The sequence below is a fragment of the Vibrio qingdaonensis genome, from assembly GCF_026191675.1.
Classification (GTDB): Bacteria; Pseudomonadota; Gammaproteobacteria; order Enterobacterales; family Vibrionaceae; genus Vibrio; species Vibrio qingdaonensis.
The window spans coordinates 1-57,671 of sequence record NZ_JAKRRY010000029.1 but is presented as its reverse complement, the minus strand read 5'-3'; the positions used below and the strand labels follow the sequence as shown (position 1 = coordinate 57,671).

The following is a 57,671-nucleotide window of genomic DNA, read 5'->3' as shown; positions in this document are numbered from 1 at the left end:
ATGCACATAACGTTCGGTAGCTGCCGCCATATCTTGAGGCTGCGCCCAATCTGTTGAGCTCACAGATTCCAACATTTTGTCAGCCTTAGCGTGCACCTCAAATCCCGGAGTAATCAACTCCGCCCAATCAAACTGAGCGGACTTAAGTTGTGCGATAAACGCCTCGTTATCGACTCCACTTCGCCACACTGGGTGCTGGGCCACATTTTCGAAGTAGAGCTCAACTGGAATATCATTGGCATCAAACTGAACCTGAACAGTACCGCCATACGCTGAAGTTAAATAAATCGTTTCTCCTGGCTCAACTCGGTAACTCGTTGATGTCAGAAACTTAGGTCTTGCGTACCCCCCATTACTAGAAAATTCATGCGTTGCCCCGCTACGCAAAGTATTTAACACAATAGAGGTCGTAACGGGTTGATTATCTTGACGTGTCACCTTAAAGGTTTGACCGGGAATGGCATACACACCTGCTGAACGGAAACTGCGTTTTGATTCCAGTAACACCGTCTTATTTATTAACGGCATATTTTCAAAAGATCGAGTACTAAAATTCCCTAAACTTGGCTGGGCATGATTAAGCTTGCGAGTATGGTATTGAGTATAATCACTGAAATAAGATTTCAAAAAATCAAGCGTTTCTGTGCTGTCTTTATCCATAGGAAATAGAACCGATTGACGGTAATGATCGGCAAGTAGCAGCAATAATTTTTCATAGGCATAATCCGGGCTTGAAAAGAGATCCACTTTATTACTATCAAGCCGATTTAGATGCTGGCGTATACCCTCAGCTGCTGGGTAGAACTGCTCGGCCATCATCGAATCTGCACGACACGATTTATCATCGCATAAACTAAGGTCGACACTAAAACTATCACGCTGCAGTCGCTGTAATAGCGCTTGCTGCTGCAATATTGAATCTGGTACTTTGTCGATAAGCGAGGTCGGATCCCAATTCGTTAAGCCAAGCTTACGCCAATAGTTATCACCAACGTAATTAATGTGTAAGCGCTCAAGTAATCGGCTACCTAGTTCGGTCATGCCGCCATCTAAATGTAGATACAACACTGGAATGCCATGCTCTAACGCATACTCCACCCCGTGAAGTACTGAGTCAGCACTGTCTCCGGCATTTAACTGTTGGGATAGAATCAACATATCAGGCTTTGCTTGTAAACACGCAAGTAATTGCTCACCATCACATTGATTATCAGCATTCATCAGCAATGAATCTGAATAGGTTTCCGTTAACCAATGTCGAGTCGCTTGGGCGTCGGGGAAATAGTGGGACTGGTCAAGCTGAGCTAATACAATACGTCTCGGTGCTTGAGTTGAAGACATGACCCATTGCACAAGATTTTGTAGCCACCTCTCCATTGACTGGTTCACCGAGTTAGGAAAGCGCTGCTTAGTACGAAATGGATTGCTGCCAAGCGCTGCGTAACGCACATTGTCTGACGTAATACCCGCAACACCAATGGTCAATACCTGATCATCATACCCAGTATTCATTGCTTTATTGGTGGTTAAAATAGTGTCATTAAACCCATAAGTAGGCGAGAGTATTGCGGCATCATGGGTAGGGTCCCAATATAAATCAGACAAATTGTTGCCATTGGTGTCTTGCGCTAATTCACGTTTAATGCCGTTATACGTACGCTTATAACTCGCCACCAAAGATTGGCTCGCATCAATAAAGTCATTGGCGTTATCAACTAATGATGCATCACCACTTTCTAATGCTAGCTGGACGGGTGTTTTGTTGGGTGTCGCGGTCTCAGAGTCAGACCCACCACCACAACCCACTAACCCCGCCAGTAAGATTATCATTACTGCACTTTTTTTCATTTTACCTCCCACGAAAAGTGGAAGGCTAAATCATAAATCTGATACAGCCATTCACCCTCTCTATGATTGGACTTAAGATCACGCAATAACTTGCCTGAAATACGATTTTTTACTTTGTATCACGAATACTCCTACAAAATAACAAACAGTCGCGACAAGAAACAACCAAACCAAAAGCACGCCTGAACCTCAATTCGTCCATAAAAACTTGAACAAAACGTATGCCCATAGAGAGCGTCATGTATGAAAAATAAATGATAATACTCACTTTATATTCAATAAAAAAAAAGGGCGCATTGTCTGCCTATCTAGCGAAAAATTTATACGTTCACATGGTAATAACCATCGGTGATTAGTGAGATAATAGTGACTTTGCGATGATAGTCACAACAAATTGCCATTACTAATTTCCAAATCAAATTAACGTGTCATTTTATGGTGTGATAAGTATCACCCATTTAATTTGTAGACTTACAACCACCATTAACAAAGGAAAAAAATGATAGTAAGCACTAACATTAATCTCTCAATAGTCTGTAGTTCGTGACGTTCATCACCTTAACAACTCGTTCAAAAAACACTCAAAAAAGTGCCGCTTTGACGTTTTTAACAACCAGTCACGGCAAATTAACGTTTTTGACGGAGAAGCTAATTGATAAATTCTTCTTTAAGGTGTTTTCTTAGTAACGCCTAAGGCTTACAGGCCACTCTTTAGGAATCAGATAAGAGGTAGGCTTTAGCAAAACGTGAGGGTAAGTCTCCAATATTTACCCAGTGAAACAAAAGCAAATAGTAAGGAATAGCTATGCTTGCGCATATTAAAAAAACAGCACTCGCGACAGCAATTATCGCCACTGCAGTATCAGGGTTTAGCTCTGTTGCAACTGCAGCAGAACGTAATGAACTGACCGTTCACCCAAAAGAGTTCAATACTTTTGTTCGTAACTTTAACCCATACTTGGGTGCGACGAACCTACACACAACAACGGACTTTATTTATGAACCGTTGGTTGTTTTCAATGAGATGCACGGGAACAAACCGGTATTCCGTCTTGCTGAAGGCTTCGAAATGTCCGACGACCTAATGACGGTCACCTTTGACATTCGTAAAGGTGTGAAATGGTCAGATGGCGAAACTTTTGATGCTAACGATGTCCTGTTCTCATTCAATCTTGTTAAATCAAAACCTGAACTTGACCAAAGTGGCATTAACTCTTGGGTAGAGAAAGTAGAAAAAGTTAACAACCACCAAGTGAAGTTCTACCTCACCGAAGCAAACTCAAACGTGCCTTACGAAATCGTTAAAGTGCCTGTCGTCCCTGAGCATGTTTGGAAAGATATTAAAGATCCAGCTACGTTTACCAATGAAAACCCTGTAGGTTCGGGGCCATTTACCGAGATCGACACCTTTACAGGGCAACTTTATGTTCAATGTCGTAACGAAAACTACTGGGATGCGGATAACCTAGAAGTAGATTGTCTACGTGTTCCTCAAATTGCGAACAACGATCAGTTCCTAGGCAAAGTGGTTAACTCTGAAATGGATTGGACTTCATCGTTCATCCCAGATATTGACCGTACTTACGCAGCAGCAAGTCCAAATCACCACTACTGGTACCCGCCATCAGGTACACAAGCTTTCATGCTTAACTTTAAGAACCCAGATCAAGTTAAAAATGAAGCGCTTAACAATGTCGATTTCCGTCGTGCATTCTCAATGGCACTTGACCGTCAAACCATCATTGATATCGCATTCTACGGTGGCGGTACGGTTAATGACTTCGCTTCTGGTCTAGGTTATGCCTTTGCAGCATGGTCTGATGAAACCACACACAACAAATTTAAGGGTTATAACTCTTATGACGCGGAAGGCGCAAAAGCGCTCCTTTCAAAAGCTGGCTTCAAAGACGTAAACAGTGATGGCTTTGTCGATACTCCATCTGGCAAATCTTTTGAGCTGTTAATTCAATCTCCTAATGGTTGGACTGACTTTAACAACACAGTGCAACTCGCTGTTGAGCAACTTGCTGAAGTAGGCATTAAAGCAAAAGCGCGTACACCAGACTTCTCTGTGTACAACCAATCCATGCTTGAAGGGTCTTACGACGTCGCATATACCAACTATTTCCACGGTGCGGATCCATATACTTATTGGAACAGCGCATACAACTCAACACTACAAAGTGGTGATGGTATGCCTCGCTTCGCGATGCACTTCTACCAAAACTCTGAGTTAGATTCGCTATTAAGCAGCTTCTATAAGACCGCAAATAAAGATGAACAAATGAAGATCGCACATGGTATTCAGAAAATCATCGCAGAAGACCAAGTGACAGTACCTGTCATGTCTGGTGCTTATATGTTCCAGTACAACACCACTCGTTACACGGGCTGGTGGAACGAGCAAAACCCTCAAGGCCGTCCAAATATCTGGGCTGGTATTCCTGAGCGACTATTGCACGTGCTGGACCTAAAACCAGTAAAATAAACAAGTAAGTATGTAATTAAAAGCGGTGCATCCGTACCGCTTTCATCCCCTTCCTGTATTCAATTGAATGAGTGGCGCTTGTCGTCAGGGGATAGCTCGTCTCGACGTTATGGACGGCAATTCCAGTGATACTACCACTGGGTTAACAAGGTGTAAGTTATGGGTTATTTTTTAAGACGATTGTCCTTTTATTGTATGGCGCTATTAGTCGCCGCCACTATCAACTTTATTATTCCACGCGCAATGCCAGGCGACCCAGTCACCATGATGTTTGCGCATACTACGGTACAAATTACACCAGAACGTATTGCCGCAATGAAAGAATTGCTTGGCTTCGTTGATGGTAACTATTTTGTTCAATACATCGCCTACATGAAGAACATTCTGAGCTGGGAGCTTGGCACCTCTGTGCAATTCTTCCCATTGTCAGTAAACAGCTTACTGGGCAGCGCATTTGGTTGGTCACTATTTCTAGCAGGCTGCGCCGTAGTGCTTTCTTTCTCTATCGGTTCAGTGCTTGGCATCTTCGCGGCGTGGAAACGTGGCAGTCGCTTCGATACGTTTATCACCCCCGGAATGCTGATTGTTCAGGCCATTCCTCAAGTCGTTATTGCGATGCTAGCGCTATTCATTTTCGCAATCGGTCTTAAGTGGTTCCCGACAGGTTACGCGTATACCGCAGGGACGACGCCAGATTGGACAAGCTGGACTTTCCTTAAGGATGTGTTGTATCACGCGGTTCTACCTCTCATTTGTGCGACGATCATTCAAATTGGCGGCTTCCTCGTCAATATGCGTAACAACATGATTAACCTTCTTAATGAAGACTACATCACCATGGCAAAGGGCAAAGGCCTGAGCGAAAACCGCGTGGTATTCAATTACGCCGCTCGTAACGCCATGCTACCAAGTGTCACCGCGCTCTCCATGTCGTTAGGTATGGCGCTTGGTGGACAACTGATCATTGAAATTATCTTCAACTATCCAGGTTTAGGCAGCGTCATGCTTAACGCTATTCACGCTCGTGATTACCAAGTTCTTCAAGGTCAACTACTTATCATGACTCTCTTTATGCTGTTCTTTAACCTTGTCGCCGACATGCTGTATGTCGTGCTTGACCCTCGCCTACGTAAAGGAGGCAAATAATCATGAAAGGATTTCTCTCTCTAGTGTGGCGAAATACCACCGCACGTATCGGACTTGTCATTATCGGTCTGTTTATCTTTCTTGCTGTGGCAGCACCGTTAATTACTAAGCACGCGCCAGACAAGCGCACTGGTAATCCTCACGAGTATCCAGGCTTTATTGTCAAAATGGCACAAGCAAACCCAGATGGCTGGGTAGCAGAAAACCTTGCCGACAACCGCCGCTCACTGCTGATGTCAAAGAAAGCCGATCACACGCTAGGCACAACTCGTATGGGCCGTGATGTATGGTCACAAGTGGTCTACGGTGCTCGAGTATCTCTCATGGTGGGCTTTGGCGCAGGTCTTACGGTGTGCATCTTAGCGACGGTGATTGGTATTTCGGCAGGTTACTTTGGTGGCCGAGTCGATGATGTGTTAACCGCCGCCATGAACATTATGTTGGTGATCCCTCAGTACCCATTACTCTTTGTTGTCGCTGCATTTATTGGTGAGGCAGGCCCGCTTACCATCTCCTTAGTCATTGGCTTTATGTCCTGGGCTTGGGGAGCAAGGGTAATACGCTCTCAAACCCTGTCCTTACGCGAAAAAGAGTTTGTTAAGGCAGCAGAAGTCTTAGGTGAGTCAAAGCTGCGCATTATTTTTGTTGAGTTACTACCAAACCTTATCTCAATTGTTGGTGCAAGCTTCATTGGTTCGGTCATGTACGCCATTTCTATGGAAGCCATTATCTCCTTCTTGGGCATGGGCGATCCGAATACCGTTAGCTGGGGCATCATGCTCTACAACGTACAAACGTCGTCGGCAATGCTGATTGGCGCTTGGTGGGAAATGCTTGCCCCTTGTTTTGCTCTTATCTTATTGGTTACAGGTCTTGCGCTACTCAACTTCGCTGTTGATGAAATTGCCAACCCTCAGCTTCGCTCTCACAAAGGGATGAAACGTTGGAAAAAAATGGTGAAAGAAGACAAGACGACTCGCGAGCCTGAACTACCACCACAAAATGCACTTTGGAGCGGAGACCGTTAATTATGTCTGAACCTTTAATTTCAATCCGCAACCTTTGCGTAGATTACATTACCGATGCTGGCGACGTCAGAGCCTGTAACAACGTCAGCTTTGATATCGCACCGGGAGAAGTCTTTGGTCTGGCGGGTGAATCCGGTTGTGGTAAATCCACCGTCGCCTTTTCACTGATGCGTTTACATAAGCCACCAGCCTACATCAGCGGTGGTGAGGTTATCTTCAATGGTGAAGATATCCTTAAATACAGCGATGAACGTATGCAAGCGTTTCGCTGGAGTGAGATGTCCATGGTCTTTCAAAGTGCCATGAATGCCTTAAACCCCGTACTCACGATTGAGGAGCAGTTCTGCGATGTCATCATGCGCCACACCAATATGACGCGTGAACAAGCAAAAAAACGTGCCGAAGGTCTATTGGAAATAGTGGATATTCACCCAAGTCGACTCAACGACTATCCACACCAATTTTCAGGCGGCATGCGCCAGCGCCTCGTGATTGCTATCGCGCTCGCGCTCAACCCTAAAATGATCATTATGGATGAGCCAACTACCGCTCTGGATGTGGTGGTTCAACGCGAGATCCTACAAAAGATCTACGCATTAAAAGAAGAGTTTGGCTTTTCTATCTTGTTCATTACTCATGATATTTCCTTAATGGTCGAATTCTCAGATCGCATCGGGATCATGTACTCAGGTGAGCTGATCGAAGTGGCGCCTTCTAAAGCGATTCTTGAATCACCTTACCACCCGTATACCAAAGGGCTGGGAAGTTCATTCCCACCATTAACTGGGCCAAAAACCAAGTTAACGGGCATTCCCGGTAACCCGCTAAACCTATTGGAAATCCCACAAGGATGCCGCTTTCAGGCTCGTTGTGACCGTGTTCATGAAGCCTGTACAAAGGTACCGACACAATTGCGTCAAATTGAGTCAAACCGCTTCTCAAATTGCCATTTATACAATGAGCAAATTGCGGTAGCCGACGTGTTGTCATAGACAACCACCAGTAAAAACAGGACGTCACAATAAATTCTGGAGATGAATATGAGCAACTATGGTGAACTGCTAATTGAAGGCAACAATGTCGTAAAAGACTTTCCAATTAACAGTAATACGCTATCTCAACCAATGATGCGCGCAATTAATGACGTGTCATTCAAAATGTATAAGAGTCGCGGCTTAGCCGTTGTAGGCGAGTCCGGCTCAGGTAAATCAACCACTGCAAAAATGATCGCAAAAATGTATGCGCCAAGTGGCGGCGAAATTAAATATCGCGGTCGAGATATTCAAGAGATTAAAAAGCAAGCTGAGCTAACCCAGTATCGTCAGGGTGTACAAATGGTATGGCAAGACCCATTTGGGTCTCTCAATCCAACACACACCATTTTTCACCACATTGCGCGCCCTTTGCTCATCCATAACAAAGTAAGCAAGCGCAATAAGAAAGAACTGGAAGAGCGCATCTACGACTTACTGGAACAAGTTGGACTCATTCCAGCAAAAGAAACCGCGGCAAAATACCCCCATCAACTTTCTGGTGGGCAGCGTCAACGTGTCAACCTTGCAAGGAACATCGCCATTGGCGCTGAAGTCGTTCTCGCGGATGAGCCAACTTCAATGTTGGATGTCTCTATCCGTGCAGGTGTCCTTAACCTAATGGAGGAGATGAAGTTCGAAAAACAAATGTCACTGCTGTACATCACCCATGACATTGCAACGGCGCGATACATCGCTGAAGACATCTCCGTTATGTACGTGGGACATATGGTGGAATGGGGCGATACTGATGAAGTCATCGCAAACCCTCAGCATCCCTATACGCAATTGCTGGTCTCGGCAGTACCTGATCCATCCAAGTCGATTCATGAAAAGCTGAAGGGTAATAAAGGCGATATTCCACTGTGGACACCACAGTCTGTTGGTTGCCCATTTGCTGGGCGCTGTACCCATGCCACCAGCCGCTGTAACGAAGCCCTGCCAAGTGTCACTAAATTGGCAGAGAACCACTTCGTCCGTTGTTACCTTTACGAAAACTAATCAACGACAACTAATAAAACGCTCCCTCGCAAGAGGGAGCTGACTAACACCATTCGCTGGGATACATCATGCAACTTTTAACAAACCACATTGGTTATCAAGCAACCGGCTCCAAACGTGCGGTTGTCATGTCGCCAACGGCACTCACAGAGCTGAGTAACGCATTCTTGATCGATGCCAGTACTCATACCATCGTTTCAGAACTGCCTCTCTCCGGTGGTGCGCAAATTGATGAATGGCATCAAGGTTACTTTTTTGACATTGATTTCAGTGAATGGACACAACCTGGCGAATATTATCTAAGCTACCAATCGGTTTGTTCCCATCGCTTTCAAATTGCACATCATCGCCTATTGGATCGCGCTTTTTCCGATATGATCCATTACTTCAAATCTCAACGTTGCAGCGGCAGTATTTTTGATAACGCTGACCAAGCAGCAAAAGTGATTGGCAGTAACGAACGCGTTGATGTTCATGGCGGTTGGTATGACGCCTCTGGTGACGTAAGTAAGTACTTAAGTCATTTGTCCTACGCCAATTATCTCAATCCTCAACAAACCCCGATGGTGGTATGGAATCTATTAAAAGCAGATGACGTATTACATAGCTCTCTAGAACGCTCTTTTGTACAAGCTAGACTCCATGAGGAAGCACGTTACGGCGCTGAGTTTTTACTGCGTATGCAGCACCCCGACGGTTACTTCTACATGACTGTGTTTGATAAATGGAGCAAAGATACCGAACAACGCGAAATCTGCGCCTACGAAACTCAATTGGGCCACAAGAAGTGCGACTATCAGGCTGGGTTTCGTCAAGGTGGGGGGATGGCCATTGCCGCATTAGCGAAAGCAAGCCGGTTAGCCAACCTCTCTGCGGATGAAGCACAGCAATTTTTAACCGCAGCCGAATCAGGCTACGCGCACCTAAAAAAATTCAATACGCAGTACCTAAATGACGGCACTGAAAACATCATAGATGAGTACTGTGCACTGCTTGCTAGCGTCGAGCTTTATCGCTCTACCAAGCAAAGTCAGTACTTAAAAGAAGCAAGATACTGGGCCGATGCGCTAGCACAACGAGCGGCCCACGATGAGCAGTTTACTTTCTATTGGTCGAGTAATGACGATGGATCTCGCCCTTATTATCACGCAGCTGAAGCGGGACTGCCCGTTATCGCGCTCAATGAATACGTCGCAATTGAAGATGACTCTTCTCGCACTAAACGATTCATTGAGCTCATACACGAGGCATGCCAATTCGAGCTTAATGTGACGCAGGAGGTGTATAACCCATTTGGCTATCCTCGCCAGTATGTAAAGCCCATTGATGATGCTAAACGCAGCGCGTTCTTTGTTCCCCATAACAACGAGTCCGGTTATTGGTGGCAAGGGGAAAACGCCCGTCTGGCCTCCTTGGCCACGATGGCACTGACCGTGCAACCTCTACTCCATGATTCACAGTTAAAAGAAGCGCTGGAAAGCTACGCTGCTAATGCAATGAACTGGATTCTAGGCTCCAACCCTTACGACATGTGCATGTTAGATGGGCACGGTCACAATAACCCTGACTATTTGGCAGACCTCGGATTTTTTAATGCTCATGGCGGCATTTGTAACGGCATCACCGCTGGATTCGATAATGAAAGCGACATTGCCTTTAATCCGCCAAATCAAAAAGATGACATGTTACAAAACTGGCGCTGGGGAGAGCAATGGATCCCCCACGCAGCTTGGTTCCTGCTGGCTACCGCATTGACTCATAAGCACTATCAACAGAAGGAGACTTCCCATGGCTAAATTTATCGCCGGTATCGACGGTGGAGGGACCTCTTGTCGAGCACGAATCGTCAACGAACAGGGCGAGCTGATTGGTGAAGGAAAAAGTGGTAGCGCCAACATCATGCTCGGTGCTGATGTCGCCATGTCTGCGATCATCAAAGCACTCACCATCGCACTGACACAAAGTGGACTTAATCGAGATAGCCTGAAAAATCTCGACGTTGGGTTAGCACTTGCAGGTGCTGAGCATAAATCGTCGTATCAAAAGTTTACCGCCATCTCCCATCCTTTTGCCAGCATGACGCTCAACACCGACGCGTACGGTGCATGCTTAGGCGCACACCAAGGTCAAGATGGTGCCATCATGATTGCCGGTACTGGTTCTTGTGGACTGCTACTCAAACAAGGCAAACAGTTTGTCGTAGGTGGTCGCGAGTTTCCAATTTCAGACCAAGGCGGAGGCGCGGTAATGGGACTACGCCTTATTCAAGAAGTACTACTCATTCAAGATGGTATTCGTCCTACTTCTCCTCTAGCGGATTTAGTCATGACGCACTTTAAGCATGATGTGGACCGCATTGTTGAGTGGTCCAAGAGCGCGCTTCCTTGTGATTATGGACAATTTTCTCCCGCTATTTTCGACTATGCCTTACTTAACGAAAGACTGGGCAAATCATTACTGCAACAAACCGCTGACGATATTGAAATGTACTTAACGGCCTTAAATCAAAAAGGCGCACAACAAATTTGCCTGATGGGCAGCATTGCCCAACGTATCCATAAATGGTTATCACCCGCCGCTCAACGCTGGATTGTAGAACCGAAGGGTGATGCTATGGATGGGGCACTGATGATGGCTGGACAAAGCCAACACAATCTATATTAAAGGGAGGCGAGTATGGATTTTCGCGTCGATATTGCCGTACTAGACAGCCATAAGAAAGGCAGTCGCTTTGGCTTAACATTGCATAATCTATCTGAGAAAAGCTACCCACATTGGCGCCTTAGCTTTACCTTTGACCGCTATATCGATCCTGCCAGTATTTCTGTCGGTCACATTACTCAAACAGGCAGTTTTTGCACGCTTGAACTTACCGATTCTGTGCTCTATTCCAACCACCATGTGTATATAGAGTTTTCTATCCTAACCGCGCCGTTTCGCTTCCTTTCCGATGGGATTAAAGAAGCATATTTAGACACAGATTCACTATCGAGAGAAACGGTCAGTGTGTCACCTATCGTTCTTAAACATGGTTACGATAAACACACCACGGTACCGAACGTAATCGCGCATAAACATCAGCTCATCCCTCACCCGGAACAGATTACTTTCACTGATGGCCACTTTGAACTCTCACGCTATAGCCAGATTTCATGGGATCATCCAGACAATAAAGGCGCAGCGGGTTGGCTTCAAGAAGAGGTTGAGCGGTTATTTGCGATGACACCTAAATCGATAGGACAACAAGGTGTGCACTTTAAGCGTAGCCCTGTGCTTAGCAGCGAAGAATACAAGCTCAATATCAGCCATGGCGGTGTCATTATTGAAGCCACTGATACTGCAGGATTTATATACGGTGCGAGCACACTACTGCAGCTATGCGCCTTTGATGAAGCTCGACAAACACTTTCAGTACCCTTTGTTTCCATACAAGATAAACCGCGGTTTTCCTACCGTGGCGTGATGCTTGATAGTGCCCGACACTTTCAGCCTATCAACGAAATTAAGCGCTTCATCAATTTATTAGCACACTACAAGCTCAACACCTTTCATTGGCATCTCACTGATGACGAAGGGTGGCGCATCGAGATAAAAGCACTTCCAGCGCTAACTGAGATCGGCGCATGGCGTGGACCTGATGAAGTAATTAAACCTCAATTTCACCATATTTCAGAAAAATACGGCGGTTACTACTCACAAAGCGACATCAAAGAGGTAGTGGAATTTGCTAGCGCACGTGGTATTCAAGTCATCCCTGAGATTGATATCCCAGGTCATTGTCGCGCCGCTATCAAAGCCTTGCCACACCTACTAGTAGACCATGAGGATAAATCCACTTATCGCAGCGTCCAGCACTACACTGATAACACCTTATCTCCTGGGATAGCAGGTACTTACCAATTTTTAGATACTGTACTAGAAGAAGTTGCCGCACTCTTCCCTGCCCCCTACCTGCATATTGGCGCAGATGAAGTTCCGCTAGGCTCTTGGGTTAATAGCCCAAGCTGTAAAAAACTCATGCAAACCCATGGCTATAGTAGTGCAAAAGAACTGCAAGGGCATTTACTGCGCTATGCAGAAGATAAGCTGCGCTCACTTGGCAAGCGCATGCTAGGTTGGGAAGAAGCACACTTCGGCAACAAGGTGAGTAAAGACACCATTATCTACTCTTGGCTAAGTGAAGAAGCCGCGATCAATTGTGCCAAAATGGGCTACGACGTCGTACTTCAGCCGGGACAAACGACCTATCTCGATATGGCTCAAGATTATACCTGTGAAGAGCCTGGTGTCGATTGGGCGTCGGTCATTTCTCTTGAGCAAGCTTACCAATACGAACCGTTATCTGACATCGCCCATAATGACCCCGTTAAGAAGCGCATTCTCGGTATACAGGCCGCACTGTGGACAGAAATCATCACTCATCAGGACCGTTTAGACTATATGGTTTTCCCGCGCTTACTCGCGCTAGCCGAAACCGCTTGGTGTCATGAACAACGTAAAGATTACCCCTATTTTCTGGCAAGGCTAAAGCCCCATTTAACCTTGCTCGACAGGCAAAACATCCGGTATCGACACCCATGGTCTGAATAACCCACTCTCTGTAGAGACAGATCATGCATCGCATACCTATCACTGAATAATTAGAAGTTTTTATAAGGAAATACTCATGCAATACGGCTACTTCGATAACGACAACCGTGAATATGTTATCACTCGTCCCGACGTTCCAGCACCTTGGACCAATTATCTTGGTACCGAAAAGTTCTGTACGGTGATATCACACAATGCAGGGGGGTACTCATTTTACAATTCTCCTGAATATAATCGCGTCACTAAATTTCGTCCCAATGCGACGTTTGATAGACCGGGACACTACGTTTATTTAAGAGATGATGAAACGGGTGACTATTGGTCTATCTCTTGGCAGCCCGTTGCGAAGAGCTTAGAAGAAGCTCAGTACGAAGTGCGTCATGGGCTGTCTTACTCAAAATTTAAATGTGACTACAACGGGATTGAAGCGACAAAAACGCTTTTCATCCCTAAAGGTGAAGACGCCGAAGTATGGGATGTGGTACTGCGTAATACCAGTAATAAGCCACGCACAATCAGTACCTTTTCTTTTGTAGAGTTTTCTTTTAGCCACATTGCCTCAGACAACCAGAATCATCAAATGTCGCTCTATTCAGCTGGCACTGAGTATCAAGATGGCGTGATCGAGTACGACCTTTTCTATAACACCAATGAAAAAGAAGGGTTCTACTATCTTGCTTCAACCTTTGAACCGGATAGCTACGACGGTCAGCGAGACAGCTTCTTAGGGCTTTACCGCGATGAATCAAACCCAATCGCCGTTGAGCGTGGGCAGTGTTCAAACCATGTTCAAACCTGCTACAACCATTGTGGTTCACTGCATAAACAGTTCACAATTCAGCCTGGTGAAGAGGTTCGCTTTGCCTACGTGCTTGGTATTGGCAAAGGGAATGGTGCTCGGTTGCGTAAAAAGTACCAAGATCTAAATGAAGTTGACCAAGCCTTTGCCGCAATTAAGACTCACTGGGATGAACGCTGCGCAAAATTCCAAGTCACGTCTCCTAATGAAGGGCTTGATACCATGCTCAATGCGTGGACGTTATACCAAGCCGAAACCTGCGTGGTTTGGTCACGATTTGCTTCCTTTATTGAAGTCGGTGGACGCACAGGGCTGGGTTACCGAGACACGGCTCAAGATGCGATGGCTGTGCCACACTCGAACCCAGAAATGACGAAAAAGCGTATTGTCGATTTACTTCGAGGGCAAGTTAAAGCGGGTTATGGTTTGCACCTGTTTGATCCCGATTGGTTTGATCCTGAGAAAGCCGATGTTGAGCCATCAAAATCTCCAACGGTGGTTCCAACTCCGAGTGACGAAGATAAGATCCATGGTATTGCCGACACTTGCTCTGATGATCATCTATGGTTGATCCCCACCATTTGCCGCTATGTCATGGAAACCGGTGAAACCGAGTTCTTTAATGAAGTCATCCCTTATGCTGACGGTGGCGATGCGACCGTCTACGAACATATGAAAGCGGCGTTAGATTTCACAGATGAGCATGTTGGCGCAACAGGCATTGCTAAAGGACTACGTGCGGACTGGAACGACTGTTTAAACCTCGGTGGCGGAGAGTCTTCTATGGTGGCTTTCTTGCACTACTGGGCATTACAAGAGTTTGTCGACCTTGCCAATTACCTTGATAAGCCTAACGATGTTGCTTGCTACGAAGCCATGGCTAAGAAAGTTCAAGATGCCTGTGAAACTCACCTTTGGGATGACGACGGTGGCTGGTATATCCGCGGTATCACCAAAAATGGTGACAAAGTCGGTACCAATGAACAAACCGAAGGGAAAGTTCACCTTGAGTCAAATACTTGGGCCGTCGTCTCTGGCGCCGTTAGCGAAGAGCGCGGTCAAAAGGCAATGGATGCCGTTGACGAATACCTATATTCCGATTACGGACTGCACCTCAACGCCCCATCTTTTGCTACACCTAATGATGATATCGGTTTCGTGACGCGTGTTTATCAAGGCGTGAAAGAAAATGGCGCTATCTTTTCTCACCCGAATCCCTGGGCTTGGGTAGCCGAAGCGAAACTAGGCCGTGGTGATCAAGCGATGAAATTCTACGACTCACTTAACCCATACAATCAAAACAACAATATCGAAACCCGTATCACTGAACCGTACTCGTACGTACAGTTTGTTATGGGCCGCGATCATCAAGATCACGGCCGTGCCAACCATCCTTGGCTAACGGGGACTTCTGGCTGGGCCTACTACGCCGCAACGAATTACATCTTAGGGGTTCGCCTTAGCTTTGAGGGGCTCATTGTCGACCCTTGTATTCCAACGGACTGGCCGAGTTTTAAAGTGACAAGAGAATGGCGTGACGCCACTTATCACATCACCGTAGAGAACCCAGATAGTGTGAGTAAAGGCGTGAAATCCATGACACTAAATGGCACAGAGATAACGGGAGCCATCGCACCACAACAAGCAGGCTCTATCAACCATATCCACGTGGTACTGGGCTAATTCCCACCCAATAGCAACTATCAATACGAGCTCTTCGGAGCTCGTTAGGAGAGAAATATGATTAAATTTGGTACGGGTGGCTGGCGTGCGTTTATTGGCGAAGAGTTTACCCGAGATAACGTTAGGATTGTGGCTCAGGCCTTAGCCAATATTATTAACCACGAAGGCGTGGCCGATAAGGGGTTTGTCATCGGCTACGACCGACGCTTTTTATCGGATAAAGCCGGTCAATGGTTTGCCGAAGTACTCGCAGGAAATGATATCCCGGTTAGCTTCATCAATAAATTTGTACCAACGCCTATCGTCATGTATCAGGCTAAGCACATGGGCTGCGCCTATTCTGCTTGCATCACCGCCTCTCACAACCCCGCCGATTACAATGGCGTGAAAGTGTTTATCGAAGGGGGGCGGGATGCTGATGAGATCATCACAGAAAAGATCGAATCTCAGATCGCTACGTTAAGCGCGGAACAGATCCAACGTCTCGACTTTGAAACCGCGGTTCAACAAAACAAGATCATTGAGATCAACCCAATGAATCAGTTTGTCGATTCAATTATCGATCTGATTGATATTGATGCGATCAAGCAAGCCAACTTACGAGTGCTCATTGATCCTATGTTCGGTGTGGCTAAGAACGCTCTGCAGACCGTACTAATCAATGGTCGATGCGATGTTGATGTTATCAACGATGGTAAAAATCCAGACTTCGGTGGTTTAATGCCATCCCCGAATGCCGCTACGCTTTATCGTTTAAAGCACCTTGTTGCGGCTGAAGGCTATGATATCGGTATTGGTACCGATGGTGACGCCGACCGACTGGGCATCATTGATGAAAAAGGTAACTTCATTCATCCCAACGAAGTCTTGATGCTGTTGTACTACTACTTACTTGAGTATAAAGGTTGGACTGGCTCGGTAGTTCGAAATATTGCAACCACTCATCTACTCGACAAGATCGCCGCGCATTATGGACAAAAGGCCTTTGAGGTTCCGGTAGGCTTTAAGCACATTAGTGCCCAAATGGAAGCTGACGACTCACTTATTGGTGGGGAAAGCTCGGGCGGTTTAACCATTAGAGGCCACATTAAAGGTAAAGATGGCGTGTTCGCCTCAAGCTTACTGGTAGAAATGCTGAGTGTCACCGGCAAAAAGCTCTCTGAGTTATTAAATGAAATCTACAGTCAATATGGCTACGCCTATACCGCCGAGGGTGACTGTACGTTCAAAGCCTCACAAAAGGATAGCCTATACCACAAACTCTATATCGAAAAGCAACTGCCTGAATTTGATTACGATATTGATAAAGTGAGCTACGCCGATGGCGCTAAGGTCTACTTTAAAAATGGGGGGTGGGTCATTGCTCGCTTCTCAGGAACAGAACCGTTGTTACGTATTTTTTGTGAGATGGAAGATAAAGAACAAGCAGAATATGTTCTTCAACAGATGAAAGGCTTTTTGTCGTTGTAGTCTCTGTTACCTTTCTCCTTGCTTCCTGTTATAAGGACCTGCCTTACCAAATAATGGGCTAGCAAGGAACTCCCTATAGGTGGAGAACATCTTTGCCCGATGAATATTCATCGGGCTTTTTTTGTGTGCGCGAATGGGTGATTAACTTTTCATGTAGTAGTCCAATACTACCTAGCATTGTAACAATATTGTTAACATCTAGCCTCTCGCATCTTACTATTTGCAAAATGGTAACGTCAAAAAAGGAACTGAAAGATGGCTAAAGTATTAATTATTGCTGGCGACTTCGTTGAAGATTATGAGTTGATGGTGCCATTTCAAGCATTAGAAATGGTCGGACATGAGGTACTCGTCACGTGCCCTGACAAAGAAATAGGAAACACAATAAAGACCGCGATTCACGACTTTGAAGGCGATCAAACTTACACTGAAAAGCCTGGTCATTTATTTACACTGAATGCAACTTTTAACGACATCCATGACGATAACTTTGATGCGTTGCTTATCCCTGGTGGCCGAGCTCCAGAATACCTGCGCCTTAACCCTCGCGTCATCGCATTGGTGCAAGCCTTTGCTCAGTCCAAGAAGCCCATTGCCGCCATTTGCCACGGAGCACAACTCCTCGCGGCTGCCAACATTATCGAAGGTGCCAAGATATCAGCCTACCCTGCTTGCGCCCCAGAAGTAACACTAGCGGGTGCGAAATATATCGATATTGATGTCACTGAAGCGTATACCGATGGCATCTTTGTAACAGCCCCCGCATGGCCAGCTCACCCTCGTTGGCTTGCACAATTTAATACTTTGTTACCAAGCTAATCATATAACGATTACGACCAAAGCCTAACAGACATAAGCGGTAAGTCGACTATGCTAGCAGGTAGAACCTCAACAAATTGGTCAGGCTATGTGTGAACTATACTCAGGGACAGAGCTCGCATTATTTGAGCTAAAGTCACGCTCTGTGCGCTTGGATGGCGTGGTCACTAGTATCAGGCTAGAAGCCGTATTTTGGAAAGTAATTGAGGATATTGCTTCTGACGCAGACCTCTCCGTGGCAGAGTTTCTCACGCGTATTTATAAAGAGGTCATCACAAAAAGAGGTGAAATAGGCAATTTCACCTCTTTACTTCGCGTCGCATGTACCACTTATCTCAATAATGGCAAGCGTATTGTACTTTAGAGTCAAGCCGGGGCTTATCATTGCTAATGGCCATAAAAACTCCAAGTCACCATTTGGTTAATGTCGCTAACTAAAAGCCACGATCCCTTGAGATTCAACACTTACTGCCACGCTTTGGCCGACATTCAATGCCTCCATTGACGTCGCAAGCACTCGCGTGCCTTTTATATCCACCACATAACGGCAGTGGTCACCCATGAATTGTTGCTCTACAACATGAATGCTACTTTGCTCAGAAGAGGATAATTGAATCTGTTGTGGTCGAACCAACAACTGACACTTTGCACCTTCCGCAATAAAAGTACACGATGTCGCAGCAATCTGCCCTATTACAGTATCAAACGTCGAGCTTGCGATATGCGTCGCTTCAAGGTAACTGCCGCCCCCTAAGAAATCGGCGACAAATTTACTGGATGGACAGAAGTACAATTCTGACGCACTGCCATATTGCTCAATCACGCCCTCATTCATCACCGCCATTTTATCGGCAAAAGCAAAAGCCTCTTCACGACTGTGAGTCACGAAGATAGCCGTGATGCCTTGCTTCTTAAATATCTTACGGATCTCACGAATCAACTCATGACGAACTTGCGTATCAATATTTGAGAATGGTTCATCGAGAAGAAGCAGATCTGGCTTATAAGCTAGGCTTCTTGCTATCGCCACGCGCTGCTGCTGACCACCAGAAAGTTGATGTGGGTAACGGGCTTTAAACGCCTCAAGATGAACCAGACGAAGCGCTTCATCCACAATAGAATCTTGTTGCTCTTTAGGTTGCCCCTTGAGTCCAAACGCAACATTTTCTGCCACCGTCAAATGCGGAAATAACGCATAGTCTTGGAAAATCATACCGATATTACGCTGCTCTGGCGGTAACCATGTTTTACCATCATCAATGACTTTTTCATTTAACGTCATTAACCCACCGGACAAAGGCAGCAAACCAGCAATCGCTTTTAGTAGTGTGGTTTTGCCACAGCCACTCGCACCAAGCAAACAAACAATCTCACCGTGATTCACTTGCAGCGACAACGCTTCCAACACCATTTGAGAGTCATATTGGCAAGAGAGGTTTTCAATCGATAACGCGGTCGTCATTAGTGGGGTTGCTCCAAAGATCGATTAACAATGATGAGAGGGATAAGCCCAACCAATACCAATAAAACCGCCGGCATAGCCGCCAACTCTAAGTGCTCATCAGAGGCAAAGTTATAAACGTAAGTCGCTAATGTTTCGAAGTTAAATGGTCGCAATAACAGCGCCGCATTGAGCTCTTTCATCGACTCAATAAACACCAAAAGACCTGCTATCAAAATCCCGCGTTTAATCAAAGGAAAGTGCACGCGGGCCAACATTTGGTTTTGCTTGCAGCCCATCGTACGTGAGGCCATATCTAGTGAAGGCGACACCTTGCTTAAACTGGTTTCGATACTACCAATGGCGACGGCTGAAAAGCGCACCACCATAGCAAAAACAATCGCAAACATAGAGCCAGAGAACAGCAACCCAGGACGCTTCCATTCCATCCAGACGGCAAAGTCGTTAATCGCATGATCCATAAATAGCACAGGCACCATGACACCAATCGCCAATACCGTTCCCGGAACCGCGTAGCCTAATGAGCTGGCTCTCATGAAAACTTGGCTGGATGTATTGGATGCTAAACGACGATAAAAATTCACCACTATCGCGATAGCGACAGCAATCACGGCAGCAATAATCGATACCTTGAGGCTGTTCATTGCATAGAGCTGAAATTCAGGTGTCCAGCTTTGAGCAAAGTACTTATATGCGTAAATAACCAGTTGACCAAGAGGGAAAATAAAGGCTATCGACACCAACCCCCAACACCATATTACGGCAAACCACTTTTTCCAACCTTGAAGCTCATAGCGAAAATCTTCATGGCTATTGTATTGGTTTTGAAACAGTTTTTGACGACGACGGCTGTATCGCTCAGCCCCCAACAGTAACACGATCACCATCATCATTAATGCGGATATTTTGGCTGCAGCGCTTAAGCTAGAGTAACCTAACCAAGTATCATAAACCGCAGTCGTGAGGGTATTCACAGCGAAATAACTGACGGTACCAAAGTCTCCAATGGTTTCCATTGCCACCAACGACAAACCCACCGCAATAGAAGGACGGGCCAATGGCAGAGAAATTCGCCAAAAGCTTTCAAGTGGTGTGCATTTTAGTAACCTAGCCGATTGCAACAGCGAGACATTTTGCTCCATAAATGCTGCACGGCATAGAAGATAGACATACGGATAAAGGACAAGTGACAATACCACCGTAGCACCACCCACGGTTCTAATGTCCGGGAACCAATAGTCGCCCACTCCCCATTCAAATACGTTTCTTAGCCATATTTGTATTGGGCCAGCAAAATCAAACCAATCGGTAAAAATATAGCCAATAATGTAGCCAGGCATCGCGAGAGGAAGCACCAGCGCCCATTGCAATACTTTTTCTGATGGCAACTTACACATGGCCATAAACCACGCACTGGGCACACCAAGGATAAGAGAAAGTATCAGTACACCAACAACAAGAAGCACTGTATTTATGGTGTAAGTGGGCATCACCGTATTTATTAGGTGCGAGAAGATATCACTTGTTTCACCAAGCGCTGTATAGAAGATCGCTAAAATAGGTAAAACCAGTAACAGAGTAAGCACTCCACTACTGGTTTTCCAAACTGCATTTTTTTCTTTCATTGCCTAAACATACATCAGGCGACACGAAGTCGAGACGTTCAGTAACCGGAATTCAATAAGGGGTATTATACCCCTTTTTGCCGATTAAAGGTCGAACTTAACTTCATCTAACAATTTGATTGCCGCATTGTGATAACCCGCGATGTCATCAAGTGAAACCGTGTCTGCTTTATAGTCGCCCCACGATTCAACTAACTCCGAGCGCTTCACACCCTCTTTAACCGGGTATTCATAGTTCACTTCTGCGTACATCTGCTGTGCTGTTGCACCCGTTAAGAATTCCATTAACTTAAGTGCATTATCTTGGTTTGGTGCGTATTTCGCCATCGCCATACCGCTGATGTTTACGTGCGTACCTTCCGATTTTTGATTCGGGAAATTAATGTAAACCGCGTCTGCCCATGCTTTTTGTTCTTTGTCGTTAACCATTTTACCTAGGTAATAGCTATTACCCAGTGATACATCACAAAGCCCTTCTTTAATCGCTTTTACTTGAGCACGATCATTACCTTGAGGTTTGCGAGCTAGATTAGCTTTTACGCCTTCCAACCACTCTTTCGTTTCCGCTTCACCATGATGAGCAATCATTGAAGATACTAGAGAAACGTTGTAAGGGTGCTTACCACTACGAGTACAAATTTTACCTTTGTATTCAGGGTTCGCTAAATCAGCATAGTTAAAATCTTCACTAAGCTTGCCTACACGGTCTTTTGATGAATACACATTACGAGTACGTAATGTCAGAGCAAACCATTCATTTTCTTTGTCTCGATATTGAGCAGGAACGTTGGCATTGATAACGTCACTTTCAACGGCTTGAACCACGTCTTTATCTGTGAGTTCAGCAAGGCGGCTAATGTCAGTTGTTAATACGACATCGGCAGGACTATATTCACCTTCTTGTTGAAGCTTCTCTGCTAAGCCTTTTTTAGCAAACTTTACATTAACCTTAATACCAGTCTCTTTCGTAAACTCATTGAACATAGGCTCAACGAGAAACGGTTGACGGTAAGAGTAAACGTTGACTTCTTCAGCGGCCATTGCTGGGGCAGCAAATCCTGCGGCGATTGCTGATAGGGCTAGCAGTTTTTTCATTATTTAGTTCCTTTAATTCAAAATGAGAACGTTTATCAGTTGCGTTATTATATTCATCTCCGGATAGAAAACAATGATCTGATATAAAAAAACCTGCCACGGTGGGCAGGTTTTTCAGCAATTATGTAACAAAGTGTATATTAAATATGACGCTCTGAATTAGGTTTTAGTCGCTACTTTGAAGTAACAAACTCAGGGTACGCCCCTACACCACAATCATGCATATCCATCCCTTCCAACTCTTCATCTTCTGATACACGAATACCCATCGTTGCTTTAATTACCGCCCAAACGACCAGGCTTGCACCGAATACCCAGCCAAAGATGACTGCCGCCCCAAGTAACTGAGCACCAAAGCTCGCATCACCATTGCTCAGTGGTACGACCATCAAGCCAAAGAAGCCACACACACCATGAACTGAAATCGCACCGACTGGATCATCAATCTTAATTTTATCAAGGCCGATAATACTAAATACCACGAGTGCACCAGCGACGGCACCAATTGCCACAGAATAAACCGGTGATGGCGAGAGTGGATCCGCAGTGATTGCGACTAGGCCTGCAAGTGCGCCGTTAAGAATCATCGTCAAGTCTGCTTTGCCCCACGTTGTCTTACACACTAACATCGCAGCAATCGCACCGGCAGCAGCGGCAGCATTGGTATTTAAGAAAATTTGTCCAACCGCTGTTGCATTCTCAAAGTCAGAGACCATTAGTTGAGAGCCGCCGTTAAAGCCAAACCAACCTAACCAAAGAATAAACGTACCTAGCGTTGCAAGTGGCATGTTTGAACCTGGAATTGGATAGATTTCACCGTTCTTGCCATATTTACCTTTACGAGCACCTAGGAGTAACACGCCGGCTAGTGCTGCTGCTGCGCCTGCCATATGTACAATACCAGACCCTGCAAAGTCACTGAATCCAGCTTCAGAGAGGAAACCACCACCCCATGTCCAATACCCTTCCACCGGGTAGATGAAGGCGGTTAGCGCGACAGAGAAGATTAAGAATGACCATAACTTCATTCGCTCAGCAACCGCACCAGAGACCACTGACATTGCCGTTGCAACGAACACAACCTGGAAGAAAAAGTCAGATTCTAACGAGTGGTCCGCGCCTTCCGCTTGTGTTCCAATGAGTGCACCAAATGATGGTAACCAGCCTGCTTCCGCATTATCGACATACATAATGTGATAACCGACAACCAAGTAACAAGTACAAGCAATGGCGTACAAGCAGAAGTTTTTTGTTAAAATTTCAGTGGTATTTTTAGAACGGACCAACCCCGCCTCTAACATGGCAAAACCCGCTGCCATCCACATAACCAAAGCGCCTGAAATAAGAAAGTAAAACGTATCCAGCGCGTAGCGTAGTTCACTTACTGTTGTTGCTAATTCCATAATAATGTCTCCAATCCCTTAAAGTGCTTCAGCATCCATTTCGCCCGTACGAATACGAACGGCTTGGCACAAGTCATACACAAAAATTTTACCGTCACCAATTTTTCCGGTTTGCGCGGCATTTGAAATGGCCTCGACAACTCGATCAACATTATCGGCGTGAGTGGCAATCTCTAACTTCACTTTCGGTAAAAAGTCCACTTGGTATTCAGCACCGCGGTACAATTCTGTGTGTCCTTTTTGACGGCCAAATCCTTTGACCTCAGAAACCGTCATACCTTCTATGCCGACATCAGCCAGCGCTTCACGTACGTCGTCTAATTTAAATGGTTTAATGATTGCGTTAATAAGTTTCATGGCATCCCCTTCGCCGTATGTATCCCTGTTGTTGGAATAACGCTTTCAAGGCGCGTGCCAAGTTTTTAACACATTGATATATAAGGAATGAATGGATATATGTTAATAAAATGAAAACGTATCGCACCCAATTGGTGCAATACGCTCACAAAAATAAGGCAAGCATTCGGTTAAGCACTAGAACTGTGCATTAGAGTGGTAAAGCAACCTATCGGTTATGAATAAATCGCTCCCACTGAGCGATAACAGAACTAAAGTCCTCAAGACCTGACTCACTAAAGCTTTCACTACTGTAAAGCTCAAAGTCTTCGACACTATCGCTAGTTACATCAAAATTCAGACAGTTTTCAAATACATGGACCTCTGACTCAAGAATGCTTAACGAAATTTCTTTGCCTTCCCAACGAAATTCCTTACTGGGGTATTGCGATGCTAAAGCCATTTGAGCTTTAATTTCCGCAATGGTGCGATCACACGTAGAGATCTCCTCTTGGAATAAACGTGCCAGTACCTCATGTCCCATTTCGCACCGGACCATATATTCTCCGGTGAGCGAGTTTTTAATAAATTCGAATTCCATCACATTGTCTCTTAGCAATAACCGGATGATTATACCTTAAATTCCAATGTTCTCGGGTATACTCAAAAGATTCCTAGTAGTCGAGACAACGAGATGCAACTCAACGCATTGATAGCGAAACAAATTGTTGATAGAGCGAAGAAGATCATTCAACACTCAATCAACGTTATGGATGATAACGGCGTGATTATTGGATCAAGCGATCCTTCACGCTTGCATCACACCCATGACGGTGCGTTACTGGCAATCAAGGACAATCGTATTATTGAAATTAATGATGCGGTCGCGTCGACACTCTCAGGGGTAAGAAAAGGCATTAATTTACCCATTCTTTATGATGATAACGTCATTGGTGTCGTCGGAATCTCTGGCACACCCGATGAAGTCCGCAGCTATGGCGAGCTAGTCAAAATGACGGCTGAACTCATCGTAGAACAAGCGGCGTTGATGCATCAAATCCAATGGAACAAGCGCCACCGTGAAGAGTTATTGCTACAGCTTATCCAAGGAACCAGCTTAAACGAGGGACAGTTACTCTCCATTGCTCAGCGATTAGATCTAGACCTAGACCAACCACGCGTTGCAGCCGTCATTAAGGTGATTCCCAAAGCGAATGAAACGCTAACACTGGAACATCTACAACGACTGGTTCATTTACTCGAATATCCTGAGCGCGACAATATTGTCGGCATTGTCTCGGTGTCTATGAACGAAATTGTGGTACTTAAGCCGATTACGGTTCAGCAAACTATTTGGAATCGACAAGAAGAACAAAAGCGCGTTGCCAAATTAATGAAGCGCATCGACCACGAGTGCGACTTTTCTATTCAAATGACCATTGGTGACTATTTCCCTGGCGTCATTGGATTGGCGAAATCTTACGAAACGGCTAAATCCACAATGGAAATCTGCCAACCAAAAGCAAAGTCGATCCTTTTTTATCACGATCACAAGTTATCAGTGTTGGTCAGTAGCATTAAAAGAGACCCTTGGCGAGCACAGCAATTAACCGATCCACTGAATAAGCTCATACAGTCAGACACCAAAAACGTGCTAGTAAAAACGCTGCGTGTTTTTTTTGAACAGAATTGCGATCTAGCTCAAACTTGTGAACTGCTACATATTCATCGAAACACGCTGCGTTATCGACTAGACAAAATAGAGCAAGAAACAACACTAAATATCAATAAGTTAGAGGATAAGATTCAACTTTATCTTGCTTTGAAATGTATCTAAATAAATCACAAAACTGTTCATCTGCACAAATACGTTATCATTCCTATCTATAAATCTGTCACTTCGCATAAAGCTTTAGCCCTATTCTGTCGGTAGTCTGTTTTCAACAAGGTGAAACTCTACACCGACAAGAATTCTAATAACTTACGCGGAAAACTCAAAATGATAGAAGTCTCTACTCTCGGTGCCTTAGCGGCATTGGTCGTCGCTATAACACTCATTCTCAAGAAAGTACCACCCGCATACGGCATGATTATCGGTGCTCTCATTGGTGGCGTGATTGGCGGTGTCTCGCTAACAGAAACCGTCAGCTTAATGATTGGTGGTGCGCAAGGTATTGTCACCGCTGTACTTCGTATTCTCGCGGCAGGCGTGTTAGCAGGTGTGCTCATTGAATCTGGGGCCGCAACTTCCATCGCAGAAACCATAGTCAAAAAGGTTGGTGAAACTCGTGCACTACTTGCACTAGCAATCGCAACCATGATCCTCACCGCTGTTGGTGTCTTCGTTGACGTTGCCGTTATTACCGTTTCCCCTATCGCACTGGCGATTGCACACCGTGCCGATATTTCCAAAGCCGCTATTTTACTTGCGATGGTTGGGGGCGGTAAGGCAGGTAACGTCATGTCACCCAACCCAAATACCATTGCGGCCGCTGACGCTTTTAACGTCCCACTGACCTCGGTAATGGCAGCCGGCGTTATTCCGGGGATTTGCGGTATGATTGTCGCGTACTTCATCGCAAAAAAATTAATCAACAAAGGATCAAAAGTGGCAGCGAGCGAAGTCGTTGCGGTTGACCATTCTAAGCTCCCTTCTTTTGTCGCTTCTATCACGGCTCCTATGGTTGCGATTGCGCTGCTATCACTGCGCCCGATTGCAGGTATTAACGTTGATCCTCTCATCGCGTTACCACTCGGTGGTCTTATCGGTGCTGTCGTGATGGGACGCTTTGCCGATACCAACCACTTTGCCGTCTCCGGCCTCAGCCGAATGGCCCCAGTGGCAGTGATGTTATTAGGTACGGGTACGCTAGCAGGCATCATCGCTAACTCAGGGTTAAAAGATGGATTAATCGATGTTCTTACCACTTCCGGATTGCCTTCTTACCTCCTTGCGCCTATTTCTGGCGCCATGATGTCACTGGCAACAGCATCCACCACGGCTGGTACTGCCGTCGCTTCCAGCGTCTTTGCAGGCACCATACTTGAACTCGGCGTTCCCGCATTAGCAGGGGCGGCAATGATTCACTCGGGTGCAACCGTACTCGACCACATGCCACATGGTAGCTTCTTCCACGCGACGGGCGGTGCTGTTCATATGGACATTCACGAGCGCCTAAAACTCATTCCTTACGAGTCGGCTGTCGGTCTAGTTATCGCCTTTGTCTCTGTCATGATGTTTGGTGTATTTGGTTTATTTGTATAAGGTTTTGTCATGAAAATTGTAATTGCTCCTGATTCATATAAAGAAAGTTTAACGGCAATGGAAGTGGCACAAGCCATTGAAAACGGATTCAAACAAATACTGCCTAATGCCGAATACATCAAGTTACCGATGGCTGATGGTGGAGAAGGCACCGTGCAATCTCTCATTGATGCAACTGGAGGGGAACTGGTCTCAGCCTCCGTCACCGGCCCACTGGGTCAACGTGTTGAAGGGTTCTACGGGCTACTCGGTGATGGCAGCACTGCCATCATTGAAATGGCAGCCGCCTCCGGTATTCACTTGGTCTCGGCAGAAAAACGTAATCCACTGATCACGACCTCTTACGGCACCGGAGAGTTGATTAAAGCCGCACTAGACAAAGGCGTAAAACACATCATCGTCGGCATTGGTGGTAGTGCCACGAACGATGGTGGCTTAGGCATGGCTCAAGCACTGGGCGCGCAGTTGCTTGATGGTGAGGGTTGCGAACTCGGTTACGGTGGTGGCGAGCTCAATAAACTGACTTCCATTAACATGGACCACGTCGACTCACGATTAGCAGAGATCACGCTCGAAGTCGCGTGCGATGTCGACAACCCACTTTGTGGCGATAAAGGTGCCAGCGCTGTATTTGGCCCACAAAAAGGAGCGACACCTGCCATGGTGGCAACACTTGACACCAACCTTTCGCACTACGCTGATGTTATCCGATTAACCAATGGCCGTGATGTTAAGCACACCCCTGGCGCTGGCGCTGCCGGTGGACTAGGTGCAGCATTCCTTGGGCTATTTAATGCTGAACTACGTCCCGGTATACAGATAGTAATGGATGCGATTCAGCTCAGTGATGTCGTCAAAGATGCCAACCTTGTCATTACTGGTGAAGGACGTATCGATAGCCAAACGATTCACGGTAAAACGCCGATTGGGGTCGCGAGAACGGCAAAAGCGTATGATATTCCCGTCATTGCAATTGCAGGTAGCACAGCAAAAGACTGTCACGTTGTTTATGAGCACGGTATCGATGCGGTTTACAGTGTCGTGCTTGGCGCAACGGATCTGGCAACAGCGTTGGAAGAAGCCGCGTTTAATGTAGAAATGACGTCGCGCAATATCGCTGCTGCCCTCACAATGACCTTACCACGATAACAATGGCAATCTGGGCATGTATAATCAGACCATGCCCAGAATGAACCACAGCGTTATCTAGACAAAAAAAAGACTGCTAATTAGCAGTCTTTTTTATGGAATCAAACTATTTCACAACTCTTAAGCTTGGTCGCCCTTTAGCTCTAGGAGGCTCATCATCACCATCAGGTTCGGATTCAACAGCCGAGTCTACTGGTAACTCTGTGACAGGCGCTTCCGCTACAGACAAACCAGATACCGGCGTCTCTGTTGCAACGTCTTCCTCTTCAATAGACAAGTATGCATCTTCAGGCTCAAACATTGTTCCAGCACCATTCTCTCGTGCATAAATAGCTTGCACAGAATAAAGCGGAACAATAACCGAATGCGGCTTGCCACCGAATCGAGCGTGAAAGGTAATGGCTTCATTACCTAATTCTAATTGACCCACCGCTCTAGAAGCGATATTCAAGATAATTTGGCCATCTTGAACAAACTCTAGCGGCACTCGTACTCCTGGTAACATTGCATCGACAACGATATGCGGAGTAAGGTCGTTTTCTGCCAGCCAGTCATAGAATGCGCGAAGCATATAAGGACGGCGGGGCGTCATTTTAGTGATATCCATGAATAATTAGCGAACTAAACGCATCTCACGCTCAGCTTCTGTTAGCGAAGCTAGGAATGAATCACGTTCAAATACACGGTTCATGTAAATCTTAATCTCTTTTGCACCAGGGCCAACCAGCTCGATACCCATTTCTGGCAGACGCCACAATAGTGGAGCCAGGTAGCAATCGATCAGGCTGAACTCTTCACTCATGAAGTACTCGTATTCAGCAAAGATCGGCGCAAGTGTTAGCAAGTCATTACGCAGTTTATTGCGTGCAGCTTCAGATTCTTCAGCCGTACCTTTCACTACTTTTTCTGCAAGCGTATACCAGTTACGTTCAATACGGTAAATCATTAAACGGCTGTTACCACGAGCAACTGGGTAAACTGGCATTAGTGGTGGATGAGGGAAACGCTCATCTAGGTATTCCATAATGATCTTTGAATCGTAAAGCGCAAGCTCACGATCAACCAAAGTTGGTACAGTTTTATATGGATTCAGTTCAGCAAGCTCTGCAGGGATGTTTGACTCATCCACTAACTCAACCTCAACACTGACACCCTTTTCAGCTAGAACGATACGAACCTGGTGGCTGTATAGATCAGTAGCACTAGAAAAAAGAGTCATCACAGAACGTTTATTGGCAGCTACAGCCATGGAGCCCTCCGGCATACTTACAAAAAACAATGGAGGCAAGGCCTCCATTGTTAACAAAATTTAGAATCAGCGCGACATGATAGCACAATTAGTGTACATCACGCCAATACTCTTTCTTCAGCAACACAACGACAATAGTAAATAGCACAAGGAATGCCATTACCCACCAACCCATTGCATGACGCTCAAGTTTGACTGGGTCACCCGAATACTCAAGGAAGTTCACTAAATCACGAACCGCATCATCGTATTCCGCTGAACTCAATTCACCACGCCCGTTTGTCTCCGTACCAACGATCACTTCGACCTCTTGGCCATCAACCGTATGTGTTTCCACAATAGCGGTTGGAATGCCTTGCAGCTCTTCAAGCACGTGCGGCATACCGACATTTGGGAAAGTGATGTTATTCACACCAAATGGACGACTTGGATCTGCATAGAATGAACGAAGGTACGTATACAACCAATCAGCACCGCGTACACGAGCAACCAAGGTCAAGTCCGGTGGCGGAGCCCCAAACCAAGCCGCAGCTTGCTTTTGTGGCATAGAGTTCACCATCAGATCACCAATTTTCGCTTCCGAGTCAAAGACTAAGTTTTCCTTAGCCAGTTCAACCGGAATACCTAGATCATTGGCAACACGCTCATAACGTTGATATTGAGTTGAGTGACAAGCAAAACAATAGTTCATGAACAACTTCGCACCATTTTGCAGTGATGCTTGATCCGTCAGATCATTATTTGCTTTATCAAGATGCACGTTCCCACCAGCTGCTAGCGCAAGAGACGGCAACAGAGCAAAAAGTACTACAATCCACTTTTTCATTTAAATGTCACCCTCTTCGGTAGTGGCTTGGTGTTCTCATTTTTACTGTAGACATACAACAAAATGAAGAACATGAAATATCCCAAACTAAAGATTTGAGCCATCAAGGTGTACGTTGCCGTTGCTGGAAGCGCACCGAGAATGCCTAACGCAATAAAGCTGATCGTAAACTGAATGATATTAATCAAATGGATTTTGCTTCTGTAACGGTAAGAACGAACTTTACAACGGTCAAACCACGGAAGTAGAAACAAGAACACAATTGAAGCCCCCATTGCAACCACACCGAGCAGCTTATCAGGAACCGCACGTAAGATGGCGTAGAACGGCGTGAAATACCAAACTGGGGCAATATGCTCTGGTGTTTTCAGAGGGTTCGCCGCTTCAAAGTTTGGTGGCTCAAGGAAATAACCGCCCATTTCAGGGTTAAAGAACAACACGTAGCAGAACAAGAAGAAGAAGCCTGCTATACCCACCATATCTTTTACCGTTCCATATGGATGGAAAGGTATCGAATCAATGATGTCGTATTTTTTGCTGTAGTAATCATGGAATTTGAACTGCGTTTTGTAGTCATCGCCCATTGAACCTTTAGGTAGCTTAGTTTCAATACCATCCGGGTTATTTGAGCCCACTTCATGTAGCGCCAAAACGTGCAAGACAATCAGTAGCAGTAGAACAATTGGTAGCGCAATAACGTGCAATGCAAAGAATCGGTTTAGTGTCGCACCTGAGATGATGTAATCACCACGGATCCACAATGTCAGATCATCACCGATAACTGGGATGGCACCAAACAGTGAAATAATTACTTGAGCGCCCCAGTAAGACATTTGTCCCCAAGGAAGAAGGTAGCCCATAAAGGCTTCAGCCATTAGCACTAAGAAAATTAGCATACCGAAAACCCAAAGCAACTCACGAGGTTTTTGGTATGAGCCATAAATCAGGCCGCGGAACATATGAAGGTAAATAACCACAAAGAAAGCAGATGCACCCGTTGAGTGCATATAACGCAACAACCAGCCGTATTCCACATCACGCATGATGTATTCCACAGAAGCAAATGCGCCTTCACCAGATGGTACGTAGTTCATGGTAAGCCAAATCCCCGTTAGGATTTGGTTAACAAGGACCAACATAGCAAGAGAGCCGAATAAATACCAAAAGTTAAAGTTCTTTGGCATTGGATATTCTGATAAATGCTTTTTATAAGCATTCATTGCGGGTAATCGTTTTTCTACCCAATCAAGTACAGCTTGCATTATGCATCCCCCTCATCCACGCCGATAAGAATTTTTGTATCACTCAAATACATATGCTTAGGAATCACTAGATTCAGTGGTGCCGGCACGTTTTGGAATACTCGGCCTGCCATGTCAAATTTAGACCCGTGGCAAGGACAGAAGAAGCCTGATTTCACACCTTGGACTTGTTCACTAAAAGAATCCGCAAGGTAAGTTGGCGAACATCCTAGGTGAGTACAAAACCCAACCGCGATAAAATACTCTGGTTTAATCGAGCGATAACCATTTTGAGCATATTCCGGTTGCTGTTCTTCTTGAGATTGTGGGTCACGTAATTTATCTGATAACGTCCCCAGATTATCCAAAACAGACTGTGCTCGCCTAACAACCCATACCGGTTTGCCTTGCCACTCGACACGAACCATTTGGCCCTCTTCAAGTTTACTGACTTCAACCTCTACAGGAGCACCGGCGGCCTTTGCTTTGGCACTTGGGTTCCAAGATTTAATAAAAGGAACGGCGACTGCAGCTGCTCCCAAACCACCGACAACCGCAGTTGTGGCAGTAAGGAAACGCCTACGACCGTTATTTAAAGGCGCATTGCTCATCCAACATTTCTCCCATATGCTCCTTGGGCCAATATCAAGCGAATCCAAGCTGCTCTGTCATGTTAAATAACCGCGGGGGAACCATTCCTTTGGTTATCTTCCTTGAATTGAACGTGCATATTTTATAATTAAAACCTGCACACTTGAGTCCATTCCGATATTAGTTATCACCAATAAAGCATGGCTAACAAAATAAGAATTTTAGTTGTATTTATTTGATAGCAAATGATAAAGAAAACCCTACTTTTTGACAAGATAAAGCTACCTTTTCGTAACATCTATCGCAGGAAATCGTTTACCAGTTCACAAAAGGGAGGAAAAGCACAGTCTATTAGGGGGAGTTGATGAATCTAGAGGATTTATACCGGACTGAAAAAACAAAAAGCCCAGCCGAGAGGCTGAGCTTTTGGACCACAAACCAGTATAAACTGGAGCGTAGATTTTTCGAAGAACGAAAAATTAACGCTTTGAGAATTGTGGCTTACGACGTGCTTTACGTAGACCAACTTTCTTACGCTCAACGCAACGAGCGTCACGCGTAACATAGCCAGCTGCACGTAGAGCAGGACGTAGAGTTTCGTCGTATTCCATAAGCGCGCGAGTGATACCGTGACGGATTGCACCAGCTTGACCAGAAATACCGCCACCTTTAACAGTAACGAATAGATCTAGCTTCTCAGTTAGTTCAGTAAGCTCAAGAGGCTGACGAACTACCATGCAAGAAGTTTCGCGACCGAAGTAAACTTCTAGTTCACGCTTGTTGATTACGATGTTGCCAGTGCCTGGTTTAATAAAAACGCGAGCAGCTGAGCTTTTGCGACGACCAGTGCCGTAGTATTGATTCTCTGCCATTTCTGATATCCCCAATTAGATGTCTAGTACTTGTGGTTGTTGAGCAGCATGATTGTGCTCAGCGCCAGCGTAAACTTTTAGCTTACGGTACATAGCACGGCCTAGAGGACCACGTGGTAGCATACCTTTAACAGCTAGTTCGATTACCATTTCTGGCTTCTTGTCGATCAACTTTTCAAAAGTGATAGACTTAAGACCACCTGGGAACTCAGTGTGACGGTAATACACTTTACCTTTAGCCTTGTTACCAGTTACAGTAACTTTCTCAGCGTTAACAACGATGATGTAATCACCAGTGTCTACGTGAGGAGTGTATTCAGCTTTATGCTTACCACGAAGACGAGATGCGATCTCACTTGCGATACGGCCAAGAGTTTTGCCTTCTGCGTCTACAACATACCAGTCACGTTTTACAGTTTCTGGTTTAGCAACGAAAGTTTTCATGCTAATAATTACCTATTAAAAAAATTTACACTTAAGGAACAAACTGTTCCCACTGTCTAAGAGTCCCATTCATCACCCCTTCGAGTGTTGGAAACACTTGGCATAGTTAGACTTTCGTCATAACTAGAGGCTCGCAGTAACGGTAGGTCGCAGGATTATAGAGAAGCTAGAGGAAAAAATCACCTATTTTTTAGACAAAATAGGTAAAAACCCTTACGCCAAGTGCTCAGAGGCTAAATAATCATGACTTTGCATTTCTGTTAGGCGAGAAATACAACGTTTAAACTCAAACTCTAGCTGCCCTGTTGTATAAATTGCCTCTAATTCGACTTCCGCAGAAATAATCAATTTCACTCGGCGCTCATAAAATTCATCCACCAGCGCAATAAACCGTCTCGCAGCATCATCAAGCTTGCTGTCCATCTGTTTCACATCCGCCAGTAATACGGTGTGATAAAGCCGAGACATCTCAATGTAGTCATTTTGGCTGCGCATGGTTTGACACAATTGTTCAAAAGTCGCGAACAAAACATCGTCCACCGACGCGATAACAGAAATATCCCGATGATTAATATCGATTGAAGTGTCTGGTTGCCGCGTTTCCATTACCAACTGCTTAAAATAACGATGAAGATTTTCATTCGCTGAGTTATCCAGTGGATAATGGTAAATTTCGGCTTGCTCTAAGGTTCTCAATCGGTAGTCGATACCACTATCAACATTCAGTATGTGGCAATGTTTTTGAATCAAGGCAATCGTAGGTAAGAACCGCGCACGTTGCAGGCCATTACGATATAAATTTTCAGGTGGGATGTTTGATGTCGCAACCAACACGACGCCTCTATTAAATAGCGCCTGCATTAAAGAAGACAAAATCATTGCATCGGTAATGTCAGAGACATAAAACTCATCAAAACAGATAATGTTGGCTTCAGCATGAAAAATATCAGCCACACTCTCAAGCGGATTCTCAATATCCCCTAATTTCTTCAGCTCATCATGGACTCGATACATAAAGCGATGAAAGTGAACGCGCATTTTTTTTTCAGAAGGCAAACTATCAAAGAACGCATCCATTAAATACGTTTTCCCTCGCCCAACGCCCCCCCAAAAATACAGCCCTTGTGGGGCAATCGCTTCCTCTGGTGACTTGCCTAATAATTTTTGCATCATCGTCAGCGCTGGCGCTTCAAAATTCAGATAATCGATGAACTCATGATGAAGGCGGTCTAATGCTTCCACCGCCTGATGCTGAGCGGCATCGCGTTGAAAACCATTTGTTTCAATATCATTATTATACTTTTCTATCGGCGTCATGGATAACTCGCAGCACAGATCCAACAACCATAAATGGTGTATTTTGCTTTATTGGTAAGAACTCTCATAGTACCATGACAGAACAACGTGTGTAACCATCAGGTAACGCACATGTTAATAAACAATAATTAAGGAAGCTGCTATGCCTTGGATTTACGCCGTTGTCGGTCTGCTTGTGGGCGCTATTTTAGGAATTGTGATTTCTCGCCTCACTACCCCACAGTACAAAAAACAAAAAACCATACAAAAAGATCTCGAATCTGCAAAATTTGCTTTAGAACAACAACGTCAAGAGTTATCTGACCATTTTGCTCAAAGCGCAGAAATGCTAGATACGCTAGGCAAAGATTACACCAAGCTCTATCAACATATGGCAAAAACCTCAGCCGAGTTGCTGCCTAACTTGCCAGAGCAAGACAATCCATTTGTTAAAAAAGTCGCGGAGCACAACGTAGAGTCAGCGGTAGACTCAGATATTGATGAGCAACCAAAAGACTATGCCAATGGCGCAACTGGTTTGTTGAGAGGAGAGCAAAAGCAAGTGATTGAGTCACCAGAGCTTGTCGCCAGCGAACCTGTCACGGCAAAAGCGTCTTAAATTCTCAACAAGCAAGTACGACAGATTCACTCAACCTGTTGAGTGAATCTGATATCACCTCCCCATTTCGAATGAACTTTATCCCAATTGCCTAGTCATAACTTTTACTAAACCTTAGAGGAGTTTTATGATGAAGAAGCCAACGCTTGCCTTAACTGTTCTGTCGTTAAGCTTGAGTGCCATCATCACACCCATGTCAGTCTCAGCAGCATTACCCCTTGCGGTCAACGGCGAACAACTTCCAAGCCTTGCGCCTATGCTAGAGACGGTGACACCCGCGGTTGTCAGTATTGCCGTTGAAGGCACTCAGGTCTCTAAACAGCAATATCCAGAGCAATTTAAATTCTTCTTCGGTCCAGACTTTCCAACAGAACAACTGCAAGAGCGACCTTTCCGCGGCTTGGGGTCTGGGGTTGTTATTAACGCTAAGAAGGGCTACATCGTAACCAACTATCACGTTATCAATGGCGCAGAAGAAATACGTATTAAATTGCAAGACGGGCGCGAATACGATGCTGAACTGGTTGGCGGCGATGAAATGTCAGATGTCGCCTTACTCAAACTTGATAATGTCAAAAATCTGACCGAGATAAAACTCGCCGACTCGGACGCACTCCGTGTGGGGGATTTTACTGTTGCCATCGGCAACCCGTTTGGCTTAGGACAAACCGTCACATCTGGCATCGTCTCGGCTCTAGGGCGCAGCGGTCTCAATTTAGAAAATTTTGAAAACTTCATTCAAACCGACGCAGCAATCAATAGCGGTAATTCAGGCGGTGCACTGGTTAACCTTAAAGGTGAGCTCATTGGTATCAATACCGCGATTTTGGGTCCTAATGGTGGCAATGTGGGTATTGGTTTTGCTATTCCATCGAATATGATGAATAACCTAACCGAACAAATTATTGAGTTTGGTGAAGTGAAACGTGGCATGTTAGGCGTGCAAGGTGGCGAAGTCACGTCTGAGTTGGCTGAAGCGCTGGGTTATGATTCCAGCAAAGGCGCCTTTGTTAGCCAAGTCATGCCTGACAGTGCAGCGGAAAAAGGCGGACTTAAGGCCGGCGATATTATCGTCTCTGTCAATGGTAAAAAAATCACTACCTTTAGCGAATTGCGAGCAAAAGTCGCCACACTAGGTGCTGGTAAGACTATCGAACTCGGACTTGTCCGAGACGGTAAAACAATGACGACCCAAGCAACGTTAACGGAAGGGGCGAAGAGCATCACGAAAGCCGACAAACTACATGAAGGTTTAACAGGCGCTGAATTTGCCAATACAGAGAAAAGCGACAACGTCGATGGTGTAAAAGTCACCTCCGTAGTTGAAGGCTCGCCTGCTGCCCAATATGAACTTAAACAAGGCGACATCATCATGGGTGTGAACCGCCAGCGTGTTAAGAATGTGGGTGAGCTTCGTAAAATACTCGAAGCAAAGCCAGGCGTTCTCGCGCTAAATATTCAACGAGATGACCGCACTATTTATCTTGTTGTACGGTAACATGACACACTTTATGTAAATTCTTAGTGAAAGGGCAGCCGGACGTGACTGCCCTTTTTTATTATTTGCTCACAAAGTGATATGCTTTGCTCGCAAGCTGTTGCTCAAAAAAGTATTTAGTCCCATGGTCATTGGTTTCGTTATCGAACCATTCCCTACTATGCTAGCTTCAGTGATTGTTATTTTGTCCAATAGACCACCCACACCGGTATCCATTAGAGAGAGCAATGCTGAACTTTTTATTACGATCTGTATCAATGGGGCTGATTACGGCTCTGTTAGTCTTAATTGCCGTTCCGTCGCTAAGACCTACGATCATCTCAGAGCAGTTTGACGCAACGCCGACGCAAGATGCTTCATTGCAAGTCTCTTTTAATCAAGCGGTACGTAAAGCGGCACCAGCCGTCGTTAACATCTATAGCCGGCAATATAAAGAAAGCGACCGCACAACACTGTCCACACAAGGCCTGGGTTCTGGTGTCATCGTGAGCGAAAAAGGCTATATCATCACTAACTACCATGTGGTCGCCAATGCCGATCAAATCATTGTCGCACTGCAAGATGGTCGTGTTGCTGCTGCGCAACTGGTGGGTAAAGATCAGCGCACTGATATCGCCATATTACGTGTAGAAGGCTCAGATCTCCCGGTCATTCCTCTCAACCCAAACTACAGCCCTAAAGTCGGTGATGTCGTCTTGGCAATTGGCAACCCTTATAACTTGGGACAAACCACAACGTTTGGCATTATTTCCGCCACTGGCCGTTCATCTATTAGTGCCGGAGGTATTCAAGCCTTTATTCAAACCGATGCCGCTATCAATCAAGGTAACTCTGGTGGTGCTTTAGTCAATACCCAAGGTGAGCTTGTCGGCATCAATACCGCGTCATTCCAACAAGCTACTGACTTAGAAACCTATGGCATTTCCTTTGCTATCCCGTATAAGCTTGCCAGTAAGATAATGGAGAAAATCATTGCTGATGGTCGAGTGATTCGCGGCTATATCGGCATTGATGGGCAAGATATCAATTCCGTCACGGCTCGCCTATTAGGCAATGAGCACATTGGTGGCATCATTGTTCTCGGACTGGACCCACAAGGACCCGCTGCGAAAGGCGGCATTGAAGTTCAAGATATTATCCTGACGATTAACGGTAAGAAGTTAAATGGTAGACAGGGCGTATTAGACCTCGTCACAGACTTAAGACCAGGAACCACTGTCGACGTTACCTTATTGAGAGACGGTAAAGAGATGACACTACCTGTGACCGTTGCTGAAGATAGCCGCGAATAGACCTCATAACGCATAAAAACCGCCGATAAAAAAATGCCGCTGATTTCTCAGCGGCATTTTTGTTTATAGCGAACGAAACAAATTATTCATCAACTGTTTCACTATCAAATGACACAGAGCCCTCTACGTCAATTCGAGTGACACGCTGTAGACCTCTTGGTAGAAGTCCACCGCGACGACCCCGCTCACCTCTAAAGTTTTCCAAGTCTGCAGGTTTGAGACCTAACTTACGCTTACCCGCATAAAGCGTCACTGACGCACCTTGAGGTAATGCCATCAGGTGAGAAACAAACTCTTCTCTCGATTTGGCTTTAGCAGACGGGATATTGATGATCTTATTGCCCTTACCTTTGCCTAATTGTGGCAAGTCTTTTATCGGGAACAACAACATTCTTCCCTGATTGGTAATCGCCATGATTTCATCGGAATCTAAGTCGCCCACCATACTTGGCGTCATCACTTCAGCAGCTTGTGGTAAGGTCACCAGAGCTTTACCGCTTCGGTTCTTCGACAGAAGATCAGAGCCTTTACAAACAAAACCATAACCTGCATCAGAACCAATCAACCACAACTGCGATTCTTCACCCATGATGACTTGGCGAATACTCGTACCCGCATTGATATTAAGGCGCCCAGTAATTGGTTCACCTTGGCTTCGCGCAGAAGGCAATGAATGCGATTCAAGTGAATAACTGCGTCCATCGTTTCCTAGGAATACCGCTGGTTGACTACTTTTGCCGCGCGCGGCTGCAAGGTAGTTATCACCGGATTTATAGTTTAGCCCTGATGGATCAACATCATGACCTTTCGCATGACGAATCCAACCTTTCTCCGATAGAACCACGGTGATCGGCTCACTAGGAACAAGATCACGCTCTGTCATCGCTTTCGCTTCTGCTCGCTCAACTAATGGCGAGCGACGATCATCACCGTATTTCTCCGCATCTGCTTGAATTTCTTTTTTCAGCAAAGTATTCATGCGACGCTCAGAGCCCAGTAAGCTTTCTAGCTTTTGGCGCTCTTTTTCAAGCTCATCTTGTTCACCGCGGATTTTCATCTCTTCCAGCTTCGCAAGGTGACGAAGCTTGGTATCTAAGATCGCATCAGCTTGAATGTCGGTGATACCAAAACGCGCCATTAAAACGGCTTTAGGTTCATCTTCAGTACGAATAATCTCAATCACTTCATCAAGGTTGAGATACGCAATCAGCAAACCTTCCAAGATGTGCAAGCGAGCTAAGATCTTATCAAGACGATACTGCAAGCGTTTACGAACCGTTTCACGGCGGTAAGCAATCCACTCTGATAAAATGGTAACGAGCCCTTTCACCTGTGGACGATTATTCAAACCGATCATGTTGAGGTTAACGCGGAAGTTCTTCTCAAGATCTGTTGAAGCAAACAAGTGATTCATCAACTGATCGCAATCAATACGATTAGAGCGTGGCACGATCACAATGCGAGTCGGGTTTTCATGATCCGATTCATCACGAAGATCATCCACCATAGGCAGCTTTTTCGCACGCATCTGGTTGGCAATCTGCTCTAGCAACTTGGCACCAGAGACCTGATGAGGTAGCGCGGTGATAACAATATCTGCGCCTTCTTTATGCCAAACCGCACGCATTTTCACACTACCGCGTCCAGTACGATAGATCTTTTCTAAGTCCGTCTGCGGGGAAATAATTTCCGCTTCTGTTGGGTAATCAGGCCCTTTGACATACGCCATGACATCCGACAATTCCGCCTTTGGATTATCAATTAAGTGCACGGTTGCATCCGCAACCTCACGGACGTTATGAGGCGGGATATCCGTTGCCATACCCACCGCAATACCCGTAATTCCGTTTAGTAGAATATGAGGTAAGCGCGCAGGAAGAATCTTCGGCTCTTTCATCGTGCCGTCAAAGTTTGGTTGCCACTCAACCGTACCTAGACCGACTTCGCTCAGTAATACTTCAGCAAACTTAGACAATTTCGCTTCGGTATAACGCATCGCAGCAAACGATTTAGGATCATCAGGTGCACCCCAGTTTCCTTGACCGTCTACTAACGGGTAGCGATAAGAAAACGGCTGTGCCATCAATACCATGGCTTCATAACACGCAGAATCACCGTGCGGGTGGTACTTACCCAGTACATCACCAACGGTACGTGCGGATTTCTTATATTTGGCCGCTGATGATAAACCCAGCTCAGACATGGCGTAAATAATACGACGCTGTACCGGCTTAAGGCCGTCACCAATATAAGGCAATGCACGATCCATAATCACGTACATTGAGTAATTTAAATAGGCATCTTCGGTGAACTTGCGCATTGGCAGCTGTTCAACGCCATCAAAAGATATTTCAGTCGACATTATCGTTATACCTCGGCCATGTCGCCGTTACTTTGCAGCCAGCTACGGCGGTCATCCGCTCGTTTTTTACCTAGCAGCATATCCATCATTTCATCGGTTGCACTGTCATCGTCAATCGTCAGTTGCACCAAGCGGCGAGTATTCGGATCCATCGTCGTTTCGCGAAGTTGTAATGGGTTCATTTCACCCAGACCTTTAAATCGCTGTACGTTGATCTTCGCTTTCTTTTTACTCAATCGCTCTAAAATGCCATCTTTTTCGTCATCATCTAGGGCATAAAAGACTTCTTTACCACAGTCGATTCGATAAAGTGGTGGCATGGCAACATACACGTGCCCCGCCGAGACTAGTCCTCTGAAGTGCTTGGTAAACAGGGCACATAGTAGGGTTGCAATGTGTAGCCCATCCGAGTCCGCATCGGCAAGAATGCACACTTTACCGTAGCGCAGAGCACTCAAATCATCATTATCAGGGTCAATCCCCAGCGCAACCGAGATATCGTGCACCTCTTGAGAGGCCAACACTTGGTCCGTCGACACTTCCCAAGTATTCAGAATTTTACCTCGTAGTGGCATCACGGCTTGAAATTCACGATCTCGAGCTTGTTTCGCTGAGCCTCCAGCAGAGTCCCCTTCCACAAAGAAAATTTCTGTGCGGTTCAGATCTTGCTGTGAACAATCGGTCAATTTACCAGGTAGAGCTGGGCCCGACGCGACCTTCTTACGCACGACTTTTTTACTCGCACGCATGCGTCGATGAGCATTAGCAATACATACTTCAGCGAGTTGCTCTGCCAACTGGGGCTTTTCATTCAACCACAGACTAAAAGCATCTTTCACAACGCCAGAAACAAAAGCTGCACACTGACGTGACGATAAGCGTTCTTTGGTTTGCCCAGCAAACTGAGGATCTTGCATTTTCACGGACAAGACATACGAGCAGCGATCAAACACATCATCGCCCGTTAACTTAACACCACGTGGCAGCAAGTTTCGGAACTCACAAAACTCACGCATGGCATCAAGAAGCCCCTGACGTAAGCCGTTAACATGCGTGCCACCTTGAGCGGTAGGAATCAAGTTAACATAGCTTTCGGTGATCATTTCGCCGCCTTCAGGCTGCCAAATTAGCGCCCAAGTCGCCGCTTCTGTCTCTGCAGAAAACTCACCAGTAAAAGGGACTTCTGGTAAAACGGTATAGCCTTTCACCCCTTCAGCAAGGTAATCTTTCAGACCATCTTCGTAATGCCATTTATGATCTTTTCCGTTCACTTTGTCGCTAAAGGTGATTTCCAACCCAGGACATAGTACGGCTTTAGCACGCAGGTTATTTACCAAGCGAGTAACGGAGAAGTTGCCGGAATCAAAGTAGCTCGTATCAGGCCAGAAGTGAACACTGGTCCCTTTATTACGACGCCCGCAAGTCCCCGTTACTGTCAGCTCTTCAACCTTGTTGCCGTGCTCAAACGCCATTTCATAGACTTGACCATCACGGCGAACGGTGACTTCAACACGTTTCGATAACGCGTTGACCACAGAGATACCGACTCCATGCAAACCACCAGAAAACTGGTAGTTTTTATTAGAAAACTTGCCACCAGCATGCAACTTGCAAAAAATCAGTTCAACACCCGACACTTTTTCTTCTGGGTGGATATCTACGGGCATACCTCGACCATCATCAATCACTTCTAAAGATTGATCGGCGTGGAGAATTACTTGCACTTTCGAGGCATGTCCGGCTAGCGCTTCATCGACACTGTTATCGATAACTTCTTGGCCCAAATGGTTTGGACGCGCTGTATCCGTATACATCCCTGGTCGGCGACGTACTGGCTCAAGACCATTGAGAACCTCAATGGCTCCAGCATTATATTGTTCTGTCATAATACGGAAATTTTACTCAAATAAAGATTGATACTTAGCAGCAAAAAGAGAGTCGATGATGCATTGCACCATCGGCCTTCATTTGACTCGTAACCAACAAGTCTTAAGGCACACGCGTAAGTACAGACACATCATAGTCTGGCTCAAAGGAAGTGTTGTCAAGTTTCGCACCAAAGTTGGGGGGAAATTTATGACTCCCTCCTCAGCTACACGCTTATTAGTGAAAAAGCTACAACTCTAAGAAGTGGATAATTTGCTCTGGATAACGCTCAAAATTAACAAAACTATGATCGCCACCTGCTTCCACTGTTTGCTTTGAGTTCGAATACTTAGCGACAGCTTGACGGTAGTCCAATACCTCATCGTCTTCTTGTTGCAACAACCAGAAATCACGAGGTGAATGAATGACCACTACGTCTAACGCTTTCAATTCATCGATATGGCGAGATTCTAATGTGTATCGCTCATAAGTATAAGGATTTTCTTGCTCACCAAGAAAATCCACTAACAACTCATAAGGTTTAACCGCTGGATTAATCAACACGGCTTTAAAACCATACTGCGCATTTAGCCACGTCGACAAATAACCACCTAATGAACTACCAATTAAGCCAATTCGATGCGTCTTTTCATAGCGATGTATAACATCAGTCAAATACCTAGCAGCTTGCTTAGGGAAGCTCGGCATTTGCGGAGCCACAACCGTAATATCAGGGCGATGCTCCTGACAAAACTGCTGCATGACACGCGCTTTATGTGATTGAGGTGAGCTGTTAAAACCATGAATGTAGAGCAATAGCGACGGCTTTTTATCCATTAGTAACCCTCAGCATTAAAATCAGTAACCTTCAGCATTAAAGTCGGGACGAAATGCGCCGTGTGGTAAACGTTTAACGATGGTGTCTAGCTGACCATCACTAAAGAGCTCCAGCTCTCGCCATCCTGGCGACAAGATATCCAAAGAGAATTCATTGGAGTTGGGCTTAAACTGAACGCATGTTGACGGTGTTGCTAATACCCTTACACCATGGTGCATTAAATCAAGTTCTTGGTGGATATGACCACATAACACAGCACGCACATTGTCATGTTTATCGGCAATATCCCAAAACTCTTGTGAATCCTTTAGTGAATGCTGGTCAAGCCAAGCACTGTTCACCAGTATTGGATGATGATGGAGCAACACCAACGTATGTCGATCATGGTGTTCACTGAGTTTTCTATCCAAATACTCCAGCTGACTGTCACTTAATCGACCATGGGGTACACCCACCACTTGAGAGTCCAGCAACACTATTTGCCAATGCTCGCCCAGCAACTTATGCGTTGCGGTTTGTATCAGAGGTGAATCCAATACACTGTTCATACTGGGTTTGAAATCGTGATTACCCGGCAACCAAAAACAAGGGAGGTTAAGCGGCACAATGCCGTCAACAAACTTTCGATAAGATGACTCTGTATGGTCTTGAGAGATATCGCCCGTTGCCAATAATGCATCAAAATGCGTGCCTTGCTGGCACACTTCAGACACAACAGCTTTGAAGCTGTCGTGGGTGTTCACACTCAGTAAGCAGCCATCCTGAGGCGCAAATAGATGCGTGTCGGTCAATTGCAGTAACCTGACGGCACTAGACTGAGATTCACCACTGGGTGTTGTTTTCAAAATAATAAGACCTGAATATCTACTATTGTTTAACTTCGATACATAATCGGAGCTCGACTAATTCCATTTTTTAGACAAAACGTCAGCCAATCACTAAGAAACTGATTAAACTGAAACTTTTCATCTTTCTGAAGCATTTTAGTATTGGGGTAATCATACCTTGCTTTCACTCTAGCGGTTTGCTCACAATGACAAACTTCGGCAACTTTTGCGTCATGGTAGAGCCTTACTACCATTTTAGGCAAAGGGAAAACAGGAAGCTCATCATCTTGGCAAATTTCGACCAATGTTGTGTACTTGGTCACTTCTATAATCTCCAGCTGGTAAGTTAATGACCCAGCTTGATAACAGCGCACATCCCCCACAATGGGATCCGTCGGGATCAATCGATTTAATTTGGCGTAATTAGTCTCATAGACTCGCATGAGCTCTGCAAGATCAACATGATACGCTTTACCATCGATGTGACGTGTTGTTGCCATGTTTACCACTCTTGCTGTAGCTGACGATAATTCAATTCAAGCCATTGCAGCGCAATAATAGATGCGCCGTTCTCAATTTCACCACTGGCTATCATTTGATACGCCTTTTGTCGTGAAACAACCTTTACGCGAATGTCTTCACCTTCGCTTTTTAATCCGTGAATACCACTCGCTGTCGAGGCATCAACTTGACCCGCAAAGACTTCAATTTTTTCCGAACAACCACCTGATGATGGATAGTAAGCGGTGATACGCGTGAGTTTATTCACCTCAACACCTGCTTCTTCGACCGCTTCTCGCTGCACAAGTTCTTCAACAGACTCTTGTTTATCAACAATTCCAGCGATAATTTCGGTTTGCCAAGGTGAAGAATGTTCAAGAGCACCCACTCGAATCTGTTCTATGAGTACGACTTCATCGCGCTTGGCATCATAAGGCAGCAATGCCGCCGCGCCGCCACGAACCAACATTTCTCGTTGAATTTCAGGACTCCAACCGCCGTCAAAAAGGCGATGCTTAAATCGATACAACACCATTTCAAAAAAACCTTTAAACACCGTTTGTTTCGAGATTATTTCGACGTCTTGTGATGTATATTTAGGCAACGGTTGTTCTGAACCTTCCATGACGACCCCCAATAAAAATGAATCTTACAGTTTACTCAACGATTAGCCCAACTACCAACGACCAGCTTCAACTTTTTACGTAATAATTCAAAAAACATTGGGTTTTGGTTAATTTATTGTCGCATTTTTGCAGGTTGTAGCGTAAAAATTTGCAAAGTTTCGAGTAAATTACGCTCGTTTTAAGTTAAACTGTGAATCATACCTCTTATTCAGTATTCAGGCAGGATTAGGACAAATGAAAAAACTGCTTCCACTATTCATCACAGCTGCATTAGGAAGCGTAAGTGCAGCGACATGGGCCGACTCTTTAACCGAAGTCTATGATCAAGCTAAACAGAACGATCCTCAACTACTGCGTTCAGCGGCTGAGCGAGATCGTGCATTTGAAGCCATCAACTCTGCTCGAAGCACCTTACTACCGCAAATTAACCTCACTGCTGGCTACAACGCAGTTCGTAGTGATGTAGACACCGCAGACAGCGATAAACTCAACGCCGGTATTGGTTTCTCTCAAGAACTCTACAACCGCGCAAGTTGGATCACGCTTGATACGGCGGAAAAAAATGCTCGTCAATCTGATTCACTTTATGCCGCTGCCCAGCAAAACTTAATCCTACGTACGGCCCAAGCGTACTTTGAAGTGTTACGTTCTAAAGACAGTCTAGAGTTTGTCAAAGCGAATAAAGCGGCGGTGGCTCGTCAATTAGAGCAAACCAAGCAACGTTTTGAAGTCGGTCTTTCCGCGATTACCGATGTTCATGATGCGCAAGCGCAATATGACCGAGTGTTGGCTGATGAAGTCGTGGCTGAAAACGACTTATTAAATAAGTACGAAGGTCTACGTGAAATCACCGGACAAGAGCACACTAATATCGATGAGCTAGATACGGATCGTTTCTCTGCTCAGCGCCCGACCAATTCGGTTGATTTCTTCATTGAAGAAGCACAAAGCAAAAACCTTGATTTGCTATCGGCTCGTATCGGACAAGACATCGCTAAAGACAACATTACACTAGCAAGCTCTGGTCACCTTCCTAAGCTAACGCTTGATGGTGGTTACAACTACGGCAACGAGCGTAATAGCAACAACGTCGCAAGCGCATTTGATGGTAGTAACTCTTTCAATGCTGGTATCAACCTATCTGTACCTTTGTATAGCGGTGGCAACATTACGTCACAAACTAAACAAGCAGAGTACGCTTATGTGGCAGCAAGTGAGCAGCTAGAGCAAACTTACCGCTCGGTTGTGAAAAATGTTCGCGCTAACAATAACAACATTAACTCGTCCATTGGTGCTATCCGCGCTTACGAGCAAACGGTTATTTCTGCGCAATCAGCACTAGAAGCAACCAAAGCCGGTTTTGATGTGGGCACTCGTACTATTGTCGATGTACTAGAAGCAACGCAATCTGTGTTCGACGCAGGTCGTAACCTCTCTGATGCTCGTTACGATTACATCGTCAGCATCTTGAACCTACGCCAATCCGTCGGTACGTTAAGCGAGCAAGATATTATTGATATCAATGCTGGTCTTAAGCGAACAAACTAATTGATTGAAAAATAAATCGGTTGAAGAACAAATCAGTTGAAGAACAAAGGGACGCCATGGCGTCCCTTTTTAATTACAGCGTTCTCTCGTGCTATAGAAAGGGATTAACCCTGACCACCCTTGATCGCTTCGATAATTTCCGTCGTTGAGCAACCATCTTCAAAGTTAAGCACTTTCACTTCGCCACCAGCCGCAATCACTTCGGTTCCGCCAGCGATCTCTTCAGGTTTATAATCGCCGCCTTTAACCAATAAACTCGGCAATACTTCAGCAATTAAACGCTGCGGTGTTTCTTCCGAGAACGGGACAACCCAATCTACCGCACCCAATCCCGCAAGAACGGCCATACGACGATCCGTTGGATTCACAGGGCGACCCGGTCCTTTCAGCGCTCGCACTGATTCGTCGGTGTTCACCGCGACGATTAATCGGTCACCTAGCTCGGCTGCGTGGTTTAAATAAGACACGTGACCGGCATGAAGAATGTCGAAACAGCCATTTGTCATGACCACTTTCTCGCCTTTTGAGCGCGCTTTTTTCACCGCTTCAATCAAAGCCGACTCGCTGATCACGCCATAATCCGTATCCTGACTACCGTGTACCGCTTCAGCTAGCTCAATAGTAGAAAGTGTTGACGTTCCTAGCTTACCCACTACGACACCAGCCGCTGCATTGGCGAGCGCACACGCTTCATCGAGCGGCTTACCTGCTGCAACAGAGGCAGCTAATACCGAGATAACCGTATCTCCAGCACCCGTCACATCAAAGACTTCTTTGGCTTGAGTAGGCAGGTGGAATGGTGCTTCACCACGGCGAAGTAGCGTCATACCATGCTCACTGCGCGTGACAAGTAGCGCTTCAAAGTCAAACTCTTCAATTAACGCGCAGCCTTTTTCTACTAGCTCTTCTTCGTTTTTGACTTTGCCAACAACCGTTTCGAATTCAAGCATATTTGGCGTCAGTAATGTGGCACCACGGTAGCGTTCAAAGTCCGCACCTTTCGGGTCGATAAAGACTGGCACTCCTGCTGACTTAGCTTGTTGAATGTAGGCTTGAACGTGCTCTAGCGCCCCTTTAGCATAATCAGACAGCACCACCGCTTTTACATTAGGCAACGCATTCTGCATTCTTGTCAGCACTAGCTCTGGGTTGGTATTTTCAAATTTATCTTCAAAATCCAAACGGATTAATTGCTGTCCACGGCTAAGTACACGCAGCTTAGTAATGGTTGGGTAGTTCTCTAACTCTACAAAGTCACATTTTACCTTCAAAGACGTCAGTGTATCGGTGAGTACTTTTGCTGGTTCATCTTGTCCGACTAAGCCAATAGTATGGGCGTGGCCACCTAAAGATGCGATGTTCATCGCTACGTTTGCAGCGCCGCCGGGACGTTCTTCATTATTTTCGACTTTAACCACAGGTACTGGAGCTTCAGGAGATATGCGCCCGGTTGGACCATACCAGTATCTGTCCAACATAACATCACCAACAATCAGTACGCCTGAATCGCTGTAATCAGGTAGGATGGGTTTCATTTCTTACTCCAAATAACGACCGCGGCAAGCTACCTCACCACGTTAAATTGTTTTGTATGCGTAATCCCTGACGCATCACTCATGCTCGATTCACAACCGATAGTAGGAACAAGCGTCAGGTTAAAGCTTTGAAAAGATAGTAGCACAACTCCTACTGCCGACACCAAATTCGCGTTACGAGATCATCCACTGTTTCCAAGCTTTAATCACCGCTTCACGCTCAGCAAGAAGCTTGTCCTCGGCGACATCCGCATCCAAATTTAACAGATTACGATGATGAATTTCATCTCGCAGCGTCGTATAGGCTCGAATCAACGTCATTGCCTGCTCTTCTTCCATCACCCCTTGCTTAAGCATGGTTTCAAAGATACGGACATTGTCCGACCAACGAGTCAGCTTTGGTTTATCATGACTAAAACGTAGCACTAAGTACTGAGCCAAGAACTCGATGTCAGTGATCCCGCCGGGATCTTGCTTGAGCATAAACCGTCCCGCTTTCTTTCCTCCAAGATGCGTTCGCATCTTTTCACGCATCTCAACGACTTTGGGTTTCAGTTCCGATTCTTCTCGCGCTTTCGTTAACACATCAACTCGAGTGTTATTGAATGCCTGCTGCAAATCAGCATCGCCATAGATCAAGCGAGTCCGGACTAAAGCTTGATGCTCCCATGTCCATGCATCATTGTGTTGATACTCATCAAAAGCATCGGTCGGGCTGACCAGCAAACCAGACACGCCTGAAGGACGCAGTCGCGTATCCACTTCATATAAAATTCCTGACGCGGTACGCGTTGAAAAAATATGAATGATGCGCTGCGCTAAACGTAGGTAAAACTGGCGACCATCCAGCTCTTTTTTTCCATCGGTGTATACATTAACCGGGCAGTCATGCATAAAGACAATATCCAGATCCGAGTTATAGCCCAACTCCCAGCCACCCACTTTGCCGTAGCCAATCACAGCAAAACCTTTACTGCCACGATCTTTAATGTGCGTCGGTTCACCAAACTTTTCGGCCATTTGCTGCCAAGCTTGATTCACACCAGCTTCAACGATCGCTTCAGCCAAATACGTTAAGTGATCACTCACCTTCATTACTGGTAACACACCCGCAATGTCTGCCGCGGCAATACGTAAAATACAAGTTTGCTTAAACTGACGCAGCGCTTCCATTTGCTGCTCCATATCCTCTTCTGGAATACGGGCAAGGTAGTCGCGCAACTCTGTTTTATACGACTCTAATGGCACAGGGTTATAAAGGTGGGAAGGATCTAACAGCTCATCCAGCAAGATCGGATAACGACCTAACTGCTCGGAAATCATTGGACTGGCGGTACATAACCGCACCAGCTGGACTAGTGCGGCTGGGTGCTCATCGAGCAACTCAAGATACGTTGTTCTGGTCACAATGCGGTGCAACACATACAACACTCGAGACAAGCCAAATTCCGCGTCCTTATGAGCATAAATCGCATTGAACACTTTCGGCATGAGGCGGTTTAACACTTCTCGGCCACGCGGCCCCAACGTCTTTTTTGCTAGATCTTTTTTAAACTGGCAGATAATGGTTCGCTTTTGTTCTGCCTCTGCAAGGTTCAAATCATGCTCAAGGATATGCTCAACCACTTCAGCATCATGAGCCATGTCCCATAATTCATGAAAGTGTTTTTGTATTGGATTAGGTTCTTCTTCATCGTCTTCACCAATCAAATCACCAAATACGCAATGCACGTTGAGCATATGCTGTGAGGTTGCCTCTAACATCAACTCCCACGAATCAAACCCCATCACAAAGGCCAATTTGATCTGATCATCTTCCTTTTCAGGCAGCGTTTGGGTCTGCTTATCGCCCATGGCTTGCAGTAAGTTTTCTTGGCGGCGCAAAAAGCAGTACGCCTCTCGCAGGTGCGTCACTTCTCTTTGTTCTAGTAATTTCAGCGTTTCAATGGCATCAAGTGTTTCAAGTAAACCTCTGCCTCGTAAACTCGGTTCGCGTCCACCACGAATCAGCTGGAAAACTTGGGCAATAAATTCAACTTCTCGAATGCCACCGGGACCAAGTTTGATATTGTTAGCTAGGCCTCGGCGTCTCACTTCACTGCTGATCATCGACTTCATTCGGCGCAGAGACTGAATCGCGCTAAAATCGATATAACGGCGGAAAACAAACGGGCGCAACATTTGGCGCAGCTCTTGGTACTCTGGGTACATCTCCCGCCCCATGACTCGCGCTTTGATCATGGCATAGCGTTCCCAATCACGACCTTGCTCTTGATAATAATCCTCAAGTGCCGCGTAGCTCATCACTAATGGTCCACTTTCACCAAATGGTCGAAGTCTCATGTCAACGCGATAGCAAAAACCATCAAAAGTTTGCTGATCAAGCGCTTTAATAATGCGCTGTCCTAGGCGAGTAAAAAACTGCGCATTGGCAATAGAGCGTCTTGCGCCCTGTGTTTCACCGTTTTCTGGATAAGTAAAAATCAGGTCAATATCTGAAGAAAAATTCAGCTCACCACCACCGAGTTTACCCATACCAATGATCAACATCGGCTGAGCTTCACCTTCTGCGTTACAAGGCGTGCCCCATTCTTGACAGCAAGCCTGATATTGCCAATTGTAGGTTTCAAATATCATCGCTTCAGCAAGCATAGACAAGTGATGCAGGCTTTCCTCAAGCGACCAATCCCCCACCATGTCACGCCAAGCAATATAGGTCATCTCACGGTTACGAAACCGTCGCAATACCCTGTGACCATCGGTTTCTATGCTGCATTCCGATAAATAAGCATGTAAGTGGTCACGATAAGACTCCGCGCGCTCGCCATGCTCGAGCATCTCAGGAAGCTGCTGGAACAGTGTCTCGTCTTTCAGCAGTGCCTCTTCCACAAACTCACTGACTGACAATACCCGTTGCAATTGCTCATATCGAACAGGCGTCCAATGAGAAATATCTGTATAGCGCTCTTTAATTCGCTCAATAGACTGTTGAGCATGGTGTTGTAATGGTGCTGGCAGTTGCATTCGTCGTCCTTGTCTCGACTCAAAAACAAAAATGGTGGCTAATGCCACCATTTTACTTGTCACGTTGACGCCTAGCTTCTCAGGCCAATGCCTTTTGTCACTAGATGATGTGCTACCCCATAAAGTACCACGATAAACACCAATAGTACGCTAAATGAGGTCACAATCCCGACATCCGAAACACCTAAAAATCCATAGCGGAAGGCGTTAACCATATAAACAATCGGATTGATTTTTGATACGCCCTGCCAAAACTCAGGCAACAAGCTGATGGAATAAAATACCCCACCTAGATAGGTAAGCGGTGTCAAAATAAACGTTGGGATTATAGAAATATCATCGAAGGTTTTTGCGAACACGGCATTAATCAAACCGCCTAAAGCAAACACCACCGATGTCAAAAATACCGTCGCGATAATAATGCCCCAGTGCTGCACTTGCAGATCGACAAAAAACAGGGAAACAAAGGTGACAATAGTGCCGACCAACAGACCGCGCACAACACCGCCCATCACGAACCCTGCGATTATCACATAGTTAGGCACCGGTGCTACTAACAACTCTTCAATATTTTTCTGGAACTTAGCGCTGAAAAAAGAAGAAGCCACATTGGAATAAGAGTTGGTGATCACCGACATCATAATCAGGCCTGGAACAATATATTCCATATAGCTAAACCCGTTCATTTCGCCAATTCGAGAGCCAATGAGGCTACCAAAAATAATGAAGTACAAGGTCATAGTGATAGCTGGCGGTACGAGTGTTTGTACCCATATACGTGTGAAACGGTTAATTTCTTTCGTGAGTAAGCTCTTAAATGCGGTCCAATAAATTGAATACATATTATTGCTCTCCTTGCTTTGGCTGGCGAACAATAGACACAAACAACTCTTCCAATCGGTTGGCTTTATTTCTCATGGACAACACTTTGATATCAGCTCGACTGAGTTGCTCAAATACATGATTAAGCCCTTGTGTCTTATCTAGCTCGATTTCCAAAGAGCCATTGACGACTTGCTGTGAGTTTACACCCGACAACTCTGGGATCGTTTGGTTGGTCTCAATATCGAGCACAAATGTCTCGACATGAAGCTTATTCAATAATGACTTCATGGAAGTATTTTCAATCAACTCACCACGTTGAATGATCCCGATATTACGACACAACAACTCCGCTTCTTCTAAGTAGTGAGTCGTTAAAATAATCGTAATACCTTGTTTATTAATTTCTTTAAGAAAGTCCCACATAGAGCGACGTAACTCAATGTCGACACCCGCAGTCGGCTCATCAAGAATAAGCAGCTTAGGTTCATGCATTAATGCTCGAGCTATCATCAGACGTCGTTTCATGCCGCCTGATAAATTCCTTGCGCGCTCTTCACGTTTTTCCCATAAATCTAACTGAGTCAGGTACTTTTCGGCACGCTGCTTTGCCACATCACGCGGCACTCCGTAATATCCCGCTTGCTGTAAGACGATTTGTTGCACGGTCTCAAACGGATTAAAGTTGAATTCCTGCGGCACTAACCCGAGTTGCTGCTTTGCCAATTCCAGCTGTTCATCAATGTCATGGCCGAAGACTTTTACCTTGCCCGAGGTTTTATTCACCAAAGAAGTGATGATACCAATCGTGGTCGATTTTCCTGCCCCATTTGGGCCAAGCAAGGCATAAAAGTCGCCCTTTTCAACCGTCAGAGTCACCCCTTTCAGCGCTTCAAAGCCGCCGGCATAGGTTTTACGTAACTGTTCTATCTCTAATGCGTACATGTTGTGCACCAATTGTGGTCAGATACTATAATTGGTCGTCAAATAGTTATAATTTGATACTTCCGATTATATCGAATAATAAATAACACCAGTAAACACTGTACCACTCAACATGATGTCGCTTTGGGCTATTTTCAATAGTAAAAGCGACATCATGATTAAATTCCCGCTATTTATTGCACTTATCTGCGATAGAGCTCTGCTACATCGTTAATTGAATGTCTTGTTCAAGTTGATTTGAAGCGGCGCTTAACGCTAATTCACGCGACGGGTACATATTAGTGTTTGGCACTAAATCTAGGATGTGGAATTTTTCAAGCTGCTGTTGGGTCTGCGCATTCGGACACAATAAATACACCTGGCAATGCGCATCCAATGCATCTTTAATGGCGTTCTCCAACGCCAAACCAACCGTCACATCGATCATCGGTACGTCCGTTAAATCGAGGATCATCGCCTCGTAATCGGCAATGCTAGAATGCTGTCTAGAGATCGCTTTGGAGACACTAAATATCATGGGTCCTGACAGATAAAAGAACAATATTTTACCATTGGCCTGATCAAGCAATCGTCGTTCATTGGGCGTCAGCGGTACATCGTCCTCATCGGCATCACTAATCGCCTTAACTTGACGTGCCTGTTCACGGCTTAAACGCTCAATAATGATGATATTAGAAATGAATACCCCTAACCCGACCGCGACAATAAGATCGACAAATACCGTTAATAACATCACCCCATACATGACGGCCATACCTTGAATGCTGACCTTATGGGCGCGCTGAATAAAGCTCCAATCTAAGATATTAAAGCCTACGAATACCGCAATACCCGCTAATACCGCCATCGGGATCGGTTCTGTTAGTCCACCCGCAACCAATACTACAAGCGCCAACACGAATGCACGAACTACCCCAGATAATGGCGAACGCGCCCCAACTTGAATATTGGTGACGGTTCCCATTGTTGCACCTGCACCAGGTAAGGCGCCAAAGAGCCCCGCGACTAAGTTCGCGAGCCCTTGTCCACGTAACTCTTTGTCCGAATCGTGCTCTTTCCTGGTCAATGAGTCGCCAATGACGGCCGTCAACAAGGTGTCAATGCACCCAAGTGTGCCGAGCACTAATGCATCAATCACCATCGTCGTCAGCATATCGGCGTTGATATGTGGCAGCACGATACTTGGCAGTCCTGCGGGAATTTCACCGATTCGACGAATGCTGTCCATATCAAAAAACAGCACCGACAATAGCGTCACGGCCACCAGAGCAACCAGTTGCGGTGGTACGTATTTTTGATACGACTTAGGGAATAAAAACAAAATAGCCAGCGTCAATAGACCTAAGAAAAGCTCAGCGATATCCATATTACTGAGAATATCCGGCACTGCTTGCAGCGTTCCAACGACGCCTCCAGCGGGTGCTGCCTGCCCCAATAGTGGCGCAAACTGAAGAATAATAAGAATGACCCCAATTCCAGACATAAAACCAGAGACGACACTGTAAGGCATTAGCGTCACATACTTACCCAGTTTAAGCGTGCCTAATAGAATCTGAAATGCACCTGCCATCATCACCACAGTAAACGTCATGGCGAGCCCGGTTTCAGGGTACTTAGCCATCATACTGGTGAGAACGGCGGTCATAATTACCGTCATAGGACCGGTTGGCTCAGAAATGAGTGTTGAAGAGCCACCAAATAGTGAAGCAAATAACCCCACCATGATTGCCCCCCACAGCCCTGCTTCAGCACCAGCTCCTGATGCAACACCAAATGCTAACGCCAAAGGAAGGGAGATAATCGCGGTAGTGACACCACCAAAAAGGTCGCCTTTGAGGCTTATTTCACGAAAACGATGTGTTAACTGCATATCCATCCTTGTTCAATCACTCGAAAACCGCCGTACGATAGCAAATGTAATAGTGTATGAAGAAGTGTTAGTGGTTAATTCAATTGTTATATCTCATATACAAAATGTTACTTTGTGTATAAGTGGTTGATTTTAGCGACATGAAGACGTCAGATGAGTGCTTTTTGACGTAATTTTTACGGGATTCAAATTGTAACATTGTGTATAGTAATTCGAATCAATTAAGGGAATAACCATGCCAGAAATCAAACAACTCTTTGAAAATAACTCAAAGTGGTCAGAGCAAATAAAAGCAGAGCGCCCAGCGTATTTTGCCAAACTGGAAGAAGGTCAGAACCCGGGCTTTCTTTGGATCGGTTGTTCAGATAGTCGCGTCCCCGCAGAGCGCCTCACCGGCCTTTATTCTGGCGAACTGTTTGTACACCGCAACGTTGCTAACCAGGTCATTCATACTGACCTTAACTGTCTCTCTGTGGTGCAATACGCCGTAGACGTATTGAAAGTCAAACATATCATTGTTTGTGGCCACTATGGCTGCGGTGGTGTAAATGCCGCGATTGACAACCCACAACTTGGTCTTATCAACAACTGGCTACTGCATATCCGTGATTTATACCTTAAGCACAGAAACTGGCTTGGTGAACTTCCTCGTGAAATGTGGGGCGACAAGCTTTGTGAAATCAATGTGGCTGAGCAAGTGTACAACTTAGGTAACTCTACCGTGATGCAAAATGCTTGGGAACGCGGACAAGAGACCGAAATCCACGGCGTGGTATACGGTATTGGCGATGGCAAGTTGCAAGATCTTGGTGTGCGCTGCTCAAGCCGTGAAACTCTCGAAGTAAACTACCAAGCTGCCATGGCAAAAATTTTAAATAGCGGAATACTGAAGTAAAGCATACGGCAAGTACTCGAACGATCGTCCCCCCTCTGCACTAGAATAAAAATCGCCCACTCTTAACTAGAAGAAGCGGGCGTTTTTATTATTCCTGAGGAACAACTTTACCAATGTAAGGCAGGTGGCGATACTTCTGTGCGTAATCAATACCCACACCGACCACAAACTCATCTGGAATGCCAAAGCCAATCCACTTAACATCAACAGGGACCTCACGGCGAGAAGGCTTATCCAACAACGTACAAATCTGGATAGACTTAGGTTCACGCAATGACAAAATTTCTTTCACCTTAGTTAAGGTATTACCAGTATCAATAATATCTTCAACCAATAAGACATCTTTACCTTTGATGTCGTCATCAAGATCTTTCAAGATACGAACATCACGAGAGCTTTCCATGGTGTTGCCGTAGCTAGACGCGGTCATGAAGTCCACTGAGTGTGTAATATCAATCGCACGGGCTAAATCAGCCATAAATACAAATGAGCCTCTTAACAGGCCAACCATGACCAAATCTTCGCTGCCTTTATAATGCTCAGTAATTTCTTTACCCAAGACTTGAACGCGGTCATGCACTTCTTTCTCGGAAATCATCACTTCAATAGTATGTTTCATATCGATCTCGATTATTGTGGTGTACTCAAACGATGCGATTCTAACCGCTTTGAACTCAGCAAAATCAAACCCTAGGAGCAGAATAAAATGAACTCCACTCTGAAGCAGAGGAGCCTCTCTTAAAGTGGCGGTATGGTAACACTTTCTGTGTTTCGATAAAAATAGCACTCATCCTGATACGACAAACACACGACTGGTCTAAACCAGCCGTGTGTCTTGTTAACGTAACCTGTTGAAAAACTGTTACACTTTCAATAAAAGTGTGATGTGCAGGTAAATACCCACTAATTATCATAATTATCAGTGAATGGGCATTGACCAAATGATATATGCACCATTACACTTATCACTCAATAGAAAAAGCTAAGCAGTATATTTCCAAAATGGAAAAGTGGTTGATTCATGATGCGTAGTCGTCATGCCAAACGACCATCCCAGCATAGGGGCCACTGACTCGGCACAATAATCTGAGCATTTTTAACGTCATATGCTCATACAACGTTGGCAAGGAAAATCAAATGGACTCAATCGTTAAAAGACCAAGAACTCGCCTATCTCCTCAGAAGCGTAAACTGCAGTTGATGGAAATAGCCTTAGAAGTATTTGCAAAACGCGGCATCGGCCGTGGCGGACACGCTGATATTGCAGAAATTGCTCAAGTCTCTGTCGCCACTGTCTTCAATTACTTCCCAACCCGAGAGGATCTTGTCGATGAGGTGCTCAATCACGTCGTCTGTCAATACTCTAACTTCTTATCTAACACCATCGACCTTGATAGTGATATTAAAGACAACCTGACGAACATCTTAGATAAAGTAGTCGATATGGTGATGGAAGATTGTCATTGGAATAAAGTATGGTTCGAATGGAGTACATCTACTCGCGAAGAAGTTTGGCCTTTGTTTATTTCTTCTAACAAGACCAGCCAAGCATTGATTGAAAATATGTTCATCAAAGCGGTTGAGCGCGGTGAAGTGTGCCCACACCATGATCCGAAACATCTTACTAGTTTGTTCCATGGCATTTGTTATTCACTGTTCATTGAAGCTAACCGTAATACGGATAGTGACGGCATTAAGTCTTTAACAGATTGCTATATGGACATGGTATGTATCTATAAAAACGAAGCGAATCACTAGCCTTCGCTCGTTAAATCGTCGCCTAAGCATTATTCAGACATAACGTCTCACGATAAACGTTTAGGCATAAAAAAACCGCTCAGATGA

At 45.4% G+C, this 57,671-nt stretch carries 48 protein-coding genes (1 of these 48 running past the window's edge); 21 read left to right on the top strand and 27 right to left on the bottom strand.

Annotation, left to right across the window (positions count from 1 at the left end; translation table 11 throughout):
* Window positions 1–1,848, bottom strand: the 5' portion of a protein-coding gene (locus MD535_RS18625) for an ImpA family metalloprotease (protein ID WP_265676558.1). 879 nt of this gene lie to the left of the window's left edge; only the first 1,848 of its 2,727 coding nucleotides appear in the window; it begins with the start codon at window positions 1,846–1,848; its stop codon lies beyond the left edge, outside the window.
* Between the two features lie 805 nt (window positions 1,849–2,653).
* Here MD535_RS18625 and MD535_RS18620 point away from each other — a divergent pair.
* The 12 genes from MD535_RS18620 (at window position 2,654) to MD535_RS18565 (ending at window position 18,268) form a co-directional block, all read left to right on the top strand.
* The gene (locus MD535_RS18620; RefSeq protein ID WP_265676557.1) at window positions 2,654–4,336 is read left to right on the top strand and encodes an ABC transporter substrate-binding protein; all 1,683 of its coding nucleotides are present in this window, start codon (window positions 2,654–2,656) and stop codon (window positions 4,334–4,336) included.
* Window positions 4,337–4,495: 159 nt separating this feature from the next.
* The gene (locus MD535_RS18615; protein WP_250617419.1) at window positions 4,496–5,482 is read left to right on the top strand and encodes an ABC transporter permease; all 987 of its coding nucleotides are present in this window, start codon (window positions 4,496–4,498) and stop codon (window positions 5,480–5,482) included.
* 2 nt (window positions 5,483–5,484) lie between these two features.
* The gene (locus tag MD535_RS18610; protein WP_265676556.1) at window positions 5,485–6,510 is read left to right on the top strand and encodes an ABC transporter permease; all 1,026 of its coding nucleotides are present in this window, start codon (window positions 5,485–5,487) and stop codon (window positions 6,508–6,510) included.
* Between the two features lie 2 nt (window positions 6,511–6,512).
* Window positions 6,513–7,502 carry an ABC transporter ATP-binding protein gene (locus MD535_RS18605; RefSeq protein ID WP_265676555.1) on the top strand — a complete coding sequence of 330 codons (990 nt, stop codon included), beginning with the start codon at window positions 6,513–6,515 and terminating at the stop codon, window positions 7,500–7,502.
* 48 nt (window positions 7,503–7,550) lie between these two features.
* Window positions 7,551–8,543, top strand: a complete 993-nt coding sequence (locus MD535_RS18600; protein WP_265676554.1) for an ABC transporter ATP-binding protein — start codon at window positions 7,551–7,553, stop codon at window positions 8,541–8,543.
* A gap of 68 nt (window positions 8,544–8,611) precedes the next feature.
* On the top strand, window positions 8,612–10,339 hold the full coding sequence (locus MD535_RS18595) for a glycoside hydrolase family 9 protein (protein WP_265676553.1): 1,728 nt from the start codon (window positions 8,612–8,614) through the stop codon (window positions 10,337–10,339).
* A complete protein-coding gene (locus tag MD535_RS18590) occupies window positions 10,332–11,207 on the top strand; it encodes an N-acetylglucosamine kinase (RefSeq protein WP_265676552.1) in 876 nt (291 codons plus the stop codon). Before MD535_RS18595 ends, MD535_RS18590 begins: the two co-directional genes overlap by 8 nt.
* Window positions 11,208–11,219: 12 nt before the next feature.
* Window positions 11,220–13,133, top strand: a complete 1,914-nt coding sequence (locus MD535_RS18585; protein WP_265676550.1) for a beta-N-acetylhexosaminidase — start codon at window positions 11,220–11,222, stop codon at window positions 13,131–13,133.
* 76 nt (window positions 13,134–13,209) lie between these two features.
* Complete coding sequence (locus MD535_RS18580; protein ID WP_265676548.1) at window positions 13,210–15,615, top strand: GH36-type glycosyl hydrolase domain-containing protein; 2,406 nt, start codon at window positions 13,210–13,212, stop codon at window positions 15,613–15,615.
* 57 nt (window positions 15,616–15,672) lie between these two features.
* Entirely contained in the window at window positions 15,673–17,085 is a 1,413-nt protein-coding gene (locus MD535_RS18575; RefSeq protein ID WP_265676547.1) for a phosphoglucomutase/phosphomannomutase family protein, read from the top strand.
* Window positions 17,086–17,340: 255 nt separating this feature from the next.
* On the top strand, window positions 17,341–17,904 hold the full coding sequence (locus MD535_RS18570) for a DJ-1/PfpI family protein (RefSeq protein ID WP_265676546.1): 564 nt from the start codon (window positions 17,341–17,343) through the stop codon (window positions 17,902–17,904).
* 88 nt (window positions 17,905–17,992) lie between these two features.
* On the top strand, window positions 17,993–18,268 hold the full coding sequence (locus tag MD535_RS18565; RefSeq protein WP_265676545.1) for a ribbon-helix-helix domain-containing protein: 276 nt from the start codon (window positions 17,993–17,995) through the stop codon (window positions 18,266–18,268).
* Window positions 18,269–18,334: 66 nt separating this feature from the next.
* Here MD535_RS18565 and MD535_RS18560 read toward each other — a convergent pair whose 3' ends face one another.
* The 6 genes from MD535_RS18560 to MD535_RS18535 form a co-directional block, all read right to left on the bottom strand.
* On the bottom strand, window positions 18,335–19,366 hold the full coding sequence (locus tag MD535_RS18560) for an ABC transporter ATP-binding protein (protein WP_265676544.1): 1,032 nt from the start codon (window positions 19,364–19,366) through the stop codon (window positions 18,335–18,337).
* Window positions 19,366–20,991, bottom strand: a complete 1,626-nt coding sequence (locus MD535_RS18555; protein ID WP_265676543.1) for an ABC transporter permease — start codon at window positions 20,989–20,991, stop codon at window positions 19,366–19,368. The genes MD535_RS18560 and MD535_RS18555 overlap by 1 nt, the downstream gene beginning before the upstream one ends.
* A gap of 84 nt (window positions 20,992–21,075) precedes the next feature.
* Window positions 21,076–22,086, bottom strand: coding sequence for a Fe(3+) ABC transporter substrate-binding protein (locus tag MD535_RS18550; RefSeq protein ID WP_265676542.1), 1,011 nt, complete (start codon window positions 22,084–22,086; stop codon window positions 21,076–21,078).
* A 173-nt stretch (window positions 22,087–22,259) separates the two neighbouring features.
* Window positions 22,260–23,489 (bottom strand): ammonium transporter, encoded by a 1,230-nt coding sequence (locus MD535_RS18545; RefSeq protein ID WP_265676541.1) that lies wholly within the window; start codon window positions 23,487–23,489, stop codon window positions 22,260–22,262.
* Window positions 23,490–23,507: 18 nt separating this feature from the next.
* Window positions 23,508–23,846, bottom strand: coding sequence for a P-II family nitrogen regulator (locus tag MD535_RS18540; protein ID WP_250617406.1), 339 nt, complete (start codon window positions 23,844–23,846; stop codon window positions 23,508–23,510).
* 208 nt (window positions 23,847–24,054) lie between these two features.
* Window positions 24,055–24,426 carry a YacL family protein gene (locus tag MD535_RS18535; protein WP_265676539.1) on the bottom strand — a complete coding sequence of 124 codons (372 nt, stop codon included), beginning with the start codon at window positions 24,424–24,426 and terminating at the stop codon, window positions 24,055–24,057.
* 93 nt (window positions 24,427–24,519) lie between these two features.
* Here MD535_RS18535 and MD535_RS18530 point away from each other — a divergent pair, with 93 nt between their 5' ends.
* From MD535_RS18530 to MD535_RS18520, 3 genes are all read left to right on the top strand, one after another.
* Window positions 24,520–25,662, top strand: coding sequence for a sugar diacid recognition domain-containing protein (locus MD535_RS18530; RefSeq protein ID WP_265676538.1), 1,143 nt, complete (start codon window positions 24,520–24,522; stop codon window positions 25,660–25,662).
* 162 nt (window positions 25,663–25,824) lie between these two features.
* Window positions 25,825–27,090, top strand: coding sequence for a GntP family permease (locus MD535_RS18525; RefSeq protein WP_265676537.1), 1,266 nt, complete (start codon window positions 25,825–25,827; stop codon window positions 27,088–27,090).
* 9 nt (window positions 27,091–27,099) lie between these two features.
* Window positions 27,100–28,239 (top strand): glycerate kinase, encoded by a 1,140-nt coding sequence (locus tag MD535_RS18520; protein ID WP_265676536.1) that lies wholly within the window; start codon window positions 27,100–27,102, stop codon window positions 28,237–28,239.
* 106 nt (window positions 28,240–28,345) lie between these two features.
* Here MD535_RS18520 and sspB read toward each other — a convergent pair whose 3' ends face one another.
* The 8 genes from sspB to zapE all read right to left on the bottom strand — a co-directional run bounded on the left by sspB (window position 28,346) and on the right by zapE (window position 34,779).
* Complete coding sequence (gene sspB / locus MD535_RS18515) at window positions 28,346–28,846, bottom strand: ClpXP protease specificity-enhancing factor (protein WP_265676535.1); 501 nt, start codon at window positions 28,844–28,846, stop codon at window positions 28,346–28,348.
* A 6-nt stretch (window positions 28,847–28,852) separates the two neighbouring features.
* Window positions 28,853–29,488 carry a stringent starvation protein SspA gene (gene sspA, locus MD535_RS18510; RefSeq protein ID WP_265676534.1) on the bottom strand — a complete coding sequence of 212 codons (636 nt, stop codon included), beginning with the start codon at window positions 29,486–29,488 and terminating at the stop codon, window positions 28,853–28,855.
* 88 nt (window positions 29,489–29,576) lie between these two features.
* Complete coding sequence (locus tag MD535_RS18505; protein ID WP_265676532.1) at window positions 29,577–30,314, bottom strand: cytochrome c1; 738 nt, start codon at window positions 30,312–30,314, stop codon at window positions 29,577–29,579.
* Entirely contained in the window at window positions 30,311–31,576 is a 1,266-nt protein-coding gene (locus MD535_RS18500; protein WP_265676531.1) for a cytochrome b, read from the bottom strand. Before MD535_RS18500 ends, MD535_RS18505 begins: the two co-directional genes overlap by 4 nt.
* The gene (gene petA, locus MD535_RS18495) at window positions 31,576–32,166 is read right to left on the bottom strand and encodes a ubiquinol-cytochrome c reductase iron-sulfur subunit (protein WP_102469799.1); all 591 of its coding nucleotides are present in this window, start codon (window positions 32,164–32,166) and stop codon (window positions 31,576–31,578) included. The genes MD535_RS18500 and petA overlap by 1 nt, the downstream gene beginning before the upstream one ends.
* 459 nt (window positions 32,167–32,625) lie before the next feature.
* The gene (rpsI, locus tag MD535_RS18490) at window positions 32,626–33,018 is read right to left on the bottom strand and encodes a 30S ribosomal protein S9 (RefSeq protein ID WP_250617398.1); all 393 of its coding nucleotides are present in this window, start codon (window positions 33,016–33,018) and stop codon (window positions 32,626–32,628) included.
* A 15-nt stretch (window positions 33,019–33,033) separates the two neighbouring features.
* Window positions 33,034–33,462 (bottom strand): 50S ribosomal protein L13, encoded by a 429-nt coding sequence (gene rplM / locus MD535_RS18485; RefSeq protein ID WP_244358259.1) that lies wholly within the window; start codon window positions 33,460–33,462, stop codon window positions 33,034–33,036.
* Between the two features lie 213 nt (window positions 33,463–33,675).
* A complete protein-coding gene (gene zapE, locus MD535_RS18480) occupies window positions 33,676–34,779 on the bottom strand; it encodes a cell division protein ZapE (RefSeq protein ID WP_265676530.1) in 1,104 nt (367 codons plus the stop codon).
* A gap of 142 nt (window positions 34,780–34,921) precedes the next feature.
* Here zapE and zapG point away from each other — a divergent pair, with 142 nt between their 5' ends.
* The 3 genes from zapG (at window position 34,922) to degS (ending at window position 38,167) form a co-directional block, all read left to right on the top strand.
* Window positions 34,922–35,377 carry a Z-ring associated protein ZapG gene (gene zapG / locus MD535_RS18475; protein ID WP_265676528.1) on the top strand — a complete coding sequence of 152 codons (456 nt, stop codon included), beginning with the start codon at window positions 34,922–34,924 and terminating at the stop codon, window positions 35,375–35,377.
* A 130-nt stretch (window positions 35,378–35,507) separates the two neighbouring features.
* Window positions 35,508–36,875, top strand: a complete 1,368-nt coding sequence (locus MD535_RS18470; protein WP_265676572.1) for a Do family serine endopeptidase — start codon at window positions 35,508–35,510, stop codon at window positions 36,873–36,875.
* A 227-nt stretch (window positions 36,876–37,102) separates the two neighbouring features.
* Window positions 37,103–38,167, top strand: a complete 1,065-nt coding sequence (degS, locus tag MD535_RS18465; RefSeq protein ID WP_265676526.1) for an outer membrane-stress sensor serine endopeptidase DegS — start codon at window positions 37,103–37,105, stop codon at window positions 38,165–38,167.
* An 82-nt stretch (window positions 38,168–38,249) separates the two neighbouring features.
* On the opposite strand, the gene parC is transcribed toward degS, so the two are convergent.
* The 6 genes from parC to nudF form a co-directional block, all read right to left on the bottom strand.
* Complete coding sequence (gene parC / locus MD535_RS18460; protein WP_265676525.1) at window positions 38,250–40,529, bottom strand: DNA topoisomerase IV subunit A; 2,280 nt, start codon at window positions 40,527–40,529, stop codon at window positions 38,250–38,252.
* A gap of 5 nt (window positions 40,530–40,534) precedes the next feature.
* Window positions 40,535–42,415, bottom strand: a complete 1,881-nt coding sequence (gene parE / locus MD535_RS18455) for a DNA topoisomerase IV subunit B (protein ID WP_265676524.1) — start codon at window positions 42,413–42,415, stop codon at window positions 40,535–40,537.
* A gap of 229 nt (window positions 42,416–42,644) precedes the next feature.
* The gene (yqiA, locus tag MD535_RS18450; protein ID WP_265676523.1) at window positions 42,645–43,232 is read right to left on the bottom strand and encodes an esterase YqiA; all 588 of its coding nucleotides are present in this window, start codon (window positions 43,230–43,232) and stop codon (window positions 42,645–42,647) included.
* A gap of 21 nt (window positions 43,233–43,253) precedes the next feature.
* Window positions 43,254–44,078 carry a 3',5'-cyclic-AMP phosphodiesterase gene (cpdA, locus tag MD535_RS18445; RefSeq protein WP_265676522.1) on the bottom strand — a complete coding sequence of 275 codons (825 nt, stop codon included), beginning with the start codon at window positions 44,076–44,078 and terminating at the stop codon, window positions 43,254–43,256.
* Window positions 44,079–44,107: 29 nt separating this feature from the next.
* On the bottom strand, window positions 44,108–44,560 hold the full coding sequence (locus tag MD535_RS18440; RefSeq protein ID WP_265676521.1) for a DUF1249 family protein: 453 nt from the start codon (window positions 44,558–44,560) through the stop codon (window positions 44,108–44,110).
* A gap of 2 nt (window positions 44,561–44,562) precedes the next feature.
* The gene (gene nudF, locus MD535_RS18435) at window positions 44,563–45,186 is read right to left on the bottom strand and encodes an ADP-ribose diphosphatase (RefSeq protein WP_265676520.1); all 624 of its coding nucleotides are present in this window, start codon (window positions 45,184–45,186) and stop codon (window positions 44,563–44,565) included.
* A 235-nt stretch (window positions 45,187–45,421) separates the two neighbouring features.
* Here nudF and tolC point away from each other — a divergent pair, with 235 nt between their 5' ends.
* Window positions 45,422–46,735, top strand: coding sequence for an outer membrane channel protein TolC (tolC, locus tag MD535_RS18430; protein WP_265676519.1), 1,314 nt, complete (start codon window positions 45,422–45,424; stop codon window positions 46,733–46,735).
* A gap of 104 nt (window positions 46,736–46,839) precedes the next feature.
* Here tolC and hldE read toward each other — a convergent pair whose 3' ends face one another.
* The 5 genes from hldE to MD535_RS18405 form a co-directional block, all read right to left on the bottom strand.
* The gene (gene hldE, locus MD535_RS18425; RefSeq protein ID WP_265676518.1) at window positions 46,840–48,270 is read right to left on the bottom strand and encodes a bifunctional D-glycero-beta-D-manno-heptose-7-phosphate kinase/D-glycero-beta-D-manno-heptose 1-phosphate adenylyltransferase HldE; all 1,431 of its coding nucleotides are present in this window, start codon (window positions 48,268–48,270) and stop codon (window positions 46,840–46,842) included.
* 174 nt (window positions 48,271–48,444) lie between these two features.
* Window positions 48,445–51,294: a bifunctional [glutamate--ammonia ligase]-adenylyl-L-tyrosine phosphorylase/[glutamate--ammonia-ligase] adenylyltransferase gene (glnE, locus tag MD535_RS18420; RefSeq protein ID WP_265676571.1), complete on the bottom strand. Its 2,850-nt coding sequence runs from the start codon at window positions 51,292–51,294 to the stop codon at window positions 48,445–48,447.
* Between the two features lie 71 nt (window positions 51,295–51,365).
* Window positions 51,366–52,136, bottom strand: a complete 771-nt coding sequence (locus MD535_RS18415; RefSeq protein ID WP_265676517.1) for an ABC transporter permease — start codon at window positions 52,134–52,136, stop codon at window positions 51,366–51,368.
* Window position 52,137: 1 nt separating this feature from the next.
* Complete coding sequence (locus MD535_RS18410) at window positions 52,138–53,061, bottom strand: ABC transporter ATP-binding protein (RefSeq protein WP_265676516.1); 924 nt, start codon at window positions 53,059–53,061, stop codon at window positions 52,138–52,140.
* Between the two features lie 202 nt (window positions 53,062–53,263).
* Window positions 53,264–54,931 (bottom strand): SulP family inorganic anion transporter, encoded by a 1,668-nt coding sequence (locus MD535_RS18405; RefSeq protein ID WP_265676515.1) that lies wholly within the window; start codon window positions 54,929–54,931, stop codon window positions 53,264–53,266.
* A 235-nt stretch (window positions 54,932–55,166) separates the two neighbouring features.
* Between MD535_RS18405 and can the strand changes: the two genes are divergently transcribed.
* Window positions 55,167–55,826, top strand: a complete 660-nt coding sequence (gene can, locus MD535_RS18400; RefSeq protein ID WP_265676514.1) for a carbonate dehydratase — start codon at window positions 55,167–55,169, stop codon at window positions 55,824–55,826.
* Between the two features lie 88 nt (window positions 55,827–55,914).
* Here can and hpt read toward each other — a convergent pair whose 3' ends face one another.
* The gene (gene hpt / locus MD535_RS18395; RefSeq protein ID WP_250617381.1) at window positions 55,915–56,445 is read right to left on the bottom strand and encodes a hypoxanthine phosphoribosyltransferase; all 531 of its coding nucleotides are present in this window, start codon (window positions 56,443–56,445) and stop codon (window positions 55,915–55,917) included.
* 518 nt (window positions 56,446–56,963) lie between these two features.
* On the opposite strand from hpt, the gene MD535_RS18390 reads away from it, so the two are divergent.
* Window positions 56,964–57,584, top strand: a complete 621-nt coding sequence (locus MD535_RS18390) for a LuxR/HapR/OpaR family quorum-sensing transcriptional regulator (RefSeq protein ID WP_265676513.1) — start codon at window positions 56,964–56,966, stop codon at window positions 57,582–57,584.
* The last annotated feature ends 87 nt before the right edge of the window (window positions 57,585–57,671 follow it).

Excerpts from the sequence above, each read along its gene's own strand:
- MD535_RS18550 (WP_265676542.1), bottom strand. The coding sequence starts at position 22,086 with ATGAAAAAACTGCTAGCCCTATCAGCAATCGCCGCAGGATTTGCTGCC.
- tolC (WP_265676519.1), top strand. The coding sequence starts at position 45,422 with ATGAAAAAACTGCTTCCACTATTCATCACAGCTGCATTAGGAAGCGTA.
- parE (WP_265676524.1), bottom strand. The coding sequence starts at position 42,415 with ATGACAGAACAATATAATGCTGGAGCCATTGAGGTTCTCAATGGTCTT.
- MD535_RS18545 (WP_265676541.1), bottom strand. The coding sequence starts at position 23,489 with ATGGAATTAGCAACAACAGTAAGTGAACTACGCTACGCGCTGGATACG.
- MD535_RS18405 (WP_265676515.1), bottom strand. The coding sequence starts at position 54,931 with ATGCAGTTAACACATCGTTTTCGTGAAATAAGCCTCAAAGGCGACCTT.
- MD535_RS18390 (WP_265676513.1), top strand. The coding sequence starts at position 56,964 with ATGGACTCAATCGTTAAAAGACCAAGAACTCGCCTATCTCCTCAGAAG.
- MD535_RS18500 (WP_265676531.1), bottom strand. The coding sequence starts at position 31,576 with ATGCAAGCTGTACTTGATTGGGTAGAAAAACGATTACCCGCAATGAAT.
- MD535_RS18410 (WP_265676516.1), bottom strand. The coding sequence starts at position 53,061 with ATGTACGCATTAGAGATAGAACAGTTACGTAAAACCTATGCCGGCGGC.
- yqiA (WP_265676523.1), bottom strand. The coding sequence starts at position 43,232 with ATGGATAAAAAGCCGTCGCTATTGCTCTACATTCATGGTTTTAACAGC.
- nudF (WP_265676520.1), bottom strand. The coding sequence starts at position 45,186 with ATGGAAGGTTCAGAACAACCGTTGCCTAAATATACATCACAAGACGTC.
- MD535_RS18440 (WP_265676521.1), bottom strand. The coding sequence starts at position 44,560 with ATGGCAACAACACGTCACATCGATGGTAAAGCGTATCATGTTGATCTT.
- MD535_RS18580 (WP_265676548.1), top strand. The coding sequence starts at position 13,210 with ATGCAATACGGCTACTTCGATAACGACAACCGTGAATATGTTATCACT.
- MD535_RS18565 (WP_265676545.1), top strand. The coding sequence starts at position 17,993 with ATGTGTGAACTATACTCAGGGACAGAGCTCGCATTATTTGAGCTAAAG.
- MD535_RS18620 (WP_265676557.1), top strand. The coding sequence starts at position 2,654 with ATGCTTGCGCATATTAAAAAAACAGCACTCGCGACAGCAATTATCGCC.
- MD535_RS18525 (WP_265676537.1), top strand. The coding sequence starts at position 25,825 with ATGATAGAAGTCTCTACTCTCGGTGCCTTAGCGGCATTGGTCGTCGCT.
- MD535_RS18530 (WP_265676538.1), top strand. The coding sequence starts at position 24,520 with ATGCAACTCAACGCATTGATAGCGAAACAAATTGTTGATAGAGCGAAG.
- zapG (WP_265676528.1), top strand. The coding sequence starts at position 34,922 with ATGCCTTGGATTTACGCCGTTGTCGGTCTGCTTGTGGGCGCTATTTTA.
- MD535_RS18470 (WP_265676572.1), top strand. The coding sequence starts at position 35,508 with ATGAAGAAGCCAACGCTTGCCTTAACTGTTCTGTCGTTAAGCTTGAGT.
- MD535_RS18590 (WP_265676552.1), top strand. The coding sequence starts at position 10,332 with ATGGCTAAATTTATCGCCGGTATCGACGGTGGAGGGACCTCTTGTCGA.
- MD535_RS18560 (WP_265676544.1), bottom strand. The coding sequence starts at position 19,366 with ATGACGACCGCGTTATCGATTGAAAACCTCTCTTGCCAATATGACTCT.
- hldE (WP_265676518.1), bottom strand. The coding sequence starts at position 48,270 with ATGAAACCCATCCTACCTGATTACAGCGATTCAGGCGTACTGATTGTT.
- rpsI (WP_250617398.1), bottom strand. The coding sequence starts at position 33,018 with ATGGCAGAGAATCAATACTACGGCACTGGTCGTCGCAAAAGCTCAGCT.
- MD535_RS18605 (WP_265676555.1), top strand. The coding sequence starts at position 6,513 with ATGTCTGAACCTTTAATTTCAATCCGCAACCTTTGCGTAGATTACATT.
- MD535_RS18555 (WP_265676543.1), bottom strand. The coding sequence starts at position 20,991 with ATGAAAGAAAAAAATGCAGTTTGGAAAACCAGTAGTGGAGTGCTTACT.
- MD535_RS18575 (WP_265676547.1), top strand. The coding sequence starts at position 15,673 with ATGATTAAATTTGGTACGGGTGGCTGGCGTGCGTTTATTGGCGAAGAG.
- zapE (WP_265676530.1), bottom strand. The coding sequence starts at position 34,779 with ATGACGCCGATAGAAAAGTATAATAATGATATTGAAACAAATGGTTTT.
- MD535_RS18520 (WP_265676536.1), top strand. The coding sequence starts at position 27,100 with ATGAAAATTGTAATTGCTCCTGATTCATATAAAGAAAGTTTAACGGCA.
- MD535_RS18600 (WP_265676554.1), top strand. The coding sequence starts at position 7,551 with ATGAGCAACTATGGTGAACTGCTAATTGAAGGCAACAATGTCGTAAAA.
- parC (WP_265676525.1), bottom strand. The coding sequence starts at position 40,529 with ATGTCGACTGAAATATCTTTTGATGGCGTTGAACAGCTGCCAATGCGC.
- sspA (WP_265676534.1), bottom strand. The coding sequence starts at position 29,488 with ATGGCTGTAGCTGCCAATAAACGTTCTGTGATGACTCTTTTTTCTAGT.
- MD535_RS18595 (WP_265676553.1), top strand. The coding sequence starts at position 8,612 with ATGCAACTTTTAACAAACCACATTGGTTATCAAGCAACCGGCTCCAAA.
- sspB (WP_265676535.1), bottom strand. The coding sequence starts at position 28,846 with ATGGATATCACTAAAATGACGCCCCGCCGTCCTTATATGCTTCGCGCA.
- can (WP_265676514.1), top strand. The coding sequence starts at position 55,167 with ATGCCAGAAATCAAACAACTCTTTGAAAATAACTCAAAGTGGTCAGAG.
- MD535_RS18505 (WP_265676532.1), bottom strand. The coding sequence starts at position 30,314 with ATGAAAAAGTGGATTGTAGTACTTTTTGCTCTGTTGCCGTCTCTTGCG.
- petA (WP_102469799.1), bottom strand. The coding sequence starts at position 32,166 with ATGAGCAATGCGCCTTTAAATAACGGTCGTAGGCGTTTCCTTACTGCC.
- rplM (WP_244358259.1), bottom strand. The coding sequence starts at position 33,462 with ATGAAAACTTTCGTTGCTAAACCAGAAACTGTAAAACGTGACTGGTAT.
- degS (WP_265676526.1), top strand. The coding sequence starts at position 37,103 with ATGCTGAACTTTTTATTACGATCTGTATCAATGGGGCTGATTACGGCT.
- hpt (WP_250617381.1), bottom strand. The coding sequence starts at position 56,445 with ATGAAACATACTATTGAAGTGATGATTTCCGAGAAAGAAGTGCATGAC.
- MD535_RS18585 (WP_265676550.1), top strand. The coding sequence starts at position 11,220 with ATGGATTTTCGCGTCGATATTGCCGTACTAGACAGCCATAAGAAAGGC.
- MD535_RS18415 (WP_265676517.1), bottom strand. The coding sequence starts at position 52,136 with ATGTATTCAATTTATTGGACCGCATTTAAGAGCTTACTCACGAAAGAA.
- MD535_RS18540 (WP_250617406.1), bottom strand. The coding sequence starts at position 23,846 with ATGAAACTTATTAACGCAATCATTAAACCATTTAAATTAGACGACGTA.
- MD535_RS18570 (WP_265676546.1), top strand. The coding sequence starts at position 17,341 with ATGGCTAAAGTATTAATTATTGCTGGCGACTTCGTTGAAGATTATGAG.
- MD535_RS18615 (WP_250617419.1), top strand. The coding sequence starts at position 4,496 with ATGGGTTATTTTTTAAGACGATTGTCCTTTTATTGTATGGCGCTATTA.
- MD535_RS18610 (WP_265676556.1), top strand. The coding sequence starts at position 5,485 with ATGAAAGGATTTCTCTCTCTAGTGTGGCGAAATACCACCGCACGTATC.
- glnE (WP_265676571.1), bottom strand. The coding sequence starts at position 51,294 with ATGCAACTGCCAGCACCATTACAACACCATGCTCAACAGTCTATTGAG.
- MD535_RS18535 (WP_265676539.1), bottom strand. The coding sequence starts at position 24,426 with ATGGAATTCGAATTTATTAAAAACTCGCTCACCGGAGAATATATGGTC.